Genomic DNA, 57,112 nt, shown 5'->3' on the forward strand with positions numbered 1-57,112 from the left:
GCCAATGCATTGAGTACAAATATGGAATACACAGATCCAGACCAGATTTTACACGAAATATCCATACAAAACCATGACTACTTTAAAATAGATAAACAGCAGAAAGACCAAGTTTACTGGCCAGTAAACGACAGTCCCGTTCTCTATGGCCATGGATTCCACTGGCCCGATGGCAAAGCAAGACTGCAAATCGTAGAAGATGGAATCCTGTTTGAAAGAAAGCACAACACAGATAACCTAACCAATACCTTCGTTGCTTTCTTAGAAAAAGAGCAATTAGTATAAAAACATAAAAAACTAAGATCGATAAATTTGGTCTTAGTTTTTTTATGTTTGACAGGGAAAGTATAAGATTCGACAAAAACCGTTAAAAAAATAGCAAAAAAATCAAGATTAAAAAATAAACAAATTTACAAAATAGTCAAAACTATGTTATAATTTTATCAACGAGAAAAATAACATAGATTTTTTTTATAACGTACATGACAACGTTTTCAAAAAATCACTTCTCCCAAAGATATTGTTATTTTTCTCCTAATTTTATTTTACGAAAGGAGTGTAATCAGATGAAGTTAGAGTTAGGTAATTTTTATGTTAAAGACATCGTATTTGGTACTCGAACTGCCTATGCAGATGGTATCTTGACAATCAATAAAGAAGAAGCTCTGGCAGTCGTGAAAGAAGACGAGCATATCACAGAAGCAGACTTCGTGATTGTGAAACCTGGCGACATGGTACGATTAGTACCTGTTAAGGAAGCCATCGAGCCAAGACATAGAATTGGTGGAGGATCAATCTTTCCAGGAGTAACGGGAGATTTAATGCAGGCAGGAAATGGAAGAACCCTTGCGTTAAAGGATTGTAGTGTGCTTGTTGTAGGAAAGCATTGGGGAGGATTTCAAGACGGATTAATCGATATGGGAGGAGAAGGAGCGAAATATACCTACTACTCACAATTAAAAAATATTGTTCTTGTAGCAGACACAGACGAAGAGTTTGAAAGATATGAACAACAAAAGAAAAACCATGCACTCAGATGGGCCGGCATGAGACTAGCAGAGTATATTGGTAGTTGTGTAAAAGATATGGAGCCAGAAACGATTGAGATCTATGAATTAGCTCCGGTTACTAAGAGAACAGTAGAGGAAAACACCCTGCCAAATGTAGTGCTTGTACTACAGCCACAATCCCAAATGGAAGAGCTTGGATACAATGACCTTGTATATGGATGGGACTGCAATCGTATGGTGCCGACCTTCATGCATCCAAATGAAGTACTGGATGGAGCAATGATTTCTGGCTCCTTCATGCCATGTTCATCCAAGTGGTCTACTTATGATTTCCAAAACTTCCCGATGATCAAGCGCTTATATCAAGAGCATGGAAAGACAATCAATTTCTTAGGCGTGATTATGTCTAACTTAAATGTTGCGCTAGAACAAAAGAATAGAGCTGCATTATTTGTAGCACAAATGGCAAAGTCATTAGGCGCAGACGCAGCAGTTGTGGCAGAAGAAGGTTATGGAAACCCAGATGCTGACTTTATCGCATGTATCGTTGCGTTGGAAGATGCTGGGGTTAAGACAATCGGTCTAACCAATGAATGTACGGGTAGAGATGGTGCATCTCAGCCATTGGTAACCTTAGATGCGAAAGCAGATGCAATTGTATCCTGTGGTAATGTTTCAGAAATGATTATTCTTCCTCCAATGGAAACAGTCATCGGAGAATTACAAGCCCTTGCAAGAGATGGCTTATCCGGCGGGTGGAGTAATGACGCAATCTTAGGTCCTTCTGTAAGAGAAGACGGGTCAATTATTATGGAAAACAATGCCATGTTCTGTGGAGACCAAGTAGTTGGTTGGTCAACGAAGACAATGGTAGAGTTTTAAGGAGGTGACGGAGATGAAAAAAGCGATTTTATATCTAAACCAATTCTTTGGCCAAATCGGAGGCGAAGAGTTAGCAGATCATGCACCAGAGATTCGCGAAGGATTAGTGGGTCCAGCCATGGAGCTTCAAAAGCAGTTAGGTGAAGACGTACAGGTTACTCATACCATTATCTGTGGCGATAACTTCATGGGTTCAAGAACACAAGAAGCTTTAGACACCATTTTAGGCTTTTTAGCAGATAAGGAATTCGATATATTCTTTGCTGGTCCAGCTTTTAGAGCAGGAAGATACGGAAGTGCTTGTGGTAACATCTGTAAAGCAGTAAAAGACAAGTTTGGGGTACCTGTAATCACTTCGATGAATGATGAAAATCCTGGGGTAGACATGTTCAAAAAGGAGATGTATATCTTCACGGGTGGTGCCAGTGCTGCAGCTATGAGAAAAGATGTAGCAGCTATGGCGAAATTCGGTTTAAAGGTCTTAAAAGGTGAAGAAGTATTACCTGCAGAAGTAGAGGGCTACTACGGAAGAGGTATCAGAAGCCAGATCTGGTTAAACCCTCCTGTAAATGCTGCTGATAGAGTAATTGATATGCTACTAAAGAAAATCCACGGTCAGCCTTTCCAAACAGAACTTCCGATTCCTAAAGCGGACTTAGTACCAATCGCACCAGCCCTTACACCAGAAGAGTTAAGCAAGACGAAGGTTGCCTTAGTAACATCAGGTGGTATCGTACCAGTAGGAAACCCAGACAGAATCCAATCTGCTTCTGCTACGAAATGGGGTAAGTATGACATTTCTCAACTGGATGACCTAAAAGCAGGAGAATTTATGACAATCCATGCGGGCTATGATCCAGCAGCAGCTAATGCTGACGCCGATGTTTGCGTACCACTGGATGCTTTAAGAGCCTATGAGAAGGAAGGAAGAATTGGTGGCGTGTACCAATACTTCTATGCAACGGTTGGTACGGGTACAACTCAAGCCGAGGCCGCAAGAATGGGCAAAGAGATTGCTGCGGAACTCATCGCTGCAGGTGTTAAAGCTGTTATCCTAACATCCACCTGAGGCACTTGTACACGTTGCGGTGCAACGATGACAAAAGAAATCGAAAAAGCAGGAATCACAATTGTACAAATGGCAAACTTAATCCCCGTTGCCAAGACAGTCGGAGCGAACAGAATGGTACCGACGATTTCTATTCCATATCCACTGGGTGATCCAAGTACACCAAAGGAACAGCAGTGGAAGCTTCGCTATCATAGAGTAGGCGTTGCTTTAGATGCCTTAACAACTGACATCAAGGAGCAGACTGTCTTTAAAGTAAAAATTTAATAAAAAATAGGGGGACACAACGCATGAATAAGAAGAATAATGTATTCTATATATCATTGGTGTTTGTGTTCGCAATAGTTCTATGGGGCCTTGCTGCCCCCGAGAACTTTGGGAGCGCTGCTAACGGATTATTCAACTACTTAGTAGGCAATTTTGGTTGGTTTTATTTGATCTCCATGTTCTCATTCGTAATTTTCTCTATATGGATTGCATTCAGTAAATATGGGAGCATCAAGCTTGGTCCAGATGACTCGGAACCTGAATATTCATATGTGTCTTGGTTTGCAATGCTTTTCAGTGCAGGGATGGGTATCGGTCTTGTATTCTGGGGCGTTGCAGAACCGCTAAATCACTTCGTTTCACCTCTGGGAATGGATGGTGGTACAGCTGCGGCAGCAGATTTTGCCATGAAAAAATCCTTTTTCCACTGGGGTCTTCATCCTTGGGCAAATTATTGTATATTAGCCCTTGCTCTTGCCTATATGCAGTTTAGAAAAAACAAGCCAGGTCTTATCAGTAGTATTTTTATCCCACTCATTGGCGAAGAAAGAGTAAATGGTCCTATCGGATATCTAGTAGATATTCTAGCAGTATTTGCTACTGTAGCAGGTGTTGCAACATCACTAGGCTTAGGAACCCTACAAATAAACAGCGGATTAAACTTTATGTTTGGTTTACCTGAGTCATCGGCAGTGCAAATTGCTATTGTTGCCATTGTTACCGTACTCTTTATGATATCAGCAGTAACAGGATTAGATAAAGGGATTAAGTTCCTATCTAACCTAAACATGGGTATTGCAGGAATTCTAATGATTTTAGCGATTATTATCGGACCTACGGTTATGATTATCAATGCCCTGACCAATGGCGTAGGGATGTATTTCGGTGAATTTATCCGAGACAGCTTTCATATTGAGGTATTTGGTGATAATTCCTGGATCGGCGGTTGGACGATTTTCTACTGGGCATGGTGGATCGCTTGGGCACCATTCGTAGGAATGTTTATTGCACGTATTTCCAAAGGTAGAACGATCCGTGAATTCGTTACTGGAGTTCTTTTGGTACCAGCATTTGGATCCTTCCTATGGTTTGCCGTATTTGGAACGCTTGGTATGAATTTAGGCTTAGATGTAGCGACGGAAGCCATCCAATCAACACCGACGGCATTCTTCGTAGTGATGAGTCATTACCCATTGGGAAGTATTATATCCTTTGTAGCAGTGATATTATTGGTAACTTTCTTTGTTACTTCTGCGGACTCAGCAACCTTTGTATTAGGAATGATGACATCTCATGGAGAGATGAATCCATCCACTCAAAAGAAGATCATTTGGGGTGTGATTCAATCAGCATTGGCCTTAGCCCTCATGTTAGCAGGCGGACTAGGGATGCTTCAAACAGCTTCTATCGCAGCAGCGTTCCCATTTGCCTTTGTAATGTTATTTGGAATGGTCTCCCTTGTTAAAGCATTAAAGGCAGACGAGAAGAACATTAGAGAAGAAAAGGCAGAATAATCAGGAAAAAGAAAAGGTTTTCATAAAAGTCTCTAAGGGAATATCCTTAGAGACTTGTTTTTTTGGATACTACTTATCGTGTAAAAATGCTGGGCTAAGATAGAATTTATGTGATCGCGGGAAGACTAGGGATGATAAGAAATACTAAGATTATTGATAATAGTTTAAAAATAATATATGATAATTTACAAATATTAAAAATAAGATTCTAAACCATAAAAATTACTGGGGTGAATGCTAATTGAGCACAGCTGGACACATTCTTATTTGTGATGATCAATTTATTATTCATGAGACAATCATTGCATATTTAAAAGCAGATGGATTTACTCATGATTCTGCATATGATGGAGAAGAAGCGCTTAAAAAAGCTTATGAAACGAAACCAGATTTAATTATTTTGGATCTAATGATGCCAAAAATGAATGGAATTGAAGTCTGTCGTACGCTGCGTAAAACAACGGATGTACCAATCATTATGCTAACGGCTAAAGGTGAAGAAATAGACAAAATTCTTGGACTGGAACTAGGTGCGGATGATTATATTGTAAAGCCCTTCAGCCCTCGTGAGGTAGTGGCCCGGGTAAAAACAGTTTTGCGTCGCAAAACATCACAGAGCAAAGAAAATGATCCTATCCTGCGTTATGATGGATTAGAAGTAAATATATCCTCTTACGAAGTGCGTCTTGACGGGAAGCTCGTTCATTGTACGCCGAAAGAGGTAGAAATTGTGTATTTACTAGCTTCTCATCCAGGACAAGTTTTTGATAGAGAGCAGATTTTGCTAAATGTATGGGGGTCTGACTATTTTGGTGATACGCGAAGCGTGGATACGCAAATCAAGCGTATTCGTCAGAAACTTTCTTCTGAGAATATGAGATGGAGTATTAAGAGTATTTATGGAGTGGGCTACAAGTTCGAAGTATCAAATGAATAGAAGAGATCTATAAATTTATGAGCCGTTTCGATGATGGCGGAATGGGAGCTATTGTGAAAAAAAATATATTTCTTCGAAGAGTGCTGACTTTATTAATAGGTACGGTTATACTATATGGAATTCTCAACACGATAATCTTTGTGCTCATAGCGAATGGCATGTTTACAGACCTGCAAATACGAGAGCTTGAGCCCCGTGCGGAAGCAATTGCTAATTTGGTGTTGAAATATCAGCAGGGGGGTATGACAAAGAGTGAGCTTAATGAGCAGTTTTCAATCAATAATGAAATATGGAATGCTGCAGTGTATGTATATGACGGGCAAGGCAATCTTATGATAAGAAGCGAAGGGACCTTAATACGACGATTTGAGAAAGAACTACGGCAGCATATGACGCCTGCTCTCAACAAGGCGTTTGGAAGATATCTAGATTCAGTTTTGTCTGGACAACAAATTGTTTCTACCAAAGGACCTTTTCTCGTAGTAGGGCAGCCCATTCTGGACAATGGCACTGTTTCAGGTGCTGTTTTCCTAAGCAAGCCACCAGCAGAGCTTGTAACTGCTTTTTTAGGACTTAATCGATCTATGCAGGTTAGTGCCCTAGGTGTTTTGTTACTAATGATTTTTCCAGTATATCGCGTTACGCGGCATATTGTGAATCCTTTAAAAGAAATGCGAGATGTGGCAATCAATATGGCAAATGGCAATCTTACGGAGCAAGCCAATGAAGCATATAAAGGAGAAATTGGGGAGCTGGGACGGTCACTTAATTATTTATCATCTAGATTATCTAAGACGATTTCGGCTTTAGAGGTGGAACGGAACCGGTTGAAACAGACAATTGACGGCTTATCTGAAGGGATTGTAGCAATAGATACGGAGGGAAATATCACCCATGTTAATCCTGCAATTCATAGTATTTTTGGTATGAGCCAAGAAGATGGGCGTAAGGGTATAATTCCTAGTCAAGAGTTGTGGGAAGATTTTGAGACTGTGCTTTTGCGAGGATACACCATTGTTCGCAGCATGCAGTGGAAACAGATGGTTCTAAGAATTACGATTTGTCCGTTAGAGGATGAATTGAATCATATTGCAGGTGCAGTTGGTTTGTTTCGTGATGTCACCGAATCAGAGCGGCTGGAACAGACGCGCCGGGAGTATGTTGCAAATGTCTCCCATGAACTACGCACCCCCGTATCGGCGTTAAGAGCATTATCAGAGACATTGGCGGATGATATGGTTCCCGATGAAGATACGAAAAAGCGATATTACAGCCATATGTTGCACGAAACCATGAGACTCACAAGACTTATCAACGATTTGCTGACATTATCCAGATTGCAGTCAGATCCAGCTGCTATACAACGAGAAGAATTTAAAATCAATGAACTCATGACGAATGTGGCTGATCGGTATGCTGTACTTGCCGGTGAAAAAGGGATAGAGTTTTCTTTTTCAGCTTTACCCGAGGATGTGATGATCAATAGCAATATGGATTTGGTTGAGCAGGTCCTGATTATCCTCCTCGATAATGCTATAAAATATACGTCATCCCAAGGAAATATTCTGCTGGATGTCTCCTCAGATGATAACATTGTGAAAATATTCGTGTCCGATACAGGAATAGGTATATCTCCAAGTGATCTACCACATATATTCGAAAGGTTTTATAAGGTTGATAAAGCCCATGCTACGCAAGGGACAGGATTAGGACTTGCCATAGCCTTTGAGATTATTCAACGGCTAGGGGAAGAAATTTATGTGGAGAGTCAACTGGAAAAAGGTAGTACCTTTACTTTCACATTGTCTCGTAATTCGGGAGTTAGATCATAATATAAACAAACAGCACTGGCGTTCATTATGAACGCCAGTGCTGTTTGTTTATATTATGTCACAATCTTTCATACTCATGCCATTTTCTTGCCACATTGTTTTGTTACTATTCTATTATTAAGATTAGAAATTAGGTGAATAGGATGAAACAAGAAAAGATTATTTTAGTTTGTGTTACAGATCAGAAAAGCTGTGAACGCTTAATAACAGCAGGCTATCTACTATCAAAGGCGCTGGACTTAAGGCTAAAAGTTTTGAGTGTGCAGCCATCAAATCAGGCAAAAAATTTACGGGAAACCCCTCTGGAATATTTGTTTAATGTGTGTAAATCCTTAGATGCAGAAATGCAAGTATACTGGGGTGATAATGGTAGCAATGTGGCTGTTGATTATATCCGTCGTAATAAAGTAGCTCATTTAGTTTTTGGAGTACCTGAAAAAATGGTAGAGGGTAACTTTGTTCATGATGTGCATCAAGCTTTTTCAGATATCCCAATATCCATTGTAGATGAATCAAATGCAGCTAAGATTTTGGATTTCTCTGAAATTTAACATGATGGATATGTGAAAAAGCGGTATTTGGTTTAAGTAAAATATGGAAATCTCGCTAAAAAGAAGAATTTAATATAGGAGGAATTATCTATGGAAAAATTAAAGAAATTTAAGAAGTCAATGATTATTGGTACAGCAATACTTGTAATTATTAGCATACTAGGAATTACGGCATTTTCAGCAGGAAGAAACGGTAGTGCAAATAATGTGCCACATACCATACTTTCTAAAGCTGAACTGGTTAACAGCATCAGTGTTTCTGGAAACATCGAAAGCCAGAATGCTCAAAATGTCTATTCCACTTTGAACTATCCAGTAAAAGAGATATATGCGAGTGTTGGAGATCAAGTGGTGGCAGGAGATGCGCTGGCCAAACTTGATACAGCATCTCTGGAAATGGATATTGCACAGCAGCGGAGTACTTTAAATAATTCACAAAAAACTTCAGCGATTGATTTGGAAAATAAAAAACGAATCTATCAGAATACGAAAAGTCAGTATGAAAATGGTTTGAATTCTGAACTAATTAGCGCGGAAAGCAGTGTTAAAACAGCCGAAGCTGATCTGCAAACAAAGAAGACAACTTATGAAAACAATAAAGCGCTATTTGAAGCAGGTGCTATTTCTAAACAGGAATTCAGCCAATCAGAAACAAACTATACGGTCGCATTAACCACCTATAATAAGGCAGTAGCATCTCTTAAATCAACCAAAGCAAAAGTGGAGCAGGACATAAAAACAGCTGAAGCCAACTTTAAGAATGCCGAAGCCAACTATAATAATGACAGTCAGAAAATAGCCCTTCAAAAGCTTGAAAAGAATCTTGCCGATTCGGTGATAAAAGCACCGGTAGACGGTACCGTGACGGCGGTATATGCTGTAGTGGGTTCTCCTGGCAACGGTCTTTTATTTGTTATCGAAGATACAAAGAATCTGATGGTTACCACCTACGTAAAAGAATATGATGCTGGGAAGGTATATCCTGGACAGAAGGTAACGATTAAATCAGATGCCACAGGCGATAAGATACTGAATGGAGAGGTAGTTAAAATTTCACCGGCATCTACCAAAAATACTGCTGGGGAGACCATTACTTCTAGTACGGTGGAGTTCGAAACAGAAGTAGCGATCTTAGATCATGACCCTAAATTTAAAATTGGAATGAACACTCGCCTCAATATCATTTTAGAGAAAAAGGCCGATGTTTATGCAGTGCCTTATGATGCTGTTACGGTAAATTCCAATGGACAGAACATTGTCTATGTCATCTCTGATGAGAATGGTAAAAAAATAGTAAAAGAGCTGATCGTAGAAAAAGGAATGGAAACAGATCTATATACGGAAATATCAGGTAAGGGATTATCCGACGGTGTCATCGTGGTAAATGATGCTGCAAGTGTAAAACCCGGTGATGTTGTTAACTTACAAACAGCAAAACGATAGGAGGCAAATAGTATGAGTGAGATAATGATTGATGTCCGTGATCTGGTAAAGAAATTTTATATAGGTAGTCCGAACGAACTACAAATTTTGAAAAATATATCTTTAACAGTAAAGAAAGGGGAATTTGTTTCTATTGTTGGTGCTTCAGGGTCTGGGAAAAGTACATTGATGAACGTAATCGGTGCTTTAGACCGTCCTACGTCAGGAGAATATATTCTGGATGGAGCACCCATCCAGAATATGTCCGATAATGAACTCTCCGACATACGAAATAAAAAGATTGGATTTGTGTTTCAGACATTTAACCTAATACCAAGGAATTCTGCATTAAAGAATGTGGAACTACCCATGCTTTACGCAGGGATGGACAGAAAAGAAAGAAGAGAAAGAGCAGAGGAACTTTTGGAGTTGGTAGGTATGGCCGACAGAATGCATCATTTACCCAATGAACTTTCTGGGGGGCAAAAACAGCGGGTGGCCATATCCCGAGCCCTTTCTAATGAGCCTGCAATTCTACTGGCAGATGAACCCACGGGGGCATTGGATTCAGAAACAGGACGGATGATAATGGATCTTTTTCATAAGGTGCATGAAACAAAAGGAACTACGATTATCTTAATAACACATAACTATGAATTAGCTGAAGAAACCCAACGAATTGTGACGATAAAAGACGGTAGAATCCTGGATGAAAAGGCTAATCTGAATCACCGGATGGCTGAAATGGGGCGGAGGGGAAATTAATGAATTTAACTGAAAATATTCTTTTGGCTTTAGCAGGTTTGAAGTCAAATAAAATGCGGGCAATCTTGACTATGCTGGGCATAATCATAGGAATCGCATCGGTTATAGCAATTGTAACTGTAGGAAATTCACTTACTGCTTCGATTACTTCGACTATGGAAGACATGGGTGCAAATTCTATTATGGTAAGTATAAGAGAGCGCGGCGGCGATGAACTTGATCGTGGACCTCGTATGCCTGACTCTGCTGCTAGTATCCCCGAGGAGAGTGACCTTCTGACGGATGAAGATATAGAAGCATTTACCGCACGATTTAGCGACAGAATTGAAACCATAAGCCTATCCCATGGTGTTGGATCTGCTAAGGCCCAGGATGGACGACTTTACGCAAATGTGAGCGTGACAGGAGTCAATGAGGGATACGAAAAGGCGAATAACGTAAAGCTCATCGAAGGACGTTTTATCGCTGAGAAAGATATAAAATCAGTAAAAAAAGTTGCTGTTGTATCGGATAAGTTGGTTGAAAACATGTTCTCCGCTGGAGAAAACCCCTTAGGTCAGGAAATAAAAATATATTCTTCTGATCGTATTGAGACATATACAATTATCGGAATTTACAAGTACGAGACCTCATCGTTTATGCCTAGCTCTTCTTCTGAAAAAGACAGGAGCACTGGCTTTTACATTCCAGTGAGTTTAGCAAAGCAAGACGCTACAACAAAAAATTATCAAACATTTACGGTAGTCACGAAAACTGGTGTGGATGCTGCACTTTTTACTGAAGACATAGAAAACTATTTTTCAAAGGTTTATGAAAATAATACGAAGTGGGAGGCAAGTGCAATGAATATGGAAAGTGTCATCTCTAACATGACATCCATGTTGAGCACCGTTTCTATTGCAATTTCAGTCATTGCAGCGATCTCACTTTTAGTGGGTGGGATTGGCGTAATGAACATTATGCTGGTTTCAGTTACAGAGCGTACCCGTGAGATTGGTACGAGGAAGGCACTTGGCGCGAGAAACTCCTCTATTAAAGTCCAGTTTATCGTGGAATCAGTGATTATTTGTATGATAGGAGGTATCATTGGTATTGTTTTAGGTCTTCTCCTTGGTGCATTAGGGGCTTCACTCTTAGGGTATCCCGCAACAGCTTCTCCTGGTATTATCTTTTTAAGTGTTTCTGTAACGATGTTGATCGGTGTGTTTTTTGGATATTATCCAGCCAATAAAGCAGCAAAACTTGATCCTATCGAGGCACTCAGATATGAATAGTGTTTAATATAATGCATGAAACACTAAATACAAAGAAACATCGGTGAATTTTTGACTTAAGTTAATGAAAAAGAACTATAGGGTTATTTCATATCCCTATAGTTCTTTTATATTATTCCTAATGGAGAATTTTAAATCTTGCTGCATATTGGTTTATATTTCAATAATGATAGGTAAGATCATTGGTTTTCTCTTGGTCTTAGCATAAAGATATTCGCTCATTGATTTTTTTACATTATTTTTAATTGTGCTCCAGTCTTTTCCTTGGCATTCAGAGAGTGCATTTTTTACGATATTCTTCATCTCTGACATTAGTTCTTCGGACTCTCTTACATAAATAAATCCTCTAGATATGATATCAGGAGTTGTAATGACTGCACCGGTGTCCTTATCGATGGTAATCATAATAATGACCATCCCATCTTGAGCTAAGTGCTTTCTATCTCTCAATACGATATTTCCCACATCACCCACACCAAGCCCATCGACAAATACTTTGCCAGAAGGCACTTTCCCAGCAATTTTAGCATTTGAAGCATCTAATTCTAGAACATTACCTATGTTCATGATGAAAATATCTTCTGAAGCCATTCCTAACTCCTGTGCAAGAAGCGCGTGGTGTCGAAGATGTTTATATTCCCCATGAACTGGCATAAAGAACTTCGGTTGAACAAGACGATGAATTAATTTTAATTCTTCTTGACAGGCATGACCTGAAACATGAATGTCTTCAAGAGATTCATAAATTACATTTGCTCCCTTTTGAAGCAACATATTCACATTATTAGATACCATTTTCTCATTTCCAGGAATAGGCGTTGCAGAAATGACGACTAAATCTCCTGGAACAATTTCTACCTGTCTGTGGGTTGATGCTGCCATCCTGGATAATGCAGCCATTGCCTCCCCTTGACTGCCAGTGGTTATGATCATTAATCTTTCTGATGGGTATCTATTGATATCTTTGATGTCGATGAATATATCTTCAGGTGCATTCAAATATCCTAGTTCCAAGGCTACATTAACGACATTAATCATACTTCTGCCAGAAAGAGCCACTTTGCGATTGGTACGAATAGCCACATTGAGTATCTGTTGGACTCGGTGGATATTAGATGCAAAGGTAGCGACAATAGCTCGACCCGGAACATTTGCAAATATTCTTTCAAAGCTTTCGCCCACTTTTCGTTCAGACATAGTATAGCCCTCACGCTCAGCATTGGTACTATCAGCCATAAGAAGCAAGACACCTTTTTTTCCAAGCTCTGCAAAACGAGCTAGATTGATGGGTGCGCCTTCAATGGGTGTATAATCTATCTTAAAATCTCCTGTATGGACAATAATGCCGACGGGTGTATGTATTGCCAAGGCCGCCGCATCAGCTATACTATGGGAAGAGCGAATAAACTCCACTTTAAATACACCTAATTCGATTGTCTCACCTAGTTGAACAGTTTGCAGATTTGTATCCCCAAGCATACGATGCTCTTCTAATTTGTTTTTCAGTAAGCCAAGGGTGAGCTTTGTACCAAAAACAGGTACATTGATATCTCTTAATGCATACGGCAATGCCCCAATGTGATCTTCGTGGCCGTGGGTTAAGACAATACCTTTGATCTTATCCCGTTTATTCTTTAAATAGGTAATATCAGGAAGAACCAAATCAATCCCCATCATTTCATCTTCTGGAAAGGCGATTCCGCAATCGACGATGACAATATCTTCACCATATTCAAAGACCGTAATGTTTTTTCCTATTTCCCCTAGTCCTCCCAAGGGGATGATTCTTAGTTTTTTCTTACTTTTAGACATAATAACCTCCAACTTAAATATATTTCTATACATCAACACTACGTAATGTATCATAAGCAGCTAAATAAAGTAGGCTTTTGAAGCATGTGGCGTTTAAAAATATTTTGAATGATAGAGATTCAAAAAATACTACGAATATTTTTCCCTGTGGTAGCATTATACCACATTAAATAGGAAATACTTGCTAAATATCTTTCATAGAGTTACGAAAGTTACTTCATTAATATCTTATCTGGCTCCTCTCTATATCGATTTTATCCTTTCATATTAAATTTTTATTGGCAATCGAAACTATTTATGGTACTATTAGTTTGAAATTCAAAATATATTATTATCAAATATTATTATTTTCAAAAGGAGATGTTAATCGATATGAAATCCTCTAATGAATTTATTAAAGAGCTAACGGATGAGCTGCTATATTTTTTTAATGGGTTTTCATCTTGGGAAAGTTCTGTAATCAAAAGCAGCGAGTTGACCGTCTCAGAAGCTCATGCCATTGAAATACTAGGATCATATGGCAAAATGAACATGAAAGAGTTGGCAGGGAAATTAGGTGTAACCACAGGAACGACCACGGTAACCGTAGACAGGCTGGAAAAAAAGAAATATGCACAACGAGAGTTTACCAAGGAAGACCGACGGGTTATTTTGATTAGTTTAACGGAAAAGGGAGTTGAAGCGGCTAAGGAACACCATAAATACCATATTGACTTGACAGAACAAATGATGTCTTCTCTTTCGGAAGATGAAGTGAATCAATTATTTAATATTCTTAGGAAAATAAATAAGGATACCTTTTAAAAATTATTTTAATAGATAGGAGATGATTATTTGTGGAAAAAACATTAAAAGACTTAAAGATTGGTGAAAAAGGCATTGTTGCAAAATTGATGGGCAGTGGAGCTATAAAAGGAAAGATGCTGGCTATGGGAATATTACCGGGAGCAGAAATCATGGTGAATGCAGTAGCACCTTTTGGTGATCCAGTTGAAGTAAGTATTCGGGGTTATAAATTATCTTTAAGAAGCTTGGAGGCAGAAACGATTATCATGAAGTAGAGCTCGATCGTATAAATGAAAGAAATTGTGGGTGAGAAAATATGATAACATTTAACATTAAAAAATATTTTATTGAAGAAGAAAGTCGCACCATTGTTTTGACTGTTTTGTCGGGCATATTTCTTCTAATAAGCTGGTTTGGATGGCTTAGAGACATACTGCCATTTGATGTTGCTTGGGTTAGTATCATAATTAGTGGGACTCCCATTATTCGTGGCGCTGTGATCGGGCTTCTTACAAGATTTGATATAAAGGCCGGTGTACTTGTCGGTATAGCACTTATAGCTTCTGTAGTAATAGGAGAATATTTTGCAGCTGGCGAAGTCGCATTTATCATGATGTTAGGTGAGATATTGGAGAATCGGACCGTTAGAAAGGCTCAAGAAGGTATAAAAAGGTTAATTCAACTATCTCCTGAAACTGGAAGGATCAGAACATCATCAGGTGAAAAAAAGATTTCAGTAGAAGAAATACAAGTAGGCGATATTCTTCTGATTAAACCAGGAGAATCCATCCCAATAGATGGCGTAATTGTCAGCGGTAAATCGACAATTAATCAATCCATTATTACGGGGGAATCCATGCCTGTTGATAAAACAGTTGGAGATGAAGTATTTGTAGGTACTTTAAATCAGTTAGGGGCTATTGAAGTAAAAGCTACGAAGGTTGGAAAGGATACTTCATTGGCAAAATTAATAAGACTTGTAAAAGATGCTGAGAACAAGAAAGCTCCTGTAGTTAGGTTGGCCGATAAAATGGCAACGATTATTGTCCCTTTAGCCTTGTTTTTATCCATAATTACTTATATGATTACAGGTGATATTACCAGGGCGGTTACCATTCTCGTTGTTTTCTGCCCGTGCGCATTAGTATTGGCAACCCCTACTGCTATCATGGCAGGCATCGGAAATGCTGCAAGAAACGGTATTCTTATAAAGAGTGGCGAAGTAATGGAGAAGCTAGGTAAAATCGATACGATTACTTTTGATAAAACCGGGACGATCACTTATGGAAAACCTGAAGTAACGGATATCATTGGTCTTAATGAAAATTATACAGAAGATGATATATTGAAGCTGGCGGCAATAGCGGAAAAATTTTCTGAGCATCCATTAGGTAAAGTAATCTATAAAAAAGCCAAAGAAACTTCTTTAAATATTCCTGATCCTCAGCAATTTAGTATTCAGTTAGGTCAAGGTGTTGTTTCAGAGATCGAAGGAAAGAAAGTATTAGTAGGAAATCTAAAACTGCTTAAAGAAAATGATATTGAAGTTGCAAATGAGTATATAGAAAAGATAGCATATTTTGAACGCCAAGGGAAAACAGTAATGATTGTAACGATTGAGGATCGAATCATTGGTTTGATAAACGTTGCAGACAAAATAAAGAACAATGTAGAAGAAACTATTTTGAATATCAGAAAAATAGGCATTGAAAATATTCTTCTTCTAACAGGCGATAATAAGAATGCGGCTGCATGGATAGCTGCCAAAGCTGGAATTAAAGAAATTTATGCTGAACAATTACCAGAAGATAAAGTAACTGTCATTGAGTCTCAAACAAGAGATAATAAGAAAGTATGTATGATTGGAGACGGAATAAATGATGCTCCTGCACTGGCAAGGTCAGATGTTGGAATCGGAATCGCCATGGGCGCATTAGGTGCAGATGTTGCAGTAGAAACTGCGGATATTGCTTTAATGTCTGATGATATAAGTAAAATTTCTGAACTATTCATTCTATCAAGGAAGGTACTTCATACAATAAAAATCAATATTGCTTTATCTTTGGCCATTAATTTTGGAGCCATATTGCTAGCTGCGTTAGGCATAATAGATCCGATCATTGGAGCATTAATACATAACTTAGGTTCAATTCTTGTAGTTGCAAGTTCTGCAACTTTAATAAAGTACAAAACAACGATTTAACACTATAAATGATGAATAATATGTGTATCAAACGAATCGCTAAGTGTTATGTAACACGATATATTCATAAAGTGGGTAGATATGAGGATGTCTACCCGCTTTTTCTTTTGTATGGGATTTGCATCGACGCTCCTACTCACAAAAAACAGAACCGTTCTAAGGGTTGATTCATAAAGATAATCAGATACAGCTGTATACTTTTAATGCCAACTTAACGAAATATTAATTTCTTTGTTTGGGAATAATATCCATATTAATGGACATTTTACAAATTATAAGTGCCTCAAAAATATGGTCAAGTTAAAATATTGCAGAAAGTTTCGCGCAGATACACAGGCATAAAAGAATGCGTTAAAGAGAGCTAGACTAGGGTATTATGAATTTGTAATGAATTTTAAATAGATAAGAGGTATGGAAATGGTAAAAAGGGCAATGACAATAAAGCTCCCTAAAATAGGAATGAGAAGCATAAAAACCTTGATTGGAATTTTTTTAGCTATCCTTATAAGTAATATACTAAAATTCGATTCCCCGTTATATGCTACTTTAGCGGTATTTTTTTGTATGCAAAGCTCGATCATAGAATCATCTGAAATGGCGATAAAAAGGAGTCTAGGAACCACAATCGGTGGAATATTCTCGCTGATCTATTTGTTGCTTATGCCTGAAAATATATATATGATCCCTTTTGGAATACTGGGAATTATCTATTTATGCAACCTGATAGACAAGAGAGATATGATATCTACAGCGGGCGTAGTATTTTTAATTATAAGCTTTAGAATAAACGCAGGAAAAAATTTCGATACGGTGGCTTATGTTATAGATAGGTTATTAGCAACCTTTGTAGGCATTATCATAGCGATTTTTGTAAATTATTATATAAAGCCGCCAAACCCATTTGAAAAACTTAACGAATTAAACATTGAGATGATAGAATTTATAAATAAAAATGTAAGTGAAGAAGAGAATTTTAGAAAAGCAAAAAATTTAGAGGAGTATAGGCTAAAAATCCATGAGTTTAGGAATATCATCGAATTCTACCATAAAGAGATCAATAGCAAACGGCATAACTTGGATATCAAATACTATATGCGGCATTTAACTTTATTCAGAACGGCCTATAGTCATATATTTATCCTAAACGCGAAGAAAGAAGACATGAGTATTGATATAAAACAATACCATATAGAGAACTTAATGAATATCAAAGAAGAATTGAATAAAGTAAGCTGTGATTAATTGAAAAGGTTAAAGCTGTAATAAAGAAAAAGATTCGTTTCAGTAATTTCTGAATTTTTTATAGACGAATCTTTTTTCTAACTTTTTTGAGTCCTCATCTGTTGGCACAGAAGTTAGATACTAGACCTTTCGTGAAAGTTTAGAAATATTTAAGATTTTATTTATGTGAGTTTTAGAATTGTATTCTATAATTGAAGAATAGAATAAAGGCTAATGCTGAAAAGGGGGAGATGGCGACATGAAAGAACAAAAAAATCCTAAAATGCCGATTATTTATTATTATATAGCAGCACTGATTGTTGTATTGCTTTTAAATGCTTTCGTTTTTCCACTATTGTTAAAGCAAGAGATTACTCAGGTTGATTATGGCACATTTCTAACACAAATAGAAAATGGAAAGGTAAAAGTTGTAGAGATAGAGGAGAATCAAATCGCATTTGTTGCGAAAGACAAAGATGGCAAAGAGAATATATATGTAACAGGGCGTATGGACGATCCAGGGCTAGTCGATCGCCTTCATAATGCAAAAGTTCAGTTTTCTAAGGTTATTCCAAAAGAAAATTCGCCACTTTTAAATCTTATACTGACGTGGATTGTTCCAATCATTATTTTTATGGGAATTGGGCAGATATTTGCAAATTCTATGCAGAAGAGAATGGGTGGCAATGCCATGACCTTTGGAAAGAGCAATGCGAAGATTTATGTTGAAGCTCAGACAGGAAAGACCTTTGCTGATGTTGCTGGTCAGGATGAAGCGAAGGAAGCGCTTACTGAAATCGTTGATTTTCTGCACAATCCAAGTAAGTATAAAGAAATAGGTGCCATTATGCCTAAGGGTGCTTTACTTGTAGGACCTCCTGGAACTGGTAAAACACTTCTTGCAAAAGCTGTTGCTGGGGAGGCAAAAGTACCTTTCTTCTCCATTTCAGGATCTGAGTTTGTTGAAATGTTTGTAGGTATGGGAGCTGCAAGAGTACGTGATCTCTTTAAACAGGCTCAGCAAAAGGCTCCTTGTATCGTATTTATCGATGAGATTGATACGATCGGTAAAAAACGTGATAATGGTGGTTTAGGGGGAAATGATGAGAGGGAGCAGACCTTGAATCAGCTATTGACAGAAATGGATGGATTCAATGGAGAAAAGGGTGTTGTGATCCTTGCAGCAACCAATCGGCCTGAATCTTTAGATAAGGCATTACTTCGTCCGGGAAGGTTTGACCGTCGTGTTCCTGTAGAATTACCTGATCTAGCAGGACGTGAAGCAATTTTAAAAGTTCATGCCCAAAAAATAAAATTAGATAAGGATATTGATCTCAATGCGATAGCAAGAGCAAGTTCAGGGGCATCAGGCGCAGAGCTTGCCAACATTATAAACGAAGGAGCACTTCGCGCAGTAAAATGCGGCCGCAAGTATGTAACACAAAATGATTTGGAAGAGGCAGTAGAAGTAGTAGTTGCTGGATATCAGCGAAAAGGTGCGGTTGTTTCGCCAAAAGAAAAGCAAATTATTGCATACCATGAAATCGGACACGCAATTGTTGCTGCAAAACAGACGGAATCCTCACCCGTACACAAGATAACAATTATTCCTCGTACATCGGGTGCTCTCGGCTATACCATGCAGATATCTGAAGGAGAAAATGTACTGATGACGAAAGAGGAAGCATTCAATAAAATTGCAACCTATACGGGTGGTCGTGCTGCAGAAGAGCTGATTTTTGGAACGTACACTTCTGGTGCTTCTAACGATATCGAGCAGGCGACGAAGATTGCAAGAATGATGGTAACACGCTTGGGGATGAGTAGAAATTTTGATATGATGGCACTGGAGACAGTTTCTAATCAATATCTTGGAGGAGATTCCTCTTTAATATGTTCACAGGAAACGGCGTCAAAAATTGATGAAGAAGTACTTGATATCATCAAAAAAGCCCATGAAAAAGCCATTAACATATTAAAGGACAATATGGATAAACTTCATGAACTATCCAGATATCTAATTGAAAGAGAAACCATAACAGGGGATGAGTTTATGAGTGTTTTATCTAGATAGCCTTGCTATAGGATATAATAATTGGTGATTCGATGAAAGGAACGGATGAAGATGACAATTATAAAGCGATTAAGATTATCCTACGCTGCCATGCTGATGATTCCTATTATCTTGACAATCATTGCGGGGGGACTAATCAGCAGTATATCAGTTTCTGATGAAAACTATAAGATACTAAAACAGAGAAATCTTAGTAAAGAGCTTCTAAATTTGAATCAGCAAGCTTCTTGGATAGTAAATAGGCAGATATTGGATAATCCTGATAGCTTTATGGAAGTGAGCTATATAGAAAAAATACAAAGAGAAATTGGCATCAAGAATGCAGGGCTAATCGTTAGAAAAGATAATACGATTCTACACGTACCAGACTTTTTAGAGAATAAAGAAGAGCAGATCAGACTCATGCCATTTAAAAGCACAACGATGGATGAGATGAAGCCGCTAAACAGGCAAGAAGACATTATTTATGTAAGGCTACAAGACTTTTATTTTAGCGATCAAAGTGAAGGCAGTGTATATCTTGTGTTTGATACCATACCTCTAAGGAAAGAGTTTTCTCAATTACAATCTTCTTTGATAATTTTTGCCATCTTAATAATGATGAGTACAAATGGAATACTGACGTTACTTGTATATCGAAGTATCATGAAACCTTTAGGGGAATTGAAACATGCATCAAATGCAATAAAAGAAGGCAATTATGATTATCGTATTCAAAATGTTTTTAAGGATGAGTTTGGGGAGGTTATTTCGTCCTTTGAAGCAATGAGGGAACAACTAAAAGAATCATTACAAATACAGCATCAATATGAGGAAAATCGAAAGATACTCCTTACCCATATATCTCACGATCTAAAAACACCGATTACTTCGATTAAAGGATATATTGAAGGCATTAAAGATGGTGTAGCCGATACGCCAGAAAAAATGAAGAAGTATATTGATACAATTTACCGAAAAGCTAAGGATATGAATGAATTAATCGACGATCTGTTTCTCTTTTCTAAATTGGATTTGCAGAAATACAGTTTTGATTTTAGAGTTCTTGATATTGTCCATTATATGAAAGATATAGTAGAAGAACTGCAATTTGATCTGCAAAAGAAAGGTATCGTGTTAGATTTAGAACATCCTATGAAGGAATTAACAGTAATGGGAGATGGGAACAATTTGAGAAGGGTCATTACGAATATTATTGATAATTCTATCAAATATGCAGGACATGATCAAATCCGTATTTTTATCAATATAAAAGAGATGACAGATCAAGTGCTTATTGAAATTCGAGATAATGGAAAAGGAATCTCCAAAGAAGCACAACCTTTCGTTTTTGATGAATTTTATAGAGCTGATCCATCCAGAAATATGAATACCTATGGCAGTGGATTAGGACTATCGATTATTAAGAAAATCATCGAAGAACATGGGGGAGAGATTTGGATGGAAAGTGAACTCAACCATGGCACAAGCATTTTCTTTACATTGAGAAAAGCGGCGAAGGAGGAAGTCATATGAAGAAAATATTGATTATAGAAGATGATATTAGCATTGCAGAGTTGCAAAAAGACTATTTAGAGGTCAGTCAATTTCAAGTAGACATAGAAACCACAGGGGATGAAGGACTAAGAAAGGCATTAGATCATCCTTATGATTTGATTATTCTAGATCTCATGCTGCCAGGTAAGGATGGTTTTGAAATCTGTAAACAGATTCGATTAAAGAAGGATATACCAATATTAATGGTATCTGCCAAAAAGGAAGACATTGATAAGATACGGGGATTTGGGCTGGGAGCAGATGACTATATAACGAAGCCCTTTAGTCCGAGTGAGCTAGTTGCAAGGGTGAGAGCTCACATTTCAAGATTTGAGAGGTTGACCTCTAGTGATGAAGGCAAAACACATCAAATTGTCATTGGCGAATTAAGTATAGATAGAGTTTCTAGGAGAGTTTATGTAAATCAAGAAGAAAAGTTGCTAACCACAAAGGAATTTGATCTGTTATGTTTATTGGCTCAAAACCCAGAAAGGGTGTTTAGCAAGGAGGAAATTTTTGAAAAAATATGGGGATGGGAGTCATTTGGAGACATCGCAACTGTAGTGGTGCACATCAGAAAGATTCGAGAAAAAATTGAGAGGGACCCATCAAATCCGAGATATATTGAAACCCTTTGGGGATCCGGGTATAGATTAAAGGCATAAATACGAGGAAAAAACGGACTGGTTTCAGCAGATAATAAATGAAATGATAGTTGAAAGGGGGATTTTGATGAATACATTTGTTCAATTTGTATGGATCCTTGCGCTGTACATGTTGGTTAGTCGAGTTTTTGGAAAGATTGTACAAGCAGGAGCTAATTCATCAAAAGAAAATGAAAGAACAGTCAATGGGTTAGAGAAAAATGAAGATTTAGCAAAAGAAATTCGCACACAAAGTGAGAGCATAATAGAAGTGGTAAAGGACGCATATTGCGAGGCATATATTCCAAAAGAAAAGGCATATCAGGTGATAGATGAAGACGGTACAGTACATTATTTCTGTAGTTGGGATTGCAGACAGAAATATATACAAGCCCATGAACACATAAAAGCATCTTAGATCACCAAGCAAAGAGGACTTTCTAGGGCTGTAGATCATTAGTTTCGTATGAAAGGTCTATGTCCTAGGATCAGTCCTCTTATCTAATACATAGAAATGCAAAGTCAGTCTTTATATCATAGTGGTTAAGCAGGAAGACGATGAATCAAATACCTTTGATAACATCAAAGGAAACTACGAGGGGTGACAGGATATGTCTTTATTAAAAAAGAAAAAGCCAACAACTATGCGTAAAAAATGGACAAAGAACATCATGATGTTAGTATCTTCCATATTCATCTGCTTTGGTATCTTTCTATTTATTATGGTACAGAAGGGAACTACACAAGTGATACATATGGCATTTACGATCATGGAGAATGTAATCACCCAGGAATTAGCAGAGGAAGATCTAGAAAAATTAATAGCTGAGAAAGATACACAAAATGAAGGATATAAAGCCCTGGATGAGCAACTTACGCTGCTACATAAAAAGGCAGGAGAGTTTATTCCTAGTCTATATTTAGTCATAAAAGATAAGAATGGAGATTGGGTGTATTTGATAGACAAAGGCAATTCTCAAGGAAATGAAATCGGAGCGCCTTATCAATGGCAAGAGGATCAAGAGCAGCAAGATATTATGGATGGCAAAATCTATTTATCGCCTTTGAGACAAGACTTTATAGAGCAAAAGGCAATGTTGTCTGTTGGAATACCGATTAAGGAGAAGGATGTGGCTGCGGGGTTCTTAGGACTAGATATCAATGCCAGCGTCTTAATAAAGTTTCAATTCATACTAATAGCAGCATTGATTCTTATGATGTTATTGGCGCTGCTTTTCATTTGGTTCATTGTAAAAGCTATGACGAAAAAACAGACCCAGTCTATTGTTGTATTAACTGAAAAAATGAAGGAATTAACAAGTTTAGGCGGAGATTTGACCCAGAGGATTGAAATACAGAGCATGGATGAGATCGGGGAATTAGCGGGATATACGAATCAGATGTTGGATACAATTCAATCTCTTATACAAAAAATCAATCAATCCTTTTCGGAGTTACGCTTGACGAGCCAGGAATTCGCAAGTGCATTTCAGGAAACCGCCACTGATTTTGAAGTGATTGATGGAAACATCGTCAATATGGTAAATCGGATGACAGAGCAAACAGAAGGTACAACTACTGTGGCCAATCGTATGGTGGATATCCATAGTGCAGTTAACGAAGTTGCAGAATACATACAATCTGTTGCAGTGGAAGCTGTACAGACAGAAAAAAACACCTCTGAAGGGAATCGAATCGTTAAAGTAATGAAGGAACATGTGGAGAATGTCGTGAATACCGCAGATGATATGGCTAGTATGGTAAGGAATTTGGGTAACAAGTCAAAAGAGATCAATGGAATTGTTGATACGATTACTTCGATCGCCAATCAAACCAATCTTCTTGCTTTAAATGCATCTATTGAGGCAGCAAGAGCTGGAGAACACGGAAAGGGATTTGCAGTTGTTGCAGGTGAGGTTCGAAAGTTAGCGGAGGAGTCAGCCAAATCAGCAGAAGGAATTTCTAAGCTTATTCATGAAATTATGAACGGAATTGAAGGCACACAACTTTTGATGAAAGATGTTTCCAGAAAGACCAATGAAGAAAAGGATCACATGAGATTGCTCGAAGAAAAATTTGGACAGATCAATGAATCTTTTCATCGTGTCTCTGAGATGGTAACTGAATTATCTGGATCTTCTGAGGAGATCGCTGCAAATAGTACATTGGTATCCAATGAAATAGTGGCGCTAAGTAGTAAATCAGAAGCCAATATGGACACTGTTCAAGAAGTGAGTGATCTACTGAATAAAGAATTGAAAGTTGTTCAACAAATGGTAGCAACCATGACTCAACTGGAGCAAACTACAAAAAATGTGAGCGATAGCCTAAATAATTTAAAAGTAGACTAGTTATTGAAAACAATTTTGGTGGGAAACAGATTAGTAGAGCTTTAGAAGGGGACATGGTTCCTTTGAATATATTGATAGGATAATATTGACTGGGAAAAATTTTTATTCAAAGTTTGCTATAGGATATATATTCATAATCGTAGATTGATGTGTGGCAAAATTATGCAAGGATGAGGTTAAGCTTGGTAGGGGCGAACAGTGTTCGCCAGTAGACCGCAGATATCATCTTACTTGTCATCCTGAACGATAGTGAAGGATCTGTACTTATTACTTCCTTTAGATACTTCGCTGTGCTCAGTATGACACGATCTAGGGGGTGACACACATACTTCATATACAGGCGAACAATGTTCGCCCCTACGTTTTTTTCTAACCTTAACCGTTACCCCTTAACCTACGTGATTAATTGTGGCGTAATATTTATTAACTGCGGAATTAACCTATTTAGGCATGAAACAAGGGTAGACTAAAAACATATGAAATCTCTGTAAACTTCTTTAATAAAGCCTAACAAATAAGAACTATAGAGTGTATTTTATATCTCTATAGTTCTTTCATATTATATCTAGTCTATAGTTTAAAGCTTTACTAACATTCCTTCGGGCAATTGAATATTATGTATAGAATGAATTGTTTAAAGGGGGATTGTTTCATGCCGAATGGTTATGAATATATTTATATTGTTCAGCAAGGAGACACGCTATATTCAATTGCAAAACGATTTGATACGACAATAGAGCAAATTATGAGATTGAATCATCTAGATAATCCATTAATAATGGTAGGTCAGCGACTATTAATCCCAGACCGAGCATTATACTATGGTAGCACAAGCATTGTTTAAAATGATAGTAAGTTGGATAATTCCAACCGATACATTTAGCAGTTTTACAACTCGCGTGGTGCTTATCAAAGAAACGCAAATTTTGGGTATACAATAATTATTGAGAAATTGCCCTTTGTAATACAGGGAAGGAATTCGAACCCCAAAAAGCGAATAAAATACAAAAAGGGGGAAGAATATGAGCACAAATTTAAATAATGAAATACTAGCAGTAAAGAAAAAGATATTGGAAAAGGAAAGAACACTGCGATTACTGGAAAAGACAAAGCAGCAGCTAAATATTGAGCAGGCGAGAAAAGAAGAATTATATGAAAAATTCATTCGAGAAAGAAAAGATGTAGAAGCGCTAGAGGGAATCACTTTGACAAACTTATTCGCTACGATCTTAGGCACAAAAGAGGAGAAATTGGATAAGGAAAAGCAAGAATTTTTAGCTGCAAAACTGAAATATGATGAAGCTAACAACGGGATAACCCAATTAAATAGTGTGTTATCTGAACTGAAGCAGGAATTGAATGCATTTGGCGATCCCGATCTGGAATATGAAAAATTGATTGAGAGAAAAATGGAGTTGTTTAAGGGGAATAGAGAATTTGATGACAGCATTTTTATGTGGGAAGAGGAGAAGTCTCAGGTAGAGCATACTATCAAGGAATTACAGGAAGCACGGTCAGCAGGAATAGAACTTGTTGATAGGCTGAGGAAGGTAGAGAACGAGCTGAAATCAGCCAGCGGATGGGGAACTTGGGATATGCTTGGAGGTGGCTTGATTGCAACGATGGCGAAGCATTCTAAGATTGATGAAGCCAAGGAAACGATGGCACAGGCTCAGTTTTTAGCGAAACGTTTTGAAAGAGAATTAGCTGACATCGGTGAGAATATGGCTTTTGACATAGAAATTGGTTCCTTTGCTACCTTTGCGGATTACTTTTTTGATGGATTGATTGCTGATTGGGTAGTGCAGGATCGTATTCATGAATCGTTGAGCCGAGTAGAGCAAATGGGTAGCAAGGTAGAACTCTTGCTGACGAGAATCTCCAAGGGGATAAAGGAAATGGAGGAAAAAGCGAAAGATATTGATGAAGAAATTAAAAAGTTTGTTGAAGGCATGCAGTAATCTGTTCTTTGGTGGAAAAGCATCATCCCAGAATTTTCGTAAAAAAACCTTTACAAACTCTTTTTTATAATATTTTTTGAGAATATCAAATGGACTGATTGAAGGTCATGGGTAGAGTACTATTTAGCCATGACTTTTTCTTTTTAGTATTCTTAAAATAGAAATTTGACCATTTATAACCTGGAAATTTTAGAATTTATTTTAGTAAAAGAACTTGACATTGAAAGATTACACGCATAATATTTAATTAAATATTATGCGTGTAATCCAAGGAGGCAGTGGTATGAAGAAGATTCCACAAATATCTGATGCAGAGTGGGAGATTATGAAGATTGTCTGGAGTAATCCTAAAATAACAGCAAATCAAGTGATAGAAATGCTTGGTGATGATGTGACATGGAAGCCTAAAACAGTGAAAGCCTTGATCAATAGGCTGCTGAATAAAGGAGCCATTGGATATGAAAAGGATGGCAGATCCTATTTATACTATCCCTTGGTTTCAGAAAAAGATTGTGTAAAGGCAGAGAGTGAGTCTTTTCTCAATAAAGTATTTAATGGCTCCTTCAGTCTAATGATGGCAAATTTTCTAGAAAAGGTTGAGTTGTCTCCTGAAGATATTGAAGAATTAAAGCAAATGCTCGATGAAGGTAAAAAGTAGAATGGGGGAGTAGGATGTGAACATTACTTCAATTTTTGAATGGATACTGCTTTCTTCCTCCATGACGAGCGTATTGGTAATTCTGATTCTATTGGTTAAGTCAGTTCTCAAAGATAAGATAGGTGCTGGATGGCATTATTCTATATGGTTTTTAATGATTTTGAAATTGACCATACCCTATGCACCCACCAGTGCATTCAGCGTATTTAACCTCATTCCCCTCTTTACAAGGAGTACATCATTAACCAAGGATGGTTCTCTGGGAATCATTGATGGCTTAGAGGTTATGGAGGTTTCTCAGGAGAAAGTTGCTTTCTTTGGAGAGACACTGCTCGGACGATCTATTGAGAGATTTGGCGAATCTAGTATTATTTTATTCCATAAGATTTCGGACAAAACAAATTTCCTAAATGTACTTGCTGTGTTTTGGTTAAGTGGCTGTATGATTCTCTTATTACGCGCAATTCTTTACAATCTTCAGCTATATAGGAAAATTACTAAAGAAAGTTCTTATCATACAGGAGACGTTTACCATATCCTTGATGAATGTAAGAAAGTGATGGGGATAGGAGAAGACATTCCGCTTATTCTTACGGAGCACGTGCAGATGCCAGCACTTTTCGGTTTCATCAAACCGAAGATATTAATTCCCACGGCTTTGTTTGGAAGACTTTCAAAGGATGATTTTAAATATATTATGCTGCATGAGCTTTCTCACTTGAAAAGAAAAGATATCCTTGTGAATTGGATCATATTCTTGTTACAGACCCTTCATTGGTTTAATCCTATATTGAGGTATGGATTCAAAAGAATGAAGCAGGATTGTGAGGTAGCTTGTGATACAAAGGCTCTCTCCTATATTGAAGTTGACGAATACAAAAACTATGGATATACGATTATCAATCTTTTAAAGGTATTTTCAAAACCCTGCTGGATACCAGGCCTTACAGGCTTATTAACTGACAAAAACCATGTAAAGCGAAGAATCCACATGATTTGTAGGCTTGAACAGCCATCCTGGAAGTACAAGGTGATATCTATATGCCTTGTGGTCATGATAGCAGTTACTGGATTTACAAATGCCGAAATGAAAATGGGTGTGAATGAAGATACACTATCTTCAAGAGAAAAAGCAGCGATATTCTCTGAAATGAAAACAGGCATAAAGGGAAAAGGACTTATCATTACTTTGAATCAAACACCAAAAACGGAGCACATCCAGTTGATGATAGAAGAACTGGTCAGGGTGAGGGCCGCGGCAATCTCCATCAATGATATAAGAATTATGGATCCAACAGATGTGAAAAGTGACGAGAACGGATTGCATATAAAAAGTCGATATTTTACAGCTCCTTATACAGTCAAGGCTGTGGGGCATCCAAATACATTAAGAAGTGAGATTAACGAGCCCAAGGGTTCTGTAATTCATCTATATAGATCTGGTGTTGATTTTTCAATAGAAAGTATGCAGGACATCTTTATTCCTAAGGAGTATACTATTATTGAAAATCTGTTAAGCTTAATCTAAAGATTGAAAGAATTAGAATCAGAAGATTTGTGCAGAAATAGAGAATCACTTTTTTATCTTAGGAAAGAAGAGAGAGGCTGGAAGGGAAATAAAAATTTGTATTTCTTCCAAACTCTCTCTTTAAGTTTCCAACCATTACTGAATGATAATATCTCCAGCGTTACTTTATTTATTCATAGATATATAAGGCAGGATCATCTTATCTTTCTGCTGAATTAATACGACAATTCATTCCCAAAATGCTAAAAGCCGAGTTCTTCTCCAACCATAAAAATATGGATATCTGAGGCTGGTGGACGCTTGTGCAATACGGTAGTGATATTGCAAAGCCGTGTAGGGCCTTGACAATCCATACACTGCCCTGTATGCACACAGGGATTAGGACGATTCAATCGCTTGTTATTAAGAGGTGCAGCTGTCATTCGAATACGCTCCTCTGCTTCTTCGAGGCTTTTTACGATTTTGTTTGTTCCTGCAATGACAATAACTTTCTTAGGGCCAAAGATCATGGCTGCCACTCTGTTACCCGTAGCATCTGTATTCACGAGGCGACCATCCTCTATGATTGCGTTAGTGCTTGTAAGAAATACATCGCAGGTCAACTGTTTGCGGCGGGTTTCCAATATTTCCTCGGGTGTCAGGCCTGGTTTGTGGTGACAGAAGACCATATTTCCTCGTCCTTCCAACATTTCAACCAGTTGAAGCTGCTGTATAGTCCAAGACCCTGCAATTCCAACAGTTGCATTAGAAGGAATCGTGGAAATGATTTGTTCAACTGTTTCTTGCGCTGTGTTATAAAAGACAGCATTGAACCTATTCTTTTGCAATGCATCAACTACTTTTCTTCCAAGTTTCTCCTGATTTGCTTTCCTTTGTTCACTCATGGGTATTCCTCCTATGTATATCAGTTTGACAAATTTACTAGGTATCCTTTGGGCAATAGCCTAGTGAATCGTTATATTAAATGTACCATGCTACGTCGAATTTGTAAAATAGGGGACATCGTTCTGTTTTGATTTTGAGTATGTATAGCGCCTACATCATATTATCGATTTATTACATCTTATACAGAGAATCCTACCAATAACATTGAAAGGCTTGACAGTGAATATCATAAAGAATAAAATAAATAAAAATAATTTAGGAAGTCTAAATATTAGATTTACAATACATATGTGTGGAGGGATCGAGATGGATTTTAGAGAGGTAATGGAAAGTGCCAAGAAAATTGAAGGTTTTAAATGCAGAGTTTGTGGACAATGTAATGGTAAGGTCTGTAAAGGAGAAATCCCTGGTGTAGGAGGGAAAGGTTCTGGCTCAGGTTTTATACGAAATTTTGACAAATTAAACGATATCAAATTGAACATGGACACCATTTACGCAGCTGAGAAGGTAGATACTTCCATTGAGTTATTTGGAAAGAAGTTTCAATTCCCAATCTTTGCAGCACCTATTGGTGGTTTGGTGGCTTGTTATGGTGAGAAGCTTACGGACTATGAATATTCAAAGGCCATTGTGGATGGATGTAAGGAAGCTGGCATCGTGGGCTTTACAGGGGATGGAGTAAAGGATGAGTTTTTCTTAAATCCTGTCAAGGCCATCGAAGAAAATGGTGGATGGGGAATACCTACCATCAAACCATGGAGAAAAGATGAAGTGATTGAACGACTTCGTGCCGCTGAAAAGGCAGGTGTAGCAGCTGTGGCCATGGATATTGATGCAGCTGGACTGGCAATTTTGGCCATGGCTGGAAAGCCAGTTAGTCCAAAATCCGTAGAAGAATTAAAGGAGATTATTGGCGCTACCCATTTACCTTTTATCATTAAGGGAATCATGACTGTTAAAGGAGCACTGAAAGCTCTGGAAGCAGGGGCGTATGGTATCGTAATTTCAAACCATGGTGGTAGAGTGTTGGATCATACACCTGCTACTGTAGAAGTACTTCCAGAGATTGTAAAGGCGGTACAGGGAAGAATGAAGATATTTATCGATGGTGGAATCCGGACAGGACTGGACGTGCTAAAGGTTTTAGCCCTTGGAGCAGACGGCGTATTGATTGGACGTCCCTATGCTGTAGCGGCCTATGGTGGGGGTGCTGAAGGGGTAGCTGCCTATACCAAGAAACTAGGTGCTGAACTGGCGGAAGGTATGGTAATGACAGGCTGTAATTCTCTGAAGGATATTCATGAAGATATTATTTTTAAAGGTTAAACAAGAGATTAGGTATATCTGGAGGAGCGTTTCAAGAAGATTCTCCCCTCTTTTTTGGATCAGATTCTATAGAGATAACAAGTCTAAAAAAATAAAACTTTTTTGCATAACAATTTAAAATGAGTTCGTTAAGAACTCATTTTAAATTGTTATTTATTTCAATCTCTATTTCCTTGTCCTGGTGAAATAATAAATATATGAGCGACAAAGATAATTTTTTGCTGGGAAAGGAAAATCCATATGAAAAAAACAGCTTTGCTTTTGATGATATGCACCATTGTTTTCTTTCCTGTTGAAAGCTATGGACATCAAGAAGATCTCAATAAATTTATTTTTATTGTTGTCAATGATCAACTGATTTCCTTTGAAGATGTGTATCCTGAAGTAAAAGATGGTAGTACCTATATTCCTGTACGTTTTTTTGCTGAGGCCATGGGGGCGGAGGTAAGGTGGGAAAGCGAATCTAATAGTGTATATATCACAAAGGATGAAAAAGAGATTATATTGGATATCCCCTTAAAGACCTTGATTACTGATGGGGGCATCATCATGACAGATTGTGTTTATATTAAGCATAATCGGATCATGGTTCCCTTCAAGATTATAGCAAAATGCTTTGGATATAATGTTGCATATATCTCCACAGGACCCATCGCAAGGGCTAAAAACAGTGATGCGCAAATGACGGATGAAGAAGTATATTTTCACTTGCAAAATACATTAACGAAAGAAAAGGAAAAAATGATATTGACCATAAGAAATCGTGAAAGGGAAGAATTTAGGCTGCGGTATAAAATAGCCTATATTACCTTTGATGATGGTCCTTCTATCTATACGGAAAAGCTGCTTCAAATTTTAGATCAATATAGTGCGAAAGCAACCTTTTTTATGCTGTCAGATCGAATTAAGAATTACTCTGGAGCTGTAAAAAGGGTAGCTGAAGAGGGAAATGCCATCGGACTTCATGGTGTAACCCATGATGTAAAGAAAATTTATAGATCCCCATCTATTTTAGTATCTGAAATGAATGAGTGCAATAATGCTTTACAAATGGTTACAGGAATTCGGACGACTCTTATTCGGGTGCCTTATGGAAGCAAACCGCATATGACAGAGAAATTTCGAGAGGCTGTTCTTCGTGAAGGCTATAAGATGTGGGATTGGAATGTAGATAGTAAGGATAGTGAAGCAGACTATGTTTCTCCTTCTGTCATCCTACAAAATGTAAAGGAGCAGGTTGCAAGACGTAATGTGCCTATTATATTACTTCATGAAAGGCAATCTACTGTAGAAGCTCTTCCAAAGATTTTAGAGCATTTAAAACAAGAGGGATACATTCTAATTCCAATTGATGGAGATCAGAAACCCTATAGCTTTTGGAAAGATATGTATTAGCAAGTAGAGATTCATAAAAATATCATAATTAGAACTAGGGAGAATGCATCGTTGGCAGGCTCTCTTTTTTTATTGTCTAAGAGAGTATAAATCTTAAGTAAGCTCAAATTAAGTAAGCACAATGGATGTAGGGATTGAGAAAACCAAACAATAAAAAATAGGGGTTGTAGGGGATGAAATCCCCTGCCGTACTAAGGAGGGTGCTCAGACTGCGATAGCAGTCGTCGAAGGGAACCTAGGGTTCCCTAGCGAAAGCGCCCTTAGGCGTTTTTTTTTATAGTAGAAGGAATAAAATGAAATTTAGAGTCGAAAATAGGAGGAAAAAATAGAAAAATGTCAAATAACAGTTAAGATAGGAAAGAATTGTGTGTGTTGACGAATCAGAACGCGTGGAGGACAGAAATGTGAGCACGAAATATGTGGCTATATACGATTTACGCGATGGTGATATTCTTGCGGAGGATATTCACAGCGAACAGGGAATGCTAATCATAGCTGGAAATGTTACAGTCAATGGATACATCAAAAAAAGATTATTAGATTTAGGTATTTCTGCTGCTTGGATATATAGCAAAAATGTGCGTGAGGGCCAATCAAATTCTTACGAAACAACAAAGTCAGTCTACCTGACCAGTGTTCTAAAATATAAAAGGTTAGTGAATGACTTGGCGAAAGGCAATCCATTTCGAATGGAAGAAATAAAGCATGTGGCAGATTTACTGTACAGTCAAATCAACAATGCCTATTATATTATTAAAAACCTTAATGAATTAAATCACTTTGACGAATATACATATAGTCATAGTGTTGCTGTAGCTTTCTATGCCATGTTAATCGGTAAATGGCTAAAATATTCTACTTCAAAAATAAAGGATTTAATTCTTGCAGGATTGCTTCATGATATAGGTAAGATTAAGATACCTCAAAGTATCTTGAATAAACCAGGAAAATTATTGCCTGATGAGTATGAGGAGGTTAAGAAGCATGTAAGCTATGGCTACGATATTATGCAATCTATTGGTCAAGTATCAAGCACTATAAAGGACGCAATTCTGACTCACCACGAAAGGGAAGATGGGTCAGGATATCCTTTCGGGCTAAAGAGTGATTTAATTAGTAAAGAAGCAAAGATCATTGCTATTGCTGATGTTTACGATGCGGTTACCTCAAACCGGGTCTATCAGAAAAAAATAAATCCTTTTTCGGCATTTCTTATGTTCAAGATAGAAGGAATCCAGACTTTTGATATAGCTATCTTAAACAAATTTTTGAATAATATTTCCAGTTATTATATCGGAGAAAAGGCTTTATTGAATAACGGCAATCAAGCTGAAATTGTTTTTGTTTGTCCCAATTATATTGGTAGACCTGTGATCCGAATAGGTGAGGATTATGTTGATTTGTCTCAAGTGAAAGAGCTAGAAATTATAGAGATTATATAAACATTAATAGTCGAAGCAAATAAATGGATAAAAGACAGAGGATGGGTGTTCATCTTCTGTCTTTTATTTATAAAGAATTGTGAAGTTTGGAGGCACATTCTATTTGTAGGTTTTGTATAGACTTGATGCACAGCTTATCGTTTAGGGATGCAGAGCTTCTGTCCAACAAAGAGGGTATAAGGATTAATGTGTGGATTTGCTTTAATGATAAGAAGCGCTGATGTATTAAATGTTCTTGCAATTTTAAAGAGATTATCTCCCTCTTGGATTATATATGGAGTTGTATTTGGAGAGCATTGATGGCGATGCAGAGAAATGGACATGGCTTCACCTTCTTTTTATGTTTCAATATCAATTTATGTCATGAGAATGAGATGTGTTATTGTGTTGAAAAAGAAATTAAGTTTCAAAAGTATACACAAACATTTCATCCCAACATATAGTGAATTGAGACTATGTAGTGAGGTGAGTATGTTGATTATTCATGTTGTGAAACCGGGTGAAAGTGTATATAGCATTGCACAGCGTTATGGCGTTTCTCCAGAAAAGATCATTGCTGATAATGAATTGAGCGAACCTGGTCGTTTGGTTGTGGGGCAGACCCTTGTGATCTTAGAGGGGCAGCGGCGTCATACTGTACTGCCAGGTCAGTCACCTTATGGTATTGCTAGGCAATATGGGATTACAGTAAATGAACTTATTGCGGCAAATCCTGAATTAGGAAGAACAGGTGTGATTTATCCGGGCCAGGTGCTTATTATACCATCAAGAACAGCGAAAAGGGGTACGATTGAAGTCAATGGATATGCATTTCCCAATATTAATATGGATGTGCTTAGAAAGACGCTGCCAAATCTGACTTATCTCAGTATATTCAGCTATGAAGTGAATCCGGATGGAACCCTTCGTACTATCAATGATACACCGCTGATTCAAGCTGCCCGAGCTGCCAATGTAGCACCACTGATGGTGATTACAAATCTAGAAGCAGGAGGAGGCTTCAGCAGCGAGGTAGCAAAAGCTATACTAACCAATAATGATGTGCAGGAAAGACTTATTGCCAATGTGCTGGAGACTTTGCGGACGAAGAATTATTACGGATTGGATATTGACTTTGAATATATCTATCCTGAAAATCGAGAAGACTATAACAACTTCATAAGAAAGGTCACAAGTCGTCTCCACGATCAAGGCTATACAGTAACGATTGCCCTGGCACCAAAGATTTCGGCAGAACAGGAAGGTATTCTATATGAGGCCCACGACTATCCTGTCCTTGGTGCATTGGTAGACCACGTGATTTTGATGACCTATGAATGGGGATACACCTATAGCCCACCTATGGCTGTGGCGCCCGTTGATGAGATCAGAAGAGTATTAAACTACGCAGTATCAGCTATTCCAAGGCAAAAGATCTTAATGGGAATACCCAATTATGGTTATGATTGGACCCTACCCTATGCCAGAGGTTCAAGGGCGACTACAGTGTCCAATACAGGGGCTGTGGATCTAGCTCGGACACGAAGGGCTGCCATCGAATACGATGTAGAATCTCAGTCTCCTTTCTTCAACTATTATGATACCAATGGCAAGCAGCATGAGGTGTGGTTTGAAGATGCACGAAGCATACAGGCAAAATTGAATCTGGTTGATGAATACAACTTGGGTGGGGTTAGTTATTGGACGATTGGAAGATACTTCCCTCAAAATTGGTTGGTGTTAAACGCCCTTTATGATGTGAGAAAAGTGATTTCCTAGAAAAATGATAGATGTAGAAAAGATTAAAATATAAGATACTTCAATATTTTTAGGGGGTAGACAGGGTGCGAATGCAACAGATTTGCTACTCTGTTTTTTTTTATTGAGAAAGGAGGATAAACCTACGCATGGTCTATGCCTCCCTTTCGGTTATGACTGCTTATATTGAGGTTCTTCGCTTTGAACAAAGTCGAATCGACTTTGCAGCATTTGGGCAACATTATCCATTGTCGAAGATAACTGATTAAACATTTGCTTTGCTTGCTGATCATCTGTATCTAAAGAGAAAGACTTTAGATCTACTGCTAAGCTCTTTGCGCTGGTAAGCGCTTTTTCAATTTTACTACCTGTAGACACTTGAAACTCCTCCTTCAAAATGAAATCTATTATTGATACAAACATAGTTTGTGCATTATGGGGAAAAATATATCTAACAATATTACTGCATATTTGCAGATATTGCCGTTAGTAAGTGTTTCTTTATATAGTCTAAAAAAGAGGTGAATTTATATGAGAAGAGGGCCAGTTGATCCTAATGCAACGAAAGCGTTGCTGCAGATGAGAGAAGAAATAGCGAAAGAAATGGGTGTATCAGAGCAACTGCATCATCCTAACGGAAGTCTGACTGCTTCTGTTGAAAACATATATCTTGGAGGTCGTGTAGGCGGTAACATGACAAGAAGACTTATTGAAATAGCAGAAAAACAGCTAACAAATTAAAGATATAGGATATGAAGATGCAAAACCTGTGATGTAAGCACAGGTTTTACATCTTTTAGGCAAGGCATTATAAAAGTACAAATGCTACATGTGCATAGAGAAAAAACTTTTCATTTTATGAAAGCATAGCACGAAAAAGAATAACATGCTATGATAATGGAAAAAGAACGCATGAATCTAATTACAGAATCAAGGAGATGGTTTCATTGAAATATGAGATAGAAAAGATTGCGAAAGAAGAACAACAGACCAGTTTATGGGCGGGAGGAACAACAACACAACTGGCTATCTATCCAAAGGAAGCATTATATAGTGAACGAAACTTTTTGTGGAGATTGAGTTCAGCAAGGGTTGAAGTAGATGAGAGTATCTTTACTTCTTTGCCAGGAATTTGGAGACATATCATGATTATTGAGGGTGAGCTGAAGCTGATCCATGAAGGCCATCATAAGATTGTTCTAAATCCGTATGAAAAGGATTCTTTTGATGGGGCATGGACAACTCGAAGCTTTGGTAAGGTTACAGATTTTAATCTTATGTTGGCAGAGGGGTGCAACGGAGAACTTCGAGCTTTACATATTGATGGGGGAAACTACGCAGAAGTACACTTATCCAGCCATATAGGGGATTCAAAAACTACAGAGGCATTCTATTGTACGTGTCATCCTATTAAAATACAATTAAGCCAAAACGAAACGATTCGATTGAATCAAGGAGACTTATTGCTTGTGCATAGCCAGCCTGGAGAAGAACATAGGATTATCTATCTACAAAATTCTGGAGTAGAGAGAGCATCTGTTATACAGGCGAGGATAGTCTATAAATAATAACCAAAGAATCATAAATAATTCATGAAATAGGACATTTGTCCTTTTCTTTTTTTGCTCAGTTCTTTAAACTAAATCTATAGAAAATATTATAAAAGAGGTATTGAAATGAGGCCTATAACCGAAGGCAATTTGTTACAGACATATATTGATAGATATGATCTAAAAGAAATATTTGATAGGGAGATCGTCCGATATATGACGCTTTATGCCTTAGAAAAAGGTGAATGTATTTGCCAAAGCGGTGATGCGTTCCAGTCGATGTTTTTTTTGGTAAAGGGTAAACTAAAAGTTTATACGGTTCAAGAAAATGGAAAAGCATTGCTATTAAGATTTAATAAACCTCTGAGCATTGTAGGAGATATGGAGTTCTTGACAGGCTATCGAGCACGTTGCAATGTGGAAGCTGTGAACAAGTGTTTTCTTATAGAAATAAAATATGAATATCTTAACCAATTTTCCTATGAAGATCCAAAGTTTCTTCGTTTCCTGATAAAGCAAATATGTCATAAACTGTATACAATCTCTAATGCCACAGCATTGAATCTTTTATATCCTGTAGAGAATAGATTTGCAAGCTATCTTTTATCCACGATGGTTGATGAACAGGATGATATTCATAAGGAAGAACTGAAATCCTCTAAGTTGACAGAGGTAGCCACTCTGCTAGGCACCAGTTATCGTCATTTGAATCGTGTAATAGGCCAGCTAGAGAAAGAAGGAGTCATAACCAGAGGTAAAGGGGCTATTGTAATTCATGATATGGAGAAAATAAAGGAATTATCCTGTGGAAGTCTTTATGAATAGAAATGGAGTTGAATTTAAGTGGGAATTGTTTATTCGATTGTTGGAGGAATATTGGTTAGCTTGCAAAGCATTTTCAATACAAGGGTAAGCGAAAGAATCGGCTTATGGGAAACAACTACAGTGGTACATGGAATAGGCTTTGTCTTTTCCCTTTTAATGCTTTTATTTTGGAGAGAGGGGAATATGGGAAAAATAGCGGAAGTAAAAAAGTTGTACTTAGTGGGTGGGGCCTTTGGAGTGCTCATTGTCTATTGTGTCATGAGAGGAATTGGATTATCTGGTCCTACATTGGCAATTGGTACACTTCTTGTGGCACAGCTTATTGCCACCGTATGTATTGATACTTTCGGCTTATTTGGCGCCGAGAAGATTGCCTTTCATTTTTCGAAGCCCTTGGGTATTGTTCTTATGATTGCAGGTGTCGTAATTTTCAAAGTGAAAGGTTGACGAGACGATAAAATCATAAATTTATATCTTCCTTCATGGATGTAAAGAAGGCGTCCCCTAGCGCATTCATTTCTTTGCATCGATAAAGTCTATTGATAAAAAAAGATAAAGGCAGATTTTTTTCTGCCTTTATCTTTTTTTATTGATTTTTAAAGCGTAACGATAGGCTGTATTTAAATGATATTTAAACAAAAATTTTTGTAAAAATTTTCTGAATTTTGCAAGATTCAAAAAACAAGCTTGGTATCGTTTTCCGGGATTTGAATAATATTTCATTTATCAGAAAATTTAAAAAATCATATTGACAGAGAAATTTTTAGTGACTATAATTAGTTTTATAAATAATTTCAGTGGTTTCAAGAATGGAGCCTGAGGGAGATAGATGCTCAGGTGAGGTTGAACCTATGAAATATATGTATAAATATTATATTATATTTATATTTATACTATTCATCTTGCAGGAAAAAATGAAATTTCAATCTAAAATCATACAACGTTTATACATGAGGAAAAATTTCATGGTATTCCTGAGGAAATTAAACAATTTAAAAGAGGGGGACTCAGTATGAAAAGAAAATCATTTATTCTTATTGCAATGCTATTGATTGCAAGCTTACTCGTAACAGCTTGCGGAAGCAAGCCGGCAGAAGCACCTGCGGCAGCACCAGCTGCTGAGGAAGGACCAATCAAAATAGGAGGTATTTACCCGTTAAGTGGTGCAATTGCTACCTTCGGACAATCCTCTAAAAAAGCCCTAGATTTAGCATTTGAAGAGATCAATGCCAATGGGGGGCTTCTTGGGAGAAAAGTAGAATTTGTATTAGAAGACAATAAAAGTACACAGGCTGACTCAGCGACAGCAGCACAAAAATTAACGCAGCAGGATAAAGTTGTTGCCATCTTAGGAGCTGTAGCAAGTTCTAACTCCTTAGCAGCAGCACCAATTGCCCAGGAAGCAAAGGTGCCTATGGTATCATCTTCCTCAACAAACCCAGCAGTTACAGAAGTAGGAGAGTATATCTTTAGAGCAGCTTTCATCGACCCATTCCAAGGTCAAGTTATGGCGAACTTCGCTTCAAAAGATTTAAAAGCTATGAAAGCAGCCATTATGACCGATGCAAACAGCGATTATTCTATAGGTCTTGCAAATGTATTTAAAGATGTATTTACAAAGAATGGCGGTACAATCGTATCAGAAGTATCCTTCGTAAGTGGTGATACGGACTTTAATGCCATCTTGACAACAGTAAAAAACTCCGCTCCAGATGTGGTATTTGTACCATCTTACTATGATACAGTAGGTTTAATTCTCAACCAAGCGAAGAACAACGTAGGTTTCCTAGAAAATGTAGTATTCCTTGGTGGAGATGGTTGGGATTCACCAGCATTGTTTGAACTTGCAGGGGATGCTGCCAATGGACATTACTTTAGTAACCACTATTCACCAGACGTGGATTCTCCAGAAGTAGATAAATTCATCGAGGCATTCAAAGCAAAATACAATGAGACTCCAGATGCATTGGCTGCTCTTGCATATGATACAGCTTATATGGTTTTTGAGGCAATCAAAACTGCAGGAAGTGCTGATTCTACTGCCATCAGAGATGCTCTTACTAAGATTGAGTTAAAGGCTGTTACTGGTACAATCAAATTGAATGAGAAGAGAGACCCAGTAAAGAGTGCGGTTGTAATCAAGATTGAAGATGGAAAGCAAAAGTACTTCACAACTGTAAATCCATAAAAGAATTGAGACGAAGGTGAATGAAGAGGGGGATTGACCTACCCCTCTTTCATTTCATAGAAATAAGCGTCACGAAATCTGTATCATAAGATAAAGAAAGAGTCGATGAAAGGGAGTGGGAACGGTGGCAGAATTTCTACAACAGTTAATTAACGGTATTTCCCTGGGTAGTGTATATGCCCTGATAGCCCTTGGGTATACCATGGTCTACGGGATCATAAAGCTTATCAATTTTGCCCATGGTGAAGTCTATATGCTGGGTGCCATCTTTGGTTATTATGCCATTACGGTTTTGAAATTACCTTTTTTTGCTGCACTGGCGGTTGCCATGATTCTTTGTGCCATTTTAGGTATGATTATGGAAAGAATTGCATATAAGCCATTGCGCAGTGCACCAAGGGTTGCCGCACTTATGACTGCTGTGGGGTTGTCTTTATTTTTTCAGAATTTTACCATCTATACAATTGGCGCATCTCCGAAAGCTTTTCCTAAAATGCAGCAAATAAATTGGAGCTTCATGGGAGCTACTGTAAGCAATGGACAGTTATTGATTCTGTTAACGGCCATTGCATTAATGGTTATTTTGCACTTTATCGTGCAAAAAACAAAAATGGGAAAAGCTATGAGAGCCGTTTCTTTCGACCAAGATGCAGCAAAACTAATGGGAATCAATGTAGATAATACAATTTCATTTACCTTTGCCCTAGGTTCTGCCTTGGCAGCAGCAGGTGGGGTTTTGGTAGGTCAATATTATGGTGTTGTGCAACCGTTGATGGGAACCCTTCCAGGATTAAAAGCCTTCGTAGCCGCTGTTTTAGGAGGAATTGGAATTATTCCTGGTGCCATGATCGGAGGATTAATCCTTGGCGTCGCAGAGTCTACAATCAGTGCTATTGGTTACTCTACATTTAGAGATGCTGTAGCTTTTGCTATTTTGATCGTTATACTGATCATAAAACCCACTGGTATCCTTGGTAAAAATGTTAGAGAGAAGGTGTAGGTGATGGCCATGAATAAGAAAAAATTACTAGCAATAGTAGCTGCAATGGCATTAGGTGTTGCAATTCAATCATTGATTTGGCTTGGTATTCTGAATGCCTACTATGCCCAAGTTTTAACGACCATGAGTATGTTTATGATCTTGGCAACCAGCCTAAACCTGATTAATGGAATTACTGGACAGTTTTCTTTAGGGCATGCTGGATTTGCCGCAGTAGGAGGATATTTTTCAGCCATCATAACCACAAGGCTTGCATTACCTTTACCTGGGCCCGTTCTATTCTTCATATCGCTGTTAGTGGGTGGTTTGGTAGCGGCTTTCGCAGGATTTTTAATCGGCCTTCCAACGCTGCGATTACGTGGAGACTATTTAGCAATTGCGACCTTGGGATTTGGAGAAATTATTAGGGTTGTATTTGTAAATTGGAAATATGTTGGTGCAGCTGCCGGTATGTGGGGGATTCCAGGTTATACAAACTTTTTATGGGCTTATAGCATCGCGTTATTAACCATTCTTTTCATCGTTAATTTTATGAACTCTTCCCATGGCCGTGCGTGTGTTTCCATTCGAGAGGATGAGATTGCAGCAGAGACGATGGGAATTAATACGACAAAATATAAGGTAATGGCTTTTACCTTCGGAGCCTTTTTTGCAGGCGTAGCGGGAGGGATTTTTGCCCACCTCATCCGATTGCTGCACCCTCAATCCTTTACATTCATGTTTTCTGTGGAGATTCTATTAATGGTAGTTCTAGGTGGTTTAGGAAGTATTACTGGTTCTGTGGCAGCTGCCGTATTGTTGACTTTTTTATCTGAAGCATTACGTCAATTTGCTGAACTTAGAATGGTAATCTATTCGTTGATGTTGATTGGTATTATGCTCTTTAGACCCCAAGGATTACTGGGTACAAAGGAATTGTCATTAGACATGTTGGCAGGGGTTAAGTCGAAGTTAAAATTCTCGAAGAATTGAGGTGTACAGCATGCCGATTATTGAAACAAAACAATTGGTCAAAACTTTTGGAGGTTTAACCGCAGTAAGTGGATTTGAAATTTATCTGAATGCAGGGGAATTAATCGGTCTGATTGGTCCCAACGGCGCTGGAAAGACTACTGCTTTTAACATGTTAACGGGTGTTTACCAGCCTAGCTCTGGGGATATTCGCTTCCTGGATGAAAGTGTTGTGGGGAAGAAGCCCTATGAGATTACCCAGAAGGGAATCGCTAGAACTTTCCAGAATATCAGGCTTTTTAAAGACCTATCCGTTATTGATAATGTAAAGATTGCCTATCACCAGAATGTAAAATATAGTGTGGCAGCAGGGATATTAGGAAGTAAAAGGTTTAAACAGGAAGAGCAAGAAATTGCGAAGAAAGCCTTAGAACTATTAAAAATATTCAAACTGGACCATAAGGCTGGTGAATATGCAAAGAACTTGCCGTATGGAGAACAGCGCCGCTTGGAGATTGCCAGAGCTTTGGCTACCCAGCCGAAACTGATCTTATTAGATGAACCTGCGGCAGGAATGAATCCTCAAGAGACTCAGGAACTCATGGAGTTGATACGATTTATTAGAGGAGCTTTTGATTTAACAATTCTTCTTATCGAACATGATATGTCTTTGGTAATGAATGTATGTGAGCGTATATATGTACTGGATTATGGCAAAATTATTGCCCATGGTACACCTCAAGAAATCAAAACAAATCCCAAGGTTATAGAGGCCTATTTGGGCGAGGAGGTGGCTATATAATGCTAAAGGTCGAAGATTTAAATGTATATTATGGTGCAATTCATGCGATCAAGGGGATTTCATTGGAGGTAGAAGAAGGACAGATCGTTACTCTTATTGGAGCTAATGGTGCAGGTAAAACAACCACATTAAGGACCATATCTGGATTAAATAAAGCAAAGAGCGGCCAAATTACTTTCAAGGGAAAATCTATAAATAGTGTACCAGCTCAAGATATTATGGCTATGGGGATCTCCCAGGTTCCTGAAGGACGAAGGGTATTTGCAAATATGACGGTATTGGAAAACTTAGAATTAGGGGCCTATCTCAGAAAAGATAAGAATGGCATAAAGAAGGATATGGATCGTGTATTTCTGAAATTTCCACGCCTCTTTGAAAGGATTAAGCAGCAGGCAGGTACATTGAGTGGTGGAGAACAGCAGATGCTGGCCATGGGTAGAGCTCTTATGTCCAAACCCAAATTGTTGCTGTTGGATGAGCCGTCTATGGGACTCGCGCCATTATTGGTGCAGGAAATATTCTCCATAATAAAAGAGTTGAATCAAGAGGGAACGACGATTCTACTCGTCGAGCAAAATGCCCATATGGCATTGTCTATCGCTCATCAAGCCTATGTATTGGAAACAGGACGGATTGTTCTTTCTGGGGATGCAAAAGAATTAGCGTCTAGACCAGAGATTTCCGAAGCTTACCTGGGTGGTGCAGTAGGCCATTAAATATGCGTGCTCCTACATTTTGAATATATGATTTTCTATTTCGGCAAAAGCCCCGTGGATGAATATCCATGGGGCTTTTGTCGTGCTAAAACTAAAAAACCTATGCTGGTGTTACATTTTTGGCTTGTGGGCCACGGTCGCCTTGTTCGATTTCAAATTCAACTTTTTGGCCTTCTTGAAGAGTTTTAAAGCCTTCTGTTTGTATAGCGGTAAAGTGTACGAATACATCATCGCCACCTTCTCTTTCAATGAATCCAAAACCTTTTTCGGCGTTGAACCATTTTACTGTACCGATCATTTGTTTCTGCACCTCCTAAAATCCATCACAAAGGATACTTACTGAGATATTTTATCTCTTTACTTATTATGATAATGCTAGAAGAAAGTTATACTTCATAATCAAAGAATGCTCCAGTGAGAACAAAAATATATAGGATGTGAGCAAAATGTTATCGGCTAGGTTTATTGATTCAAAACAGTGGAAATGTTATGATTTTTTTAACCAATACAGATGGGTGATGAGGGAGAATGCTAATCATTACAGCGGATAACATTATTGAATACGTGCTGAATCACACAAGTATATTTACAAATAATCATCTCTTCGTGGAGGATATCAGTGATTTTAATCCTGAAGAAGAAAAAGAAGGTTTTGTGAATTATATTTATAAGGTATATAACGATGAAAAATCAGTTATCGTAAAACAAGCCAGACCTTATTTAAAATATTTTGGAGAAGGCTATGGTCTTACTCCTTTTAGAAATGTTTTAGAGTATGAAACCCTCCGACTAAGGGGGCAAATCGTTTCAGCATATATTCCTGAGACTTATTATATTGACAGAGAAAATTATATTTTTATCATGGAAGATTTGTCTTATCTGAAAGTAATGAGGTTTCAACTAAATAAAATGGTGTATTTTCCAAAGTTCTCAAAGCAAGTTGGAGAATATTTGGCCAAGTCAAATTTTTATACATCAGAGCTTTATCTGAAACCAGAAACCCATAGACTTCTTCAAGCGACATTTATCAATGCAGATATGCGATCTATTATGGAGAATGCCGCATTCATAAGAGCTGCTTTCTTAGGACTCAATTACAATACACCCAATAAAAAACTGTTAAACATATCCGAACTAGTATGGTCGAAAGATGAGGTTATTCTTGAATGCTATAAGATGCGGGACATATTCATGAAAAGAGGTGAGTGCCTCATCCATGGTGATCTACATACTTCCAATATTTTTATTGACGCAGACAAGATGAAAATAATCGATATGGAGTATACCTTCATGGGCCCATATTCCTTCGATATGGGATATTTAATCGCTCACTTGGTATCTCAATTTTCTGCATTCACTTTCAAATCAAACGTCGAAGAAGGTAAGAGAGAGCGTTATTGTGCTTATCTCCTGCATACCATTAAGGAAATCTATGATTATTATGTATATTTCTTTAACGAGTGTTGGGAAAAAGATGGAAAAGAAGCCTATAAGAATCTCAAGGGATATAAGGAATCGATTTTAGAGACTTTTTTGTCTGAGGTCATAGGCTTTGCGGCCTGTGCCAATATGATTCGACTCATATCCCTAGTAGGCTATCCTGATTTTGATGTCATAGAGGACATGACAGATCGATGTAATGCACAGGGCTTGTCGATTGCCATCGACCAGTTTATGCTTTTGAATAGAAGTAAAATAAAATCTATGGATGAATTTATTCAGGTCATTTTAGATATTAGAAAAGATTATGTGAAGAATCTAGCGTTAAAACATTAATGAAATCAAGCTTTGGGGATTATCCCCAAAGCTTGATTTCATTGGAGAAAATTTTCTTGGACAGTGGAGAATGTTGCAATTCCATCAGAAAATTTAGCTAAATTAACTTTGCACATAGAAAATGGGAAGAACTTGCATTGTCCATCGAAGAATCCTCTGATGTAGAGGAGATGACATGTACTGAAAATATGATTCGGGACTGTATTTCTGAATACGTAATAGAACTCTACTGAGTGCATATTAGATAACCTTGTAGGTGAAAATGAAAAATGACCGATGGGAATTGTCTTATACCAGGCAATTCAGCTCTAATAATAATAAAAGTGGGCATGATTGATACCCACACAATTGTTTTCACATCTAATTCACAATTTAGAAAAGATTACTGATAATAAAGTTTTGTTCGTATTCTCTGGCTGTTGATTTGCAGCATATAAATTAGATATTAAATCCGATATTGAGTTCTATTTTGCCTGACTGTGTTTCGAAATCAATTGCTAGTGCTTCTAAAGCATTTATATCAGAAGGTTCAAGCAGCACGATAGGAGGACTAATCTGCAGTGTTACCCCTAATGACATAAACATTGTGGAAGCAGCTCCTGCAATCATGCTTGACAATTCGCCAATGGCACTTTTTGCCATATCATCAATAACAGATATACTCATACCCATCATCATGGTAGAAGCTAGTTTTTTAGCTGTATCCTGAGGCATGGATAACGCCATGTTTCCTTGAATGCCGCCTTTTAGGCATATGACTGTAGATATATCCAAATCAACGTACAATTTATCTTTCTTTTTGACGCCGATTCGCTTTATATCCGTAATGCCTAACTGCTCCAGTGTTTTTGTGAAAGCTTCTATAAACGGATTAATATACTTTGCTTCCATAAATGTCTCCAATCTACTGCATTTCAGAAATTTCGATCGCAAGAACTGCTAGATCCCAAATTCCTGAAATACAATGCTTTATCGGTATTTCATGTAATGATTCAATAAAATATAGAGATTTTGGTATCAAGCATTCATCCTGATCAAAAAAATCCTCTTTGGTCTTACATTATCAGCTTATTCCTTCGTATCTTTAAAATAGCTTTCCTTGTGGTATAAATCATCAATTAATTGTTGTATTTTTATCTTTTGATAAGTTAAATACTCCACTTCTTTTAAATCGATAATGTCCTTATTTTTTTCTATTCTAGCATCCAGAATATTAACTAATGAACGTAAATCATTAACTGTTTGCAGGCTTAGCATTTTTTCATCTCCTCTCATATGCTTCTCTATGTTGTTTCGTCCTTTTTAATACATGGCTTAATACTTTTAGGTCAATCTTACTATCTAAAATGAATACATAGAACTAAGCATATAATGATCTATTTTTATGATTACGATATAATATAGAAAAAATATGGATTTGTTATGAACTAAATCGTGATAGGAGCATATAATAATAAATGAACTCACTAGGTTATGGATTATTCTTAAGAATTAAATTAAGTATTGCAAATTGTGAAGGCATGTAGTAGAATATGTAATAAATAATTTAAAAAATTAGTGAATTAAAATTAAATACTGATAGGTTAGTAGTAAATAATAAGGGCAAAGGCGTCCTAATTAATGAGTATTTTACTACTTGTAAAAATTACTATTGGAGTATTGTGAGCAATGGCGTTCTCAAGTTTATTTGAGGACGCCTTTTTTATATCTAGCAGGAAATTATATGGCCAGGAGTTCTATGCATAACTTGAATCAGAACTTTGAAGCAATTTGAGCAACGGAAATTTCAAGAGCCTTGCTCGAAGAAATTTCGTTGGCGACATGAGGAGATGCGATAGCAGCATCCGAATTTTTTTATTTGGCTTATTATATTTTAAAATATTATTATACAAGGGGGACTTGAAATAAACTTTACAAATCAACCGTTAAGCGAAATCTTTGGCGCAAATGTATTTAATGATGCAGTTATGAGACAGCGCCTACCTAAAAACACGTACAAAGCATTGCGTAAAACAATTGATCTAGGAGTGGAATTAGACCCTGCAGTAGCAGAAGTTGTAGCAAATGCAATGAAAGATTGGGCTATTGAGAAAGGTGCAACTCACTTTACCCATTGGTTCCAACCAATGACAGGTTTTACTGCTGAAAAGCATGATTCTTTTATTTCTCCAACACCAGATGGAAAAGTAATTATGGAGTTCTCTGGTAAAGAGTTGATTAAAGGAGAACCGGATGCATCTTCTTTCCCATCTGGAGGAATCCGTGCAACTTTCGAAGCAAGAGGTTATACTGCTTGGGATTGTACTTCCCCAGCCTTCATAAAAGAAGATACCCTCTGTATCCCAACTGCATTTTGTTCCTATACAGGAGAAGCGTTGGATAGGAAGACGCCACTGTTACGTTCTATGGAAGCTATTTCTAAACAAGCCCTTCGTGTATTAAGATTGTTTGGAAATGAAACATCACAAAAAGTAATTACAACTGTAGGTGCAGAACAAGAGTATTTCTTAATAGATAAAGAATTCTTTAAGAAACGTAAGGACTTAGTATATACTGGAAGGACATTATTCGGAGCGATGCCTCCAAAAGGACAGGAATTAGAAGACCATTATTTCGGAAGTTTAAAAGAAAGAGTTGCAGCATATATGAAAGAGTTAGACGCAGAATTATGGAAATTAGGCGTTGCTGCAAAAACAAGACATAACGAAGTTGCTCCTGCACAACATGAGTTAGCGCCAATTTTTTCTTCTACAAACATTGCTACAGATCACAATCAGTTGATTATGGACACGATGAAAAAGGTAGCAAATCGTCATGGTTTAGTATGTCTATTGCATGAAAAGCCGTTCGCAGGTGTGAATGGATCTGGAAAACATAATAACTGGTCTATGAGTACTGATGATGGTATGAATTTATTAGAACCAGGAACAACGCCCCACGAAAATGCACAGTTCTTGGTATTCTTAGCAGCAATCATCAAGGCGGTAGATGTGCATGCGGATTTACTTCGTCTTTCTGCAGCCAATACAGGAAATGACCATCGCTTGGGAGCAAATGAAGCACCGCCAGCAATCATTTCTATATTTCTTGGGGAACAATTAACGGATATTTTAGAACAAATTGAAAAAGGCCCTGCAACTTCTTCCAAACAGGGTGGCATGTTGACAATTGGTGTTTCTACGCTACCAGCTCTTCCAAAAGATGCAACAGACCGTAATAGAACATCTCCATTTGCATTTACTGGAAACAAATTTGAATTTAGAATGGTTCCATCCTCTGCATCTATTTCAGGACCAAATGTTGTGCTAAATACCATTGTTGCTGATGTATTATCCGAAATTGCAGATCAATTAGAAAAAGCAGCGGATTTCAATGGAGCTGTACAACAATTGTTACAAGACATTGTAAAACAACATAGAAGAGTTATCTTCAATGGGAATGGGTATTCTGAAGACTGGGTTGAAGAAGCAGCAACAAGAGGTTTACCAAATATTCGTTCTACAGTAGAGGCGATTCCAGCCATCATTACTGAAAAAGCAATTTCCTTATACGCCAGACATGGTGTATTGAGTGAAGTAGAATTACACTCTAGATATGAAATCCTATTAGAAGAATATTCAAAACAAATCAATATTGAGGCAAGAACCATGATAGAAATGGGGAAACGTCAAATTATCCCAGCTGTAATTAAGTTTGCTACGGAGTTGGCAGCTTCTATCAATACAATTAAAGCAGCTGCGGCTGGTGCAGACGTAACTGTACAAGGGGATTTACTCGCAGAAGTTTCTTCAACGTTAGCTTCTTTCAAGGCGAAGTCATCTGCATTAGAAAAAGTAACTGAAGAAGCAGCTGATGTGGAAGGTGGTGCACTGACACAAGCTACATTCTATAGAGAATCTGTATTTCCAGCTATGGGTGAGTTGAGAAAAGTTGGAGATTATATTGAAACATTAGTAGATGAAGCACTATGGCCAATGCCTACCTATGGAGAATTATTGTTCCAGGTATAAGAAAAAAATGAGGAGAGGCTTTCTAAAATAAAGAAGATACTGTAATCCATGGATTACAGTATCTTCTTTATTTATTGAGGACTGTCATTAGACCCTGTTGTTCTGAAATAGGTGGGTATAGAAAAGCATATCCCTCAGATACTGCAGGTTACATCACAACGGCTGCAGCTTGCTAATGGGGCTGTTGAATTCAGAAAATTGCTGACATATACTATAATTGAAAGAAGGGGGGAGCCAAGATGAAAATTACGATTGAGAATATCCCTGTTGGAAGCGAGCCTGAAATAATAATAAAATGCAATGAACCTGATGACGCATTATTGCAGCTCATTTATTCTATTAAATCGGCTTCCAAAAAACTTATTGGGATTTCAGATTCACAAATGCACATTATCAATCCTAAAGATGTTTTTTATTTTGAATCAGTAGACAATAAAGTATTTATTTATTGCCAAAAGATGGTTTATCAATCAAAGCTTAAACTCTATGAGATTGAGGCGGAATATGAGAATGGAGACTTTTTTAGGGCATCAAAATCAACAATTCTCAATATCTCAAAAATAGAATCTGTAAGCCCCATTTTCTATGGAAGGTTTGAAGCTCTGCTACAGAATGGAGAAAAAGTATTTATTTCAAGACAATATGTTCCTGTACTCAAAAAAAAATTAGGATTATAGGGAGGCTGTATCATGAAAATGAGAAAATATTTGGAGCATTTTTTGAAGGATTTTTTTGTAGCTTGCGGATGTTTGATGATCATTGTAACAATATTTATGGAGATGTATTCCGTAGAAACAATGAAAGCTTCACTGCTATGGCAAATTATATTAGGGGCTTCGGCATATACATTTTATAAGTACGCTTTTGCAACAAAATATGAGTTAGGAAAAAAAGCGCAACTGATTTGCTTTTCTATTTCTTCTACACTGGCAGACGTGATGATCGTATTATGGTTATTCTTATTTAGTCCTGGTAGAGTTACTGATAAAAATCTTTTAATAATCTATATTATTGTGATTCTTGCTGTAAAAGGATTGGTCCATGCAATGATGTATATTGATGGCCAAACACAGGCAAAACAGCTTAATGAAAAGCTAAGTGAGTATAGGAACGGTGAGAAGGCCTAATTTTGGCACAATTTCTCATTTTAAATAAAAGTCTGTTTGCTCATAAGAGTAAATATAATGAAGTGTATTATTTCATGCAGGTAGATGAAAAACCCCTATTTTGCCGATAGGGGTTTTTAACTAGAATATCATTTCATTTATTTTAAGATTACACATACAAATAGTTGCTCAAGGGTTTTTAATTAAAAAAGATGCAACACATATTTAAGCAGCAAATAAATTCCCAATATAGCAAACACAATAATTGTGCCAATAGCTTTTCCTATAAAAAATCTGCTCATGCGGTTATCTCCTTTCAAATCAAATTTAAATATTAGTACGCCTATAAAAATAATGCTCAAAACCATAATAATTGATGGCATAAAGCTTGAAGACGAATTTTTATTTAATACCATCCCGATAAAAGCTCCTATAAATAATAATGCTGATGTGATAAAAAACAGTTTTTTCTTGATTGAAGATAGAATTCTTTTATCGTCAATTTCTGTTCCTATTGGCAAAGTGTAATTTTCAAACTCATGTTTACAGCTTTCACAGTTTTTCAGATGCTCAGAGACTAATTTCGTACTATCCTTACTTGCCACATGATCCTTCACAAGTGGTATTAAATCCAAAATAACATCGCAGGATATGTTCAAATTAATTCCTCCTTTTTCAAAATAGACTTAAGCCACTTTTTCGTTCTAAAATCTATTACTCTTGCTGAGTTCTCAGAAATACTTATTTTTTCTGATATTTCATAGTAACTTATCCCGTTTATACGCATGCTAACTATTTTTTGTGTTTGCTCATCTTTTGTTTTTAGAAGCTCCCATACTCTATCGCCTATTTGTTTTGTAATAAAGATATCCATCGTACTGTCCGTAACATATAGTTCTAAAAGGTCGCTATATTCCACAGAGGGTTTGTCTTTACGTAAATTTTGAAGCCATAAATGGCGAGCAATGCCAAATAGCCATGTTTTAATGGATGAATTACCCTTGAAATTGGTAATAGAGTAGATTGCCTTTACAAATGTCTCTGAGAGTAAATCTTCTGAAAGGGTAGGATTATGGGTAATACTCAACAAATAATTATATATCTCTTGCTTATATTTTAAATATAGTTTCTCTATTTGCTTCATTTGAATCCTCCTTTCATATAATTAGTCACATTATGACATGAATTATTACATTGTTTTAGAAAAAAGTAGCGTGCCAGTTTCTGGCACGCTGGTAGATCGAATATAGTTTATGGGTTTTGAAATCAATGCTTTATGGTCTTCGCTAACATGGAGAGCTTGCTTAGTGTTTTCCAGTTTCGTACGGTAGCAGGCACATCTAGCTTCTGAAGATTGTTAGCAAGTTTAGAATTACGAATGCTATGACGGAATAAAAGATAAATATCTCGACCTTTGATTTTGTACATATCTTCTTGACTTTCATAAACGCTTAATTGTTCAACTTTCTCTTTTGAAGGGATTTGAGCCATCAGCGAAACATATAAGCTCTCTACTTGTGATAACGATTCCGCTTCTAATACTTGTTCCTTTGAGAACGGGCAATTTTGTACAATACGCTCTAACTCCTCCGCCGTTCTCAAAACAACTGTAATTGATAATCCGTAATCTTCAACAATTTTCTGTTCAATTTTCAGGGTAAGTGATTCTTCATCCTCGTTTGATTCAAATAGAACATTACCACTTTGTATGTACGTTTGCACCCGGCCAAGACCGATTGCTTCAAACGTTTGCTTTAAATCAGCCATTTTGATTACATTTCTTCCGCCTACATTAATCCCTCGTAAGAATGCTATATAAATATTCATCCTATAAGCCTCTCTTTTGAAATTTTATTTATGAATTCTTGATGCGACTCATTTGTATATTAGTATAATAGCCTGTGGAGCAGATACCCCTAGCGATATGAGTGAATAAAACTCTATATCATATTTATTATACAATAGTAAATGCTATTTCAAAAGAATATCGCATGTTAATTTTATTCAAATATATTTAATTTTGATCTTAAACTGTATTTTTCTAGCAGAATGAATATTAGAATAAATATTTCATAGATAAGTATTGTGTAAACCAAGTTCCATCCGGCATCTAAAACCAAGATGTTCATCTTAGCAAATACGCTTTGAGCTACAATAGAAAGGATAAATGGCGCCAACTTCCAAATCTTATTTTTAAGGATACATACGAATATTACCAATAAGAAAGTTTCAATCAAATGGTAAAAAAATATAATGATGGTACTGGATAAATAAAAGTTATCCCAATAATTGTTAACAAAATCTATCTGATAGTGTACTTTCCCTAGAAGCAGTAGTATAGGAGCGGGAATGTGTACGATGACCATTGCTACAAAGTAGAATATAAATGCTCTTGTTAGGCCATGGGGTTTCTGATTCATTTTAGAAAACCAGTATCTGCAGATAAGCAAAAAGATGACAATTGCAATGGCTGTCATATAGTATTTCCACCAATGGTGCTCATATATTCCTATTTTGATAAACAGATACTCTAAAATGGCGAACAAGGCTGTGACAAAGGAAATCCAACCATACCCCAGAGAATAAGCCACCATCACGATTGCTACTGCTGGATAGAGGGTCGTATTGAGTATTAGGTGCCCTAGTAAGTTTTGAGCCCAAGGATCCGTAAACACACCGGTTTTATATGCGTAAGAATTAAAAAGGCCAAGTACGATAAATTCTCCAATCCATGTGCCGCCTGCTGCGAATAAAAAAAACACCATTAGGGTAGAAACCTTATAAATGTCTTTTTTCATATATAGAGTATAGGTGGTAATTACTACGCCGATGATAGCTAAAAGAATATACCAAAATAGATTGGACATAAAATACCCCTAAAAGTTTAATTTGTAATATTTAATACAAATAAAGTATTAATAAAAATTTGTATTAACAAGTACTATTTTTTCCTTTAACATTGTCAGATATTCACTGGAATTAACTCTGTCACTTTTCTTCTTGCGGCAATCGATCTTATTAATCCTGTAATAGGTGGATTGGTCCATAATTTGGGTTGGGCGCTTGCATATCTTATGTATTCAAAAAGAATACCTATTTTTCATAATGAATTTTAATCTACTGAGCATATATGCGAAGTGTTTGACCTGTAATATAACTTGAATCATCCGAGGCTAAAAACACAAAGCCCGGTGCAATCTCAAAGGGCTGAGCGGCTCTTCCCATAGGAGTCTGGGTACCCCATGAGGCGACAATCTCAGGAGTAAAGGCTGCAGGAATTAAAGGTGTCCTAGTTTCACCAGGGGCTATACAATTTACACGAATACCTCGCGAAAGCAAAGTTCTGGATAAAGACCCGGTAAATGCAACAATAGCACCTTTTGAGGCTTCATAATCAACAGCAAGTCCATATGGCTTAAAAGCAGCTATGGATGAAGTGTTAATAATTGAGCCACCTGGTTTCATATAATGTAAAGCAGCCTTAGTTAAATAAAAACATGAAAACACATTTACACCAAAGGTCAGTTCCAATTGGTTTCTTGTTATGTTTTCTAATTGGTTACTTTGAAAAAGCACAGCAGCGTTATTTACTAGTATATCTAATTTCCCGAAACTACGAATAGTCTGTTCGACAATGAACTGGCAGTTTTTCTCGAAACGGATATCGGCGGCAATAGTGATACACCTTCTACCCAATTGCTTTATTCTAGACCTTGTTTCGGCTGCATCAAAATGTTCATTTAATTAAACGATGACAATATCCGCTCCTTCTTTTGCAAAGGAATAAGCAACAGCCCTGCCGATTCCACTATCTCCACCTGTTATAACTGCTACCTTGTTCAATAGTTTTCCTCCCGGCTTCTCCGGCGATGGGGATTCAGAAATGGGTTTCGGAACCATTATAGCTTCAATACCTGGTTGTTGGGGTTGATGCTGAGGTGGAAAAGCAGTTGGCAAATGATAAGGATTAAAGAACTGTCTCATTTTATATACCTCCACTCAAAAAAATCTATGTATATATTATATGCACTTTCGTCTGATATGGTATCCTAACACACTTCCATTTGATTACGTGCGAAGAGATAGGCACTTGTCTGCCTGCTACTTTATGATGGCATAAGAGGATACGTATAAAAAAACTACTTAGAATTTACTAAGTAGTTTTATCAAATGTATGGTGTTATTTTTACTCACTACAGAAAGATATTGTATTATTCAGTTGCAGTACTAATGGATTTCGAATTTAATTTTTGCCAACTGTTGCTTTTGTATCGGGAAAAACAAAGAATAGCTCCCAAAACCCAAGAGCAAATTTCACTTAAAGCTATTACGTCTGAACCAAGTATGCCAGCCAGCGTATAGGATAAAAGTACTCTGAGAGCAAGTGAGAGTATATTGCTTATGGAAGTGAAAACAACGTCTTTATTTCCTTGTAAAAATGCAGCATATGCATTTTCTAGAGCTAATATAGGATAAAATATAGCACAGGTACGGAAAAATCGTTGGCCAATAGCGGCCACAGCGTCGGAAACGCCAAAGGATTTCATAAATCCCTTACCCGCCAATACAACGATTGTAGTGATAACAATAGATACGATTAAGGAAATAAAAATTCCTTTTCTTAAACCTTCTTTAGCTCGTGCCATATTATTTGCACCAATATTTTGACCAACAAAAATTGAAATAGCTATTGAAATATTGATAATTGGTAATATTGTTAAAGTATCAATTTTATAAGCAGTTGTAATTGCGGTCACCACTTCAATGCCAAACGTGTTCATAACATTCTGCAAAAGTAAAGAACCGACAGAAGCAATGCTGGATTGAATCATTTTTGGTGCGCCCAATTTCATACTATCAAAAAACAGAGTAAGATCTATAGAATTTTTCAGGAAAGAAATTCTGAACATAGGATGCTTCTTATAAATACTGATAAGAAGAAATACGCTTGAAATGATTTGAGCAATGACTGTGGCAATAGCTACACCTTTAATACCCCAAAAAAATAATTTTACAAATACTAAATCTAAAATGATGTTAATTGCGGTTGAAAGTATAATAGCATATAGAGGTGTTTTGCTATCTCCAATACCGCGAAGCAATGAACTGCAGAGATTATAAAGAACTAAGGCAGGAACACCAATAAAAACAATGGACAAGTATTTACTGGACTGCTGTAAAACCTCAATTGGTGTATGCAATAAGTTTAAAATGTTTTCTCTAAAAATGAATCCAGCTATAGATATTACAAAGGCGGAAAACATGATAAATATGAAAAATGTGCTTGATAGCTTTGATATCTTTTTATATTCTTTTGCTCCATAGTACTGAGAAATAAGAATGGTATATCCAGAAACCAGACCTGTGACAATAAAGATGAACACATTTAAGACAGGAGAAGAGACTCCAACCGCTGCCAATGCTGCTTCACCAATGAAGTTTCCAACGATCATCGAATCAGTAATGTAATATAATTGTTGCAACAATCCCGTTAAAATAAGTGGGATTGTAAAAGAAAGCAATATTTTAAAAACACTACCTTTCGTCATATCATTGCTCATAATAATCCTCCCGTATGGACTCTCTATAAAGATGAGCATATATATTCAATCGATTTTCAGGTGTAATATACTATCATATCATTAAGAAAATAACAAGACATATAATACAGTGTCGATTATTTGATAATTAACTATGGTTATCAGACGGAATGGAAATTTTTATTGAAAAAATAGGATTTGTTTAAGAATAGAGTTGAAAATTATATTGTTTCGTTTATGTACAAAGAATACCTATATTCTGCATAATGAAATTACTTCGTTATTGCAGAATAATGGAACATAAGACTGGTTCAGTAGGTTCACTAGGGGCGCCCATTGGACGTCAAAGAATAGGGTCGTAGCCCAGCATAAGGGACGTGCAATGCACGTCCCTACGGTTGTGCCGCAATATTTATTTAATTTGTAAAGTCAACATTATTCTATAACATAACTAAAATATTAGACTAGTTTCATGTAAATACTATTGACCGTCAATTTTTAATCTAAGTCAACTTATGTATTCGGTAAGCCGATTCCCAACGATCGTACAACATAATCAAGTATATGGGCACAAAATATCTCAGCATCATAAGAAGATGATTCCAACGATGGTAGATTAGCCATCCACCATAGTAAGCATATAATGCGAAAGCCACGCCAATGAAAGCAGTAATGGTGAAAAATAGCAGCTTTAGGCGATTGGGTATTTTTGGAACCAATATTGCACAGATTACAGCTAACACGTCTCCAGAAAGCAGATCTGTAAAACGGCAGTCAGCCATTATATCCTTGAAGACATTCGGTCTGAATTGATACATCTTGAATATAGGTAATGCGAACGTAGCACCGACCCACATGATTATAGTATGTGAGAAACTAAGCAGTAGAACAGGGTATGGAATAGGAGGATTGTAATCTTTGATGTATGGGGCTAAATATGCAAAAAAGCGGATAGAAGCTATATAGAGTAAGGCAGAATAAGCCAAGCTCCAATGAATATACTTTATATATCCTAATTTTACGAAGAAATATTCTAAGATTATAAATAATATTGCGAATGGAAGCGTTGCTCTCCAGGGATGATCTTTCTTTGTGTAATGAAGGAATATAATTATAGTAAAGGGTAAAATTAGTGTATCTGCGAATATAATGCCTATTTCATTTTCATAGATAGGATTTGTTGATAAGTGGGTTGGAAACTTATACAGATTCAGTAGCAGGTTTAATGAAACTTCAAAAATATCTGCAAAGAAGACACCGATCGCATACCCAGCTACAATAGAATGCCAGGAAAGTTTCTTTGTGAGAATTAACAGAATCATCCAAACGGAGATAGCAACTAACATGATTATATATAACATACTTTCCCCTCCACTTGTATACGAGCTTCTTTATAGTATTAAAATTTAAAAAATATTTATACTTGTGATTAAGTTTGCTCGAGTGGTAATATGCTTGTCATTGGTATCATTGACCTTTACCCAATTTGATGGACACACATCAAAGCTAGTATAATAAAAGTAAGATGGAGGTGTCCTTATGGGTAAGAAAAAAACTTATGATCAA

Annotated in this window: 52 protein-coding genes and 1 pseudogene; 40 read left to right on the forward strand and 13 right to left on the reverse strand. The window is 37.1% G+C overall.

Annotated elements, in window-relative coordinates; translation table 11 throughout:
* The 10 genes from HNQ80_RS21665 to HNQ80_RS21710 form a co-directional block, all read left to right on the forward strand.
* The coding region (locus tag HNQ80_RS21665; RefSeq protein WP_184312773.1) for a hypothetical protein at positions 1-285 on the forward strand (285 nt) is incomplete at its 5' end.
* A gap of 281 nt (positions 286-566) precedes the next feature.
* Positions 567-1,892: a glycine/sarcosine/betaine reductase component B subunit gene (locus HNQ80_RS21670; RefSeq protein WP_184312774.1), complete on the forward strand. Its 1,326-nt coding sequence runs from the start codon at positions 567-569 to the stop codon at positions 1,890-1,892.
* A gap of 13 nt (positions 1,893-1,905) precedes the next feature.
* A complete protein-coding gene (gene grdH, locus HNQ80_RS21675; RefSeq protein WP_184312775.1) occupies positions 1,906-3,228 on the forward strand; it encodes a betaine reductase selenoprotein B in 1,323 nt (440 codons plus the stop codon).
* Between the two features lie 23 nt (positions 3,229-3,251).
* Positions 3,252-4,742 carry a glycine betaine uptake BCCT transporter gene (locus tag HNQ80_RS21680; protein WP_184312776.1) on the forward strand — a complete coding sequence of 497 codons (1,491 nt, stop codon included), beginning with the start codon at positions 3,252-3,254 and terminating at the stop codon, positions 4,740-4,742.
* A 241-nt stretch (positions 4,743-4,983) separates the two neighbouring features.
* A complete protein-coding gene (locus tag HNQ80_RS21685; RefSeq protein WP_184312777.1) occupies positions 4,984-5,679 on the forward strand; it encodes a response regulator transcription factor in 696 nt (231 codons plus the stop codon).
* A gap of 17 nt (positions 5,680-5,696) precedes the next feature.
* Positions 5,697-7,511 (forward strand): sensor histidine kinase, encoded by a 1,815-nt coding sequence (locus HNQ80_RS21690; protein WP_243183483.1) that lies wholly within the window; start codon positions 5,697-5,699, stop codon positions 7,509-7,511.
* Between the two features lie 143 nt (positions 7,512-7,654).
* Positions 7,655-8,062: an adenine nucleotide alpha hydrolase family protein gene (locus HNQ80_RS21695; RefSeq protein WP_243183485.1), complete on the forward strand. Its 408-nt coding sequence runs from the start codon at positions 7,655-7,657 to the stop codon at positions 8,060-8,062.
* 90 nt (positions 8,063-8,152) lie between these two features.
* Entirely contained in the window at positions 8,153-9,505 is a 1,353-nt protein-coding gene (locus tag HNQ80_RS21700; RefSeq protein WP_184312778.1) for an HlyD family secretion protein, read from the forward strand.
* A 12-nt stretch (positions 9,506-9,517) separates the two neighbouring features.
* Positions 9,518-10,249: an ABC transporter ATP-binding protein gene (locus tag HNQ80_RS21705; RefSeq protein WP_279289025.1), complete on the forward strand. Its 732-nt coding sequence runs from the start codon at positions 9,518-9,520 to the stop codon at positions 10,247-10,249.
* Positions 10,249-11,523 (forward strand): ABC transporter permease, encoded by a 1,275-nt coding sequence (locus HNQ80_RS21710; protein ID WP_184312779.1) that lies wholly within the window; start codon positions 10,249-10,251, stop codon positions 11,521-11,523. Before HNQ80_RS21705 ends, HNQ80_RS21710 begins: the two co-directional genes overlap by 1 nt.
* 153 nt (positions 11,524-11,676) lie before the next feature.
* On the opposite strand, the gene HNQ80_RS21715 is transcribed toward HNQ80_RS21710, so the two are convergent.
* A complete protein-coding gene (locus tag HNQ80_RS21715; RefSeq protein ID WP_184312780.1) occupies positions 11,677-13,335 on the reverse strand; it encodes a ribonuclease J in 1,659 nt (552 codons plus the stop codon).
* A 372-nt stretch (positions 13,336-13,707) separates the two neighbouring features.
* Here HNQ80_RS21715 and HNQ80_RS21720 point away from each other — a divergent pair, with 372 nt between their 5' ends.
* The 13 genes from HNQ80_RS21720 to HNQ80_RS21780 all read left to right on the forward strand — a co-directional run bounded on the left by HNQ80_RS21720 (position 13,708) and on the right by HNQ80_RS21780 (position 28,297).
* Positions 13,708-14,139 carry a MarR family winged helix-turn-helix transcriptional regulator gene (locus tag HNQ80_RS21720; RefSeq protein WP_184312781.1) on the forward strand — a complete coding sequence of 144 codons (432 nt, stop codon included), beginning with the start codon at positions 13,708-13,710 and terminating at the stop codon, positions 14,137-14,139.
* 32 nt (positions 14,140-14,171) lie between these two features.
* On the forward strand, positions 14,172-14,396 hold the full coding sequence (locus HNQ80_RS21725) for a FeoA family protein (RefSeq protein ID WP_184312782.1): 225 nt from the start codon (positions 14,172-14,174) through the stop codon (positions 14,394-14,396).
* Between the two features lie 41 nt (positions 14,397-14,437).
* The gene (locus HNQ80_RS21730; RefSeq protein WP_184312783.1) at positions 14,438-16,324 is read left to right on the forward strand and encodes a heavy metal translocating P-type ATPase; all 1,887 of its coding nucleotides are present in this window, start codon (positions 14,438-14,440) and stop codon (positions 16,322-16,324) included.
* A 459-nt stretch (positions 16,325-16,783) separates the two neighbouring features.
* On the forward strand, positions 16,784-17,566 hold the full coding sequence (locus HNQ80_RS21735; RefSeq protein ID WP_243183491.1) for an FUSC family protein: 783 nt from the start codon (positions 16,784-16,786) through the stop codon (positions 17,564-17,566).
* A gap of 238 nt (positions 17,567-17,804) precedes the next feature.
* Entirely contained in the window at positions 17,805-19,619 is a 1,815-nt protein-coding gene (ftsH, locus tag HNQ80_RS21740; RefSeq protein ID WP_184312785.1) for an ATP-dependent zinc metalloprotease FtsH, read from the forward strand.
* A gap of 51 nt (positions 19,620-19,670) precedes the next feature.
* On the forward strand, positions 19,671-21,134 hold the full coding sequence (locus HNQ80_RS21745; RefSeq protein ID WP_184312786.1) for a sensor histidine kinase: 1,464 nt from the start codon (positions 19,671-19,673) through the stop codon (positions 21,132-21,134).
* Entirely contained in the window at positions 21,131-21,820 is a 690-nt protein-coding gene (locus tag HNQ80_RS21750) for a response regulator transcription factor (RefSeq protein WP_184312787.1), read from the forward strand. Before HNQ80_RS21745 ends, HNQ80_RS21750 begins: the two co-directional genes overlap by 4 nt.
* A gap of 67 nt (positions 21,821-21,887) precedes the next feature.
* Positions 21,888-22,217 carry a hypothetical protein gene (locus HNQ80_RS21755; RefSeq protein WP_184312788.1) on the forward strand — a complete coding sequence of 110 codons (330 nt, stop codon included), beginning with the start codon at positions 21,888-21,890 and terminating at the stop codon, positions 22,215-22,217.
* Positions 22,218-22,410: 193 nt separating this feature from the next.
* Positions 22,411-24,150 (forward strand): methyl-accepting chemotaxis protein, encoded by a 1,740-nt coding sequence (locus HNQ80_RS21760; protein WP_184312789.1) that lies wholly within the window; start codon positions 22,411-22,413, stop codon positions 24,148-24,150.
* Between the two features lie 652 nt (positions 24,151-24,802).
* Positions 24,803-24,994, forward strand: a complete 192-nt coding sequence (locus HNQ80_RS21765; protein ID WP_243183487.1) for a LysM peptidoglycan-binding domain-containing protein — start codon at positions 24,803-24,805, stop codon at positions 24,992-24,994.
* Between the two features lie 178 nt (positions 24,995-25,172).
* A complete protein-coding gene (locus tag HNQ80_RS21770; protein WP_184312791.1) occupies positions 25,173-26,111 on the forward strand; it encodes a hypothetical protein in 939 nt (312 codons plus the stop codon).
* Positions 26,112-26,394: 283 nt separating this feature from the next.
* The gene (locus HNQ80_RS21775; RefSeq protein ID WP_184312792.1) at positions 26,395-26,769 is read left to right on the forward strand and encodes a BlaI/MecI/CopY family transcriptional regulator; all 375 of its coding nucleotides are present in this window, start codon (positions 26,395-26,397) and stop codon (positions 26,767-26,769) included.
* Between the two features lie 16 nt (positions 26,770-26,785).
* The gene (locus HNQ80_RS21780; RefSeq protein ID WP_184312793.1) at positions 26,786-28,297 is read left to right on the forward strand and encodes a M56 family metallopeptidase; all 1,512 of its coding nucleotides are present in this window, start codon (positions 26,786-26,788) and stop codon (positions 28,295-28,297) included.
* A gap of 242 nt (positions 28,298-28,539) precedes the next feature.
* Here the strand turns inward: HNQ80_RS21780 and HNQ80_RS21785 are convergent, their stop codons facing one another.
* A complete protein-coding gene (locus tag HNQ80_RS21785) occupies positions 28,540-29,181 on the reverse strand; it encodes a lactate utilization protein (RefSeq protein ID WP_184312794.1) in 642 nt (213 codons plus the stop codon).
* Positions 29,182-29,488: 307 nt separating this feature from the next.
* Here HNQ80_RS21785 and HNQ80_RS21790 point away from each other — a divergent pair, with 307 nt between their 5' ends.
* From HNQ80_RS21790 to HNQ80_RS21810, 4 genes are all read left to right on the forward strand, one after another.
* A complete protein-coding gene (locus tag HNQ80_RS21790; RefSeq protein WP_184312795.1) occupies positions 29,489-30,508 on the forward strand; it encodes an alpha-hydroxy-acid oxidizing protein in 1,020 nt (339 codons plus the stop codon).
* A gap of 240 nt (positions 30,509-30,748) precedes the next feature.
* A complete protein-coding gene (locus tag HNQ80_RS21795; RefSeq protein ID WP_184312796.1) occupies positions 30,749-31,903 on the forward strand; it encodes a polysaccharide deacetylase family protein in 1,155 nt (384 codons plus the stop codon).
* 689 nt (positions 31,904-32,592) lie between these two features.
* Positions 32,593-33,345, forward strand: coding sequence for an HD-GYP domain-containing protein (locus tag HNQ80_RS26105; RefSeq protein WP_279289026.1), 753 nt, complete (start codon positions 32,593-32,595; stop codon positions 33,343-33,345).
* Positions 33,346-33,816: 471 nt separating this feature from the next.
* Complete coding sequence (locus tag HNQ80_RS21810) at positions 33,817-35,103, forward strand: glycosyl hydrolase family 18 protein (RefSeq protein WP_330602989.1); 1,287 nt, start codon at positions 33,817-33,819, stop codon at positions 35,101-35,103.
* Between the two features lie 150 nt (positions 35,104-35,253).
* On the opposite strand, the gene HNQ80_RS21815 is transcribed toward HNQ80_RS21810, so the two are convergent.
* Entirely contained in the window at positions 35,254-35,460 is a 207-nt protein-coding gene (locus HNQ80_RS21815; protein WP_184312799.1) for a DUF1657 domain-containing protein, read from the reverse strand.
* A 153-nt stretch (positions 35,461-35,613) separates the two neighbouring features.
* On the opposite strand from HNQ80_RS21815, the gene HNQ80_RS21820 reads away from it, so the two are divergent.
* From HNQ80_RS21820 to HNQ80_RS21860, 9 genes are all read left to right on the forward strand, one after another.
* Positions 35,614-35,823, forward strand: coding sequence for an alpha/beta-type small acid-soluble spore protein (locus tag HNQ80_RS21820; protein ID WP_184312800.1), 210 nt, complete (start codon positions 35,614-35,616; stop codon positions 35,821-35,823).
* Positions 35,824-36,029: 206 nt separating this feature from the next.
* Positions 36,030-36,650, forward strand: a complete 621-nt coding sequence (locus HNQ80_RS21825; protein ID WP_184312801.1) for a HutD/Ves family protein — start codon at positions 36,030-36,032, stop codon at positions 36,648-36,650.
* 108 nt (positions 36,651-36,758) lie between these two features.
* Positions 36,759-37,457, forward strand: coding sequence for a Crp/Fnr family transcriptional regulator (locus HNQ80_RS21830; RefSeq protein WP_184312802.1), 699 nt, complete (start codon positions 36,759-36,761; stop codon positions 37,455-37,457).
* Positions 37,458-37,475: 18 nt separating this feature from the next.
* The gene (locus HNQ80_RS21835; RefSeq protein ID WP_184312803.1) at positions 37,476-37,904 is read left to right on the forward strand and encodes a DMT family transporter; all 429 of its coding nucleotides are present in this window, start codon (positions 37,476-37,478) and stop codon (positions 37,902-37,904) included.
* Between the two features lie 565 nt (positions 37,905-38,469).
* Positions 38,470-39,645 carry an ABC transporter substrate-binding protein gene (locus HNQ80_RS21840; protein ID WP_184312804.1) on the forward strand — a complete coding sequence of 392 codons (1,176 nt, stop codon included), beginning with the start codon at positions 38,470-38,472 and terminating at the stop codon, positions 39,643-39,645.
* A 124-nt stretch (positions 39,646-39,769) separates the two neighbouring features.
* Positions 39,770-40,645 carry a branched-chain amino acid ABC transporter permease gene (locus tag HNQ80_RS21845; RefSeq protein WP_184312805.1) on the forward strand — a complete coding sequence of 292 codons (876 nt, stop codon included), beginning with the start codon at positions 39,770-39,772 and terminating at the stop codon, positions 40,643-40,645.
* 9 nt (positions 40,646-40,654) lie between these two features.
* On the forward strand, positions 40,655-41,617 hold the full coding sequence (locus HNQ80_RS21850; RefSeq protein ID WP_330602990.1) for a branched-chain amino acid ABC transporter permease: 963 nt from the start codon (positions 40,655-40,657) through the stop codon (positions 41,615-41,617).
* A gap of 10 nt (positions 41,618-41,627) precedes the next feature.
* Entirely contained in the window at positions 41,628-42,398 is a 771-nt protein-coding gene (locus HNQ80_RS21855) for an ABC transporter ATP-binding protein (RefSeq protein WP_184312807.1), read from the forward strand.
* On the forward strand, positions 42,398-43,114 hold the full coding sequence (locus HNQ80_RS21860; protein WP_184312808.1) for an ABC transporter ATP-binding protein: 717 nt from the start codon (positions 42,398-42,400) through the stop codon (positions 43,112-43,114). The genes HNQ80_RS21855 and HNQ80_RS21860 overlap by 1 nt, the downstream gene beginning before the upstream one ends.
* Before the next feature lie 100 nt (positions 43,115-43,214).
* Here HNQ80_RS21860 and HNQ80_RS21865 read toward each other — a convergent pair whose 3' ends face one another.
* Positions 43,215-43,412, reverse strand: a complete 198-nt coding sequence (locus tag HNQ80_RS21865; RefSeq protein ID WP_184312809.1) for a cold-shock protein — start codon at positions 43,410-43,412, stop codon at positions 43,215-43,217.
* Between the two features lie 230 nt (positions 43,413-43,642).
* On the opposite strand from HNQ80_RS21865, the gene mtnK reads away from it, so the two are divergent.
* Positions 43,643-44,890 (forward strand): S-methyl-5-thioribose kinase, encoded by a 1,248-nt coding sequence (mtnK, locus tag HNQ80_RS21870; RefSeq protein WP_184312810.1) that lies wholly within the window; start codon positions 43,643-43,645, stop codon positions 44,888-44,890.
* A gap of 438 nt (positions 44,891-45,328) precedes the next feature.
* Here mtnK and HNQ80_RS21875 read toward each other — a convergent pair whose 3' ends face one another.
* Positions 45,329-45,781, reverse strand: coding sequence for a chemotaxis protein CheX (locus tag HNQ80_RS21875; protein ID WP_184312811.1), 453 nt, complete (start codon positions 45,779-45,781; stop codon positions 45,329-45,331).
* A gap of 177 nt (positions 45,782-45,958) precedes the next feature.
* Positions 45,959-46,165, reverse strand: coding sequence for a hypothetical protein (locus HNQ80_RS21880; RefSeq protein WP_184312812.1), 207 nt, complete (start codon positions 46,163-46,165; stop codon positions 45,959-45,961).
* Positions 46,166-46,824: 659 nt separating this feature from the next.
* Between HNQ80_RS21880 and HNQ80_RS21885 the strand changes: the two genes are divergently transcribed.
* The 3 genes from HNQ80_RS21885 to HNQ80_RS21895 all read left to right on the forward strand — a co-directional run bounded on the left by HNQ80_RS21885 (position 46,825) and on the right by HNQ80_RS21895 (position 50,027).
* On the forward strand, positions 46,825-48,900 hold the full coding sequence (locus HNQ80_RS21885; protein WP_330602991.1) for a glutamine synthetase III: 2,076 nt from the start codon (positions 46,825-46,827) through the stop codon (positions 48,898-48,900).
* Between the two features lie 239 nt (positions 48,901-49,139).
* Positions 49,140-49,577, forward strand: a complete 438-nt coding sequence (locus HNQ80_RS21890) for a LytTR family DNA-binding domain-containing protein (protein WP_184312814.1) — start codon at positions 49,140-49,142, stop codon at positions 49,575-49,577.
* A 12-nt stretch (positions 49,578-49,589) separates the two neighbouring features.
* A complete protein-coding gene (locus HNQ80_RS21895; RefSeq protein WP_184312815.1) occupies positions 49,590-50,027 on the forward strand; it encodes a DUF3021 domain-containing protein in 438 nt (145 codons plus the stop codon).
* A gap of 182 nt (positions 50,028-50,209) precedes the next feature.
* On the opposite strand, the gene HNQ80_RS21900 is transcribed toward HNQ80_RS21895, so the two are convergent.
* From HNQ80_RS21900 to HNQ80_RS21930, 7 genes and pseudogenes are all read right to left on the reverse strand, one after another.
* The gene (locus HNQ80_RS21900) at positions 50,210-50,665 is read right to left on the reverse strand and encodes a zf-HC2 domain-containing protein (protein WP_184312816.1); all 456 of its coding nucleotides are present in this window, start codon (positions 50,663-50,665) and stop codon (positions 50,210-50,212) included.
* Positions 50,662-51,150, reverse strand: a complete 489-nt coding sequence (locus HNQ80_RS21905; RefSeq protein ID WP_184312817.1) for an RNA polymerase sigma factor — start codon at positions 51,148-51,150, stop codon at positions 50,662-50,664. The genes HNQ80_RS21900 and HNQ80_RS21905 overlap by 4 nt, the downstream gene beginning before the upstream one ends.
* Positions 51,151-51,272: 122 nt before the next feature.
* Positions 51,273-51,833, reverse strand: coding sequence for a DUF1697 domain-containing protein (locus tag HNQ80_RS21910; RefSeq protein WP_184312818.1), 561 nt, complete (start codon positions 51,831-51,833; stop codon positions 51,273-51,275).
* 173 nt (positions 51,834-52,006) lie between these two features.
* The gene (locus HNQ80_RS21915; protein WP_184312819.1) at positions 52,007-52,873 is read right to left on the reverse strand and encodes a hypothetical protein; all 867 of its coding nucleotides are present in this window, start codon (positions 52,871-52,873) and stop codon (positions 52,007-52,009) included.
* 250 nt (positions 52,874-53,123) lie between these two features.
* A pseudogene (locus tag HNQ80_RS21920) lies at positions 53,124-53,990 on the reverse strand (SDR family oxidoreductase).
* Between the two features lie 227 nt (positions 53,991-54,217).
* A complete protein-coding gene (locus tag HNQ80_RS21925; protein WP_184312820.1) occupies positions 54,218-55,567 on the reverse strand; it encodes an MATE family efflux transporter in 1,350 nt (449 codons plus the stop codon).
* 482 nt (positions 55,568-56,049) lie between these two features.
* Positions 56,050-56,907, reverse strand: coding sequence for a hypothetical protein (locus HNQ80_RS21930; protein ID WP_184312821.1), 858 nt, complete (start codon positions 56,905-56,907; stop codon positions 56,050-56,052).
* Positions 56,908-57,112 lie beyond the last annotated feature (205 nt).

It is taken from the genome of Anaerosolibacter carboniphilus (assembly GCF_014205875.1).
Lineage (GTDB): Bacteria > Bacillota > Clostridia > Peptostreptococcales > Thermotaleaceae > Anaerosolibacter > Anaerosolibacter carboniphilus.

What these genes read in the sequence shown, in the direction of transcription:
- HNQ80_RS21670 (WP_184312774.1), top strand. Translation starts at nt 567, where the DNA reads ATGAAGTTAGAGTTAGGTAATTTTTATGTTAAAGACATCGTATTTGGT.
- HNQ80_RS21680 (WP_184312776.1), top strand. Translation starts at nt 3,252, where the DNA reads ATGAATAAGAAGAATAATGTATTCTATATATCATTGGTGTTTGTGTTC.
- HNQ80_RS21690 (WP_243183483.1), top strand. Translation starts at nt 5,697, where the DNA reads ATGAGCCGTTTCGATGATGGCGGAATGGGAGCTATTGTGAAAAAAAAT.
- HNQ80_RS21695 (WP_243183485.1), top strand. Translation starts at nt 7,655, where the DNA reads ATGAAACAAGAAAAGATTATTTTAGTTTGTGTTACAGATCAGAAAAGC.
- HNQ80_RS21700 (WP_184312778.1), top strand. Translation starts at nt 8,153, where the DNA reads ATGGAAAAATTAAAGAAATTTAAGAAGTCAATGATTATTGGTACAGCA.
- HNQ80_RS21705 (WP_279289025.1), top strand. Translation starts at nt 9,518, where the DNA reads ATGAGTGAGATAATGATTGATGTCCGTGATCTGGTAAAGAAATTTTAT.
- HNQ80_RS21710 (WP_184312779.1), top strand. Translation starts at nt 10,249, where the DNA reads ATGAATTTAACTGAAAATATTCTTTTGGCTTTAGCAGGTTTGAAGTCA.
- HNQ80_RS21715 (WP_184312780.1), bottom strand. Translation starts at nt 13,335, where the DNA reads ATGTCTAAAAGTAAGAAAAAACTAAGAATCATCCCCTTGGGAGGACTA.
- HNQ80_RS21720 (WP_184312781.1), top strand. Translation starts at nt 13,708, where the DNA reads ATGAAATCCTCTAATGAATTTATTAAAGAGCTAACGGATGAGCTGCTA.
- HNQ80_RS21730 (WP_184312783.1), top strand. Translation starts at nt 14,438, where the DNA reads ATGATAACATTTAACATTAAAAAATATTTTATTGAAGAAGAAAGTCGC.
- HNQ80_RS21735 (WP_243183491.1), top strand. Translation starts at nt 16,784, where the DNA reads ATGAGAAGCATAAAAACCTTGATTGGAATTTTTTTAGCTATCCTTATA.
- ftsH (WP_184312785.1), top strand. Translation starts at nt 17,805, where the DNA reads ATGAAAGAACAAAAAAATCCTAAAATGCCGATTATTTATTATTATATA.
- HNQ80_RS21745 (WP_184312786.1), top strand. Translation starts at nt 19,671, where the DNA reads ATGACAATTATAAAGCGATTAAGATTATCCTACGCTGCCATGCTGATG.
- HNQ80_RS21750 (WP_184312787.1), top strand. Translation starts at nt 21,131, where the DNA reads ATGAAGAAAATATTGATTATAGAAGATGATATTAGCATTGCAGAGTTG.
- HNQ80_RS21755 (WP_184312788.1), top strand. Translation starts at nt 21,888, where the DNA reads ATGAATACATTTGTTCAATTTGTATGGATCCTTGCGCTGTACATGTTG.
- HNQ80_RS21760 (WP_184312789.1), top strand. Translation starts at nt 22,411, where the DNA reads ATGTCTTTATTAAAAAAGAAAAAGCCAACAACTATGCGTAAAAAATGG.
- HNQ80_RS21765 (WP_243183487.1), top strand. Translation starts at nt 24,803, where the DNA reads ATGCCGAATGGTTATGAATATATTTATATTGTTCAGCAAGGAGACACG.
- HNQ80_RS21770 (WP_184312791.1), top strand. Translation starts at nt 25,173, where the DNA reads ATGAGCACAAATTTAAATAATGAAATACTAGCAGTAAAGAAAAAGATA.
- HNQ80_RS21775 (WP_184312792.1), top strand. Translation starts at nt 26,395, where the DNA reads ATGAAGAAGATTCCACAAATATCTGATGCAGAGTGGGAGATTATGAAG.
- HNQ80_RS21785 (WP_184312794.1), bottom strand. Translation starts at nt 29,181, where the DNA reads ATGAGTGAACAAAGGAAAGCAAATCAGGAGAAACTTGGAAGAAAAGTA.
- HNQ80_RS21790 (WP_184312795.1), top strand. Translation starts at nt 29,489, where the DNA reads ATGGATTTTAGAGAGGTAATGGAAAGTGCCAAGAAAATTGAAGGTTTT.
- HNQ80_RS21795 (WP_184312796.1), top strand. Translation starts at nt 30,749, where the DNA reads ATGAAAAAAACAGCTTTGCTTTTGATGATATGCACCATTGTTTTCTTT.
- HNQ80_RS26105 (WP_279289026.1), top strand. Translation starts at nt 32,593, where the DNA reads ATGGAAGAAATAAAGCATGTGGCAGATTTACTGTACAGTCAAATCAAC.
- HNQ80_RS21810 (WP_330602989.1), top strand. Translation starts at nt 33,817, where the DNA reads ATGTTGATTATTCATGTTGTGAAACCGGGTGAAAGTGTATATAGCATT.
- HNQ80_RS21820 (WP_184312800.1), top strand. Translation starts at nt 35,614, where the DNA reads ATGAGAAGAGGGCCAGTTGATCCTAATGCAACGAAAGCGTTGCTGCAG.
- HNQ80_RS21830 (WP_184312802.1), top strand. Translation starts at nt 36,759, where the DNA reads ATGAGGCCTATAACCGAAGGCAATTTGTTACAGACATATATTGATAGA.
- HNQ80_RS21840 (WP_184312804.1), top strand. Translation starts at nt 38,470, where the DNA reads ATGAAAAGAAAATCATTTATTCTTATTGCAATGCTATTGATTGCAAGC.
- HNQ80_RS21850 (WP_330602990.1), top strand. Translation starts at nt 40,655, where the DNA reads ATGAATAAGAAAAAATTACTAGCAATAGTAGCTGCAATGGCATTAGGT.
- HNQ80_RS21855 (WP_184312807.1), top strand. Translation starts at nt 41,628, where the DNA reads ATGCCGATTATTGAAACAAAACAATTGGTCAAAACTTTTGGAGGTTTA.
- HNQ80_RS21860 (WP_184312808.1), top strand. Translation starts at nt 42,398, where the DNA reads ATGCTAAAGGTCGAAGATTTAAATGTATATTATGGTGCAATTCATGCG.
- HNQ80_RS21865 (WP_184312809.1), bottom strand. Translation starts at nt 43,412, where the DNA reads ATGATCGGTACAGTAAAATGGTTCAACGCCGAAAAAGGTTTTGGATTC.
- mtnK (WP_184312810.1), top strand. Translation starts at nt 43,643, where the DNA reads ATGCTAATCATTACAGCGGATAACATTATTGAATACGTGCTGAATCAC.
- HNQ80_RS21875 (WP_184312811.1), bottom strand. Translation starts at nt 45,781, where the DNA reads ATGGAAGCAAAGTATATTAATCCGTTTATAGAAGCTTTCACAAAAACA.
- HNQ80_RS21880 (WP_184312812.1), bottom strand. Translation starts at nt 46,165, where the DNA reads ATGAGAGGAGATGAAAAAATGCTAAGCCTGCAAACAGTTAATGATTTA.
- HNQ80_RS21890 (WP_184312814.1), top strand. Translation starts at nt 49,140, where the DNA reads ATGAAAATTACGATTGAGAATATCCCTGTTGGAAGCGAGCCTGAAATA.
- HNQ80_RS21895 (WP_184312815.1), top strand. Translation starts at nt 49,590, where the DNA reads ATGAAAATGAGAAAATATTTGGAGCATTTTTTGAAGGATTTTTTTGTA.
- HNQ80_RS21905 (WP_184312817.1), bottom strand. Translation starts at nt 51,150, where the DNA reads ATGAAGCAAATAGAGAAACTATATTTAAAATATAAGCAAGAGATATAT.
- HNQ80_RS21910 (WP_184312818.1), bottom strand. Translation starts at nt 51,833, where the DNA reads ATGAATATTTATATAGCATTCTTACGAGGGATTAATGTAGGCGGAAGA.
- HNQ80_RS21915 (WP_184312819.1), bottom strand. Translation starts at nt 52,873, where the DNA reads ATGTCCAATCTATTTTGGTATATTCTTTTAGCTATCATCGGCGTAGTA.
- HNQ80_RS21925 (WP_184312820.1), bottom strand. Translation starts at nt 55,567, where the DNA reads ATGAGCAATGATATGACGAAAGGTAGTGTTTTTAAAATATTGCTTTCT.
- HNQ80_RS21930 (WP_184312821.1), bottom strand. Translation starts at nt 56,907, where the DNA reads ATGTTATATATAATCATGTTAGTTGCTATCTCCGTTTGGATGATTCTG.